59 protein-coding genes, 1 tRNA gene and 1 pseudogene are annotated in these 57249 nt (G+C 54.1%); 44 read left to right on the forward strand and 17 right to left on the reverse strand.

The annotated features are described in order from the left end of the window. From K7H09_RS19210 to K7H09_RS19335, 26 genes are all read left to right on the forward strand, one after another. The coding region (locus tag K7H09_RS19210; protein ID WP_230805530.1) for a phage holin family protein at positions 1-287 on the forward strand (287 nt) is incomplete at its 5' end. Then, the gene (locus tag K7H09_RS19215; RefSeq protein WP_230805531.1) at positions 284-700 is read left to right on the forward strand and encodes a hypothetical protein; all 417 of its coding nucleotides are present in this window, start codon (positions 284-286) and stop codon (positions 698-700) included. The genes K7H09_RS19210 and K7H09_RS19215, both read left to right, overlap by 4 nt. 740 nt (positions 701-1440) lie before the next feature. Further along, on the forward strand, positions 1441-1770 hold the full coding sequence (locus K7H09_RS19220; protein ID WP_230805534.1) for an HNH endonuclease: 330 nt from the start codon (positions 1441-1443) through the stop codon (positions 1768-1770). A 110-nt stretch (positions 1771-1880) separates the two neighbouring features. After that, complete coding sequence (locus tag K7H09_RS19225) at positions 1881-2351, forward strand: phage terminase small subunit P27 family (RefSeq protein ID WP_009286611.1); 471 nt, start codon at positions 1881-1883, stop codon at positions 2349-2351. A 6-nt stretch (positions 2352-2357) separates the two neighbouring features. Continuing rightward, the gene (locus K7H09_RS19230) at positions 2358-4073 is read left to right on the forward strand and encodes a terminase large subunit (protein WP_022522847.1); all 1716 of its coding nucleotides are present in this window, start codon (positions 2358-2360) and stop codon (positions 4071-4073) included. Further along, a complete protein-coding gene (locus K7H09_RS19235; RefSeq protein WP_022522848.1) occupies positions 4067-4264 on the forward strand; it encodes a hypothetical protein in 198 nt (65 codons plus the stop codon). The genes K7H09_RS19230 and K7H09_RS19235 overlap by 7 nt, the downstream gene beginning before the upstream one ends. Further along, positions 4264-5541, forward strand: coding sequence for a phage portal protein (locus tag K7H09_RS19240; RefSeq protein ID WP_230805536.1), 1278 nt, complete (start codon positions 4264-4266; stop codon positions 5539-5541). Before K7H09_RS19235 ends, K7H09_RS19240 begins: the two co-directional genes overlap by 1 nt. Next, positions 5529-6467: a S49 family peptidase gene (locus K7H09_RS19245; RefSeq protein WP_230805538.1), complete on the forward strand. Its 939-nt coding sequence runs from the start codon at positions 5529-5531 to the stop codon at positions 6465-6467. Before K7H09_RS19240 ends, K7H09_RS19245 begins: the two co-directional genes overlap by 13 nt. 69 nt (positions 6468-6536) lie before the next feature. After that, positions 6537-7835 carry a phage major capsid protein gene (locus tag K7H09_RS19250; protein WP_230805540.1) on the forward strand — a complete coding sequence of 433 codons (1299 nt, stop codon included), beginning with the start codon at positions 6537-6539 and terminating at the stop codon, positions 7833-7835. Between the two features lie 92 nt (positions 7836-7927). Further along, the gene (locus K7H09_RS19255; RefSeq protein ID WP_230805542.1) at positions 7928-8161 is read left to right on the forward strand and encodes a hypothetical protein; all 234 of its coding nucleotides are present in this window, start codon (positions 7928-7930) and stop codon (positions 8159-8161) included. A 93-nt stretch (positions 8162-8254) separates the two neighbouring features. Next, entirely contained in the window at positions 8255-8815 is a 561-nt protein-coding gene (locus K7H09_RS19260; protein WP_230805544.1) for a head-tail connector protein, read from the forward strand. Between the two features lie 3 nt (positions 8816-8818). After that, positions 8819-9157: a phage head closure protein gene (locus K7H09_RS19265; RefSeq protein ID WP_230805546.1), complete on the forward strand. Its 339-nt coding sequence runs from the start codon at positions 8819-8821 to the stop codon at positions 9155-9157. Then, positions 9144-9596 (forward strand): HK97-gp10 family putative phage morphogenesis protein, encoded by a 453-nt coding sequence (locus K7H09_RS19270; RefSeq protein WP_230805548.1) that lies wholly within the window; start codon positions 9144-9146, stop codon positions 9594-9596. Before K7H09_RS19265 ends, K7H09_RS19270 begins: the two co-directional genes overlap by 14 nt. Beyond that, a complete protein-coding gene (locus tag K7H09_RS19275) occupies positions 9593-10321 on the forward strand; it encodes a phage tail terminator protein (RefSeq protein WP_230805550.1) in 729 nt (242 codons plus the stop codon). Before K7H09_RS19270 ends, K7H09_RS19275 begins: the two co-directional genes overlap by 4 nt. A gap of 62 nt (positions 10322-10383) precedes the next feature. Continuing rightward, a complete protein-coding gene (locus tag K7H09_RS19280; protein ID WP_230805552.1) occupies positions 10384-10572 on the forward strand; it encodes a hypothetical protein in 189 nt (62 codons plus the stop codon). Continuing rightward, positions 10565-11527: a hypothetical protein gene (locus tag K7H09_RS19285; RefSeq protein ID WP_230805554.1), complete on the forward strand. Its 963-nt coding sequence runs from the start codon at positions 10565-10567 to the stop codon at positions 11525-11527. The genes K7H09_RS19280 and K7H09_RS19285 overlap by 8 nt, the downstream gene beginning before the upstream one ends. Positions 11528-11606: 79 nt before the next feature. Continuing rightward, complete coding sequence (locus K7H09_RS19290; protein ID WP_230805556.1) at positions 11607-12038, forward strand: hypothetical protein; 432 nt, start codon at positions 11607-11609, stop codon at positions 12036-12038. Next, a complete protein-coding gene (locus K7H09_RS19295) occupies positions 11990-12547 on the forward strand; it encodes a DUF1799 domain-containing protein (RefSeq protein ID WP_230805557.1) in 558 nt (185 codons plus the stop codon). The genes K7H09_RS19290 and K7H09_RS19295 overlap by 49 nt, the downstream gene beginning before the upstream one ends. 127 nt (positions 12548-12674) lie before the next feature. Next, positions 12675-13244 carry a hypothetical protein gene (locus K7H09_RS19300; RefSeq protein WP_230805559.1) on the forward strand — a complete coding sequence of 190 codons (570 nt, stop codon included), beginning with the start codon at positions 12675-12677 and terminating at the stop codon, positions 13242-13244. 16 nt (positions 13245-13260) lie between these two features. Next, positions 13261-13692, forward strand: coding sequence for a type II toxin-antitoxin system YafO family toxin (locus K7H09_RS19305; protein WP_230805561.1), 432 nt, complete (start codon positions 13261-13263; stop codon positions 13690-13692). Between the two features lie 251 nt (positions 13693-13943). After that, positions 13944-14438, forward strand: coding sequence for a hypothetical protein (locus K7H09_RS19310; RefSeq protein ID WP_230805563.1), 495 nt, complete (start codon positions 13944-13946; stop codon positions 14436-14438). A 134-nt stretch (positions 14439-14572) separates the two neighbouring features. Beyond that, positions 14573-19810 (forward strand): EF-hand domain-containing protein, encoded by a 5238-nt coding sequence (locus K7H09_RS19315; protein ID WP_230805565.1) that lies wholly within the window; start codon positions 14573-14575, stop codon positions 19808-19810. Next, on the forward strand, positions 19807-21162 hold the full coding sequence (locus K7H09_RS19320) for a hypothetical protein (protein ID WP_230805567.1): 1356 nt from the start codon (positions 19807-19809) through the stop codon (positions 21160-21162). The genes K7H09_RS19315 and K7H09_RS19320 overlap by 4 nt, the downstream gene beginning before the upstream one ends. Further along, a complete protein-coding gene (locus K7H09_RS19325; protein ID WP_230805569.1) occupies positions 21159-21977 on the forward strand; it encodes a hypothetical protein in 819 nt (272 codons plus the stop codon). Before K7H09_RS19320 ends, K7H09_RS19325 begins: the two co-directional genes overlap by 4 nt. Then, positions 21974-23881 carry a hypothetical protein gene (locus K7H09_RS19330; RefSeq protein ID WP_230805571.1) on the forward strand — a complete coding sequence of 636 codons (1908 nt, stop codon included), beginning with the start codon at positions 21974-21976 and terminating at the stop codon, positions 23879-23881. The genes K7H09_RS19325 and K7H09_RS19330 overlap by 4 nt, the downstream gene beginning before the upstream one ends. Next, positions 23881-24345: a hypothetical protein gene (locus K7H09_RS19335; RefSeq protein WP_230805573.1), complete on the forward strand. Its 465-nt coding sequence runs from the start codon at positions 23881-23883 to the stop codon at positions 24343-24345. Before K7H09_RS19330 ends, K7H09_RS19335 begins: the two co-directional genes overlap by 1 nt. A 216-nt stretch (positions 24346-24561) precedes the next feature. Here K7H09_RS19335 and K7H09_RS19340 read toward each other — a convergent pair whose 3' ends face one another. The 6 genes from K7H09_RS19340 to K7H09_RS19365 all read right to left on the reverse strand — a co-directional run bounded on the left by K7H09_RS19340 (position 24562) and on the right by K7H09_RS19365 (position 28083). After that, positions 24562-24837, reverse strand: a complete 276-nt coding sequence (locus K7H09_RS19340; RefSeq protein WP_230805575.1) for a hypothetical protein — start codon at positions 24835-24837, stop codon at positions 24562-24564. Between the two features lie 173 nt (positions 24838-25010). Continuing rightward, complete coding sequence (locus K7H09_RS19345; protein ID WP_230805577.1) at positions 25011-26285, reverse strand: Y-family DNA polymerase; 1275 nt, start codon at positions 26283-26285, stop codon at positions 25011-25013. After that, on the reverse strand, positions 26282-26731 hold the full coding sequence (locus K7H09_RS19350; RefSeq protein WP_230805579.1) for a LexA family protein: 450 nt from the start codon (positions 26729-26731) through the stop codon (positions 26282-26284). The genes K7H09_RS19345 and K7H09_RS19350 overlap by 4 nt, the downstream gene beginning before the upstream one ends. Next, a complete protein-coding gene (locus tag K7H09_RS19355; RefSeq protein WP_230805581.1) occupies positions 26728-26958 on the reverse strand; it encodes a DUF1654 domain-containing protein in 231 nt (76 codons plus the stop codon). The genes K7H09_RS19350 and K7H09_RS19355 overlap by 4 nt, the downstream gene beginning before the upstream one ends. Positions 26959-27425: 467 nt before the next feature. Beyond that, positions 27426-27830, reverse strand: coding sequence for a hypothetical protein (locus tag K7H09_RS19360; protein WP_230805583.1), 405 nt, complete (start codon positions 27828-27830; stop codon positions 27426-27428). A gap of 67 nt (positions 27831-27897) precedes the next feature. Beyond that, positions 27898-28083, reverse strand: coding sequence for a hypothetical protein (locus tag K7H09_RS19365; protein WP_230805585.1), 186 nt, complete (start codon positions 28081-28083; stop codon positions 27898-27900). Positions 28084-28191: 108 nt separating this feature from the next. Here K7H09_RS19365 and K7H09_RS19370 point away from each other — a divergent pair. Continuing rightward, a tRNA-OTHER gene (locus K7H09_RS19370) sits at positions 28192-28248 on the forward strand. A gap of 390 nt (positions 28249-28638) precedes the next feature. Here the strand turns inward: K7H09_RS19370 and K7H09_RS19375 are convergent. The 6 genes from K7H09_RS19375 to K7H09_RS19400 form a co-directional block, all read right to left on the reverse strand. Next, positions 28639-29652, reverse strand: a complete 1014-nt coding sequence (locus tag K7H09_RS19375) for a 2-hydroxyacid dehydrogenase (RefSeq protein ID WP_138800340.1) — start codon at positions 29650-29652, stop codon at positions 28639-28641. Continuing rightward, entirely contained in the window at positions 29645-30574 is a 930-nt protein-coding gene (locus K7H09_RS19380) for a dihydrodipicolinate synthase family protein (RefSeq protein WP_230805587.1), read from the reverse strand. Before K7H09_RS19380 ends, K7H09_RS19375 begins: the two co-directional genes overlap by 8 nt. Before the next feature lie 27 nt (positions 30575-30601). Further along, complete coding sequence (locus K7H09_RS19385) at positions 30602-31723, reverse strand: mandelate racemase/muconate lactonizing enzyme family protein (RefSeq protein ID WP_138800342.1); 1122 nt, start codon at positions 31721-31723, stop codon at positions 30602-30604. Between the two features lie 26 nt (positions 31724-31749). Then, complete coding sequence (locus K7H09_RS19390) at positions 31750-33255, reverse strand: tripartite tricarboxylate transporter permease (RefSeq protein ID WP_230805589.1); 1506 nt, start codon at positions 33253-33255, stop codon at positions 31750-31752. Positions 33256-33356: 101 nt separating this feature from the next. Beyond that, positions 33357-33851 (reverse strand): tripartite tricarboxylate transporter TctB family protein, encoded by a 495-nt coding sequence (locus tag K7H09_RS19395; RefSeq protein WP_138800344.1) that lies wholly within the window; start codon positions 33849-33851, stop codon positions 33357-33359. 48 nt (positions 33852-33899) lie between these two features. After that, positions 33900-34871: a tripartite tricarboxylate transporter substrate binding protein gene (locus K7H09_RS19400; protein WP_138800345.1), complete on the reverse strand. Its 972-nt coding sequence runs from the start codon at positions 34869-34871 to the stop codon at positions 33900-33902. 208 nt (positions 34872-35079) lie between these two features. On the opposite strand from K7H09_RS19400, the gene K7H09_RS19405 reads away from it, so the two are divergent. Both K7H09_RS19405 and K7H09_RS19410 read left to right on the forward strand, forming a co-directional pair. After that, positions 35080-36867: an IlvD/Edd family dehydratase gene (locus tag K7H09_RS19405; protein WP_138800346.1), complete on the forward strand. Its 1788-nt coding sequence runs from the start codon at positions 35080-35082 to the stop codon at positions 36865-36867. Positions 36868-36926: 59 nt separating this feature from the next. After that, complete coding sequence (locus tag K7H09_RS19410; protein WP_022523580.1) at positions 36927-37628, forward strand: GntR family transcriptional regulator; 702 nt, start codon at positions 36927-36929, stop codon at positions 37626-37628. 73 nt (positions 37629-37701) lie between these two features. Here K7H09_RS19410 and K7H09_RS24635 read toward each other — a convergent pair. Then, positions 37702-37806: pseudogene (locus K7H09_RS24635) on the reverse strand (IS30 family transposase); the annotation flags it as partial. Positions 37807-37838: 32 nt separating this feature from the next. Here K7H09_RS24635 and K7H09_RS19415 point away from each other — a divergent pair. The 8 genes from K7H09_RS19415 to K7H09_RS19450 all read left to right on the forward strand — a co-directional run bounded on the left by K7H09_RS19415 (position 37839) and on the right by K7H09_RS19450 (position 46383). Further along, on the forward strand, positions 37839-38297 hold the full coding sequence (locus K7H09_RS19415) for a hypothetical protein (RefSeq protein WP_138800347.1): 459 nt from the start codon (positions 37839-37841) through the stop codon (positions 38295-38297). 653 nt (positions 38298-38950) lie between these two features. Beyond that, on the forward strand, positions 38951-40468 hold the full coding sequence (locus K7H09_RS19420) for a class I adenylate-forming enzyme family protein (protein ID WP_223828143.1): 1518 nt from the start codon (positions 38951-38953) through the stop codon (positions 40466-40468). 12 nt (positions 40469-40480) lie between these two features. Further along, positions 40481-41647: an acetyl-CoA acetyltransferase gene (locus K7H09_RS19425; RefSeq protein ID WP_022523575.1), complete on the forward strand. Its 1167-nt coding sequence runs from the start codon at positions 40481-40483 to the stop codon at positions 41645-41647. A gap of 15 nt (positions 41648-41662) precedes the next feature. Then, on the forward strand, positions 41663-42502 hold the full coding sequence (locus K7H09_RS19430) for a 3-hydroxybutyrate dehydrogenase (protein ID WP_022523574.1): 840 nt from the start codon (positions 41663-41665) through the stop codon (positions 42500-42502). A gap of 51 nt (positions 42503-42553) precedes the next feature. Continuing rightward, positions 42554-43120 (forward strand): LuxR C-terminal-related transcriptional regulator, encoded by a 567-nt coding sequence (locus K7H09_RS19435; protein WP_022523573.1) that lies wholly within the window; start codon positions 42554-42556, stop codon positions 43118-43120. A 224-nt stretch (positions 43121-43344) separates the two neighbouring features. Next, on the forward strand, positions 43345-44442 hold the full coding sequence (locus K7H09_RS19440; RefSeq protein WP_022523572.1) for a C4-dicarboxylate TRAP transporter substrate-binding protein: 1098 nt from the start codon (positions 43345-43347) through the stop codon (positions 44440-44442). A gap of 89 nt (positions 44443-44531) precedes the next feature. Continuing rightward, on the forward strand, positions 44532-45080 hold the full coding sequence (locus tag K7H09_RS19445; RefSeq protein ID WP_230805591.1) for a TRAP transporter small permease subunit: 549 nt from the start codon (positions 44532-44534) through the stop codon (positions 45078-45080). Further along, positions 45073-46383, forward strand: coding sequence for a TRAP transporter large permease (locus K7H09_RS19450; RefSeq protein WP_027959320.1), 1311 nt, complete (start codon positions 45073-45075; stop codon positions 46381-46383). Before K7H09_RS19445 ends, K7H09_RS19450 begins: the two co-directional genes overlap by 8 nt. Positions 46384-46711: 328 nt before the next feature. On the opposite strand, the gene K7H09_RS19455 is transcribed toward K7H09_RS19450, so the two are convergent. The 4 genes from K7H09_RS19455 to K7H09_RS19470 are packed head-to-tail and all read right to left on the reverse strand — an operon-like array spanning position 46712 to position 49234. Then, entirely contained in the window at positions 46712-46981 is a 270-nt protein-coding gene (locus tag K7H09_RS19455; protein WP_230805593.1) for an opioid growth factor receptor-related protein, read from the reverse strand. Beyond that, positions 46981-47496, reverse strand: coding sequence for a gamma-glutamylcyclotransferase family protein (locus K7H09_RS19460; protein ID WP_330165624.1), 516 nt, complete (start codon positions 47494-47496; stop codon positions 46981-46983). Before K7H09_RS19460 ends, K7H09_RS19455 begins: the two co-directional genes overlap by 1 nt. Positions 47497-47538: 42 nt before the next feature. Beyond that, on the reverse strand, positions 47539-48573 hold the full coding sequence (locus tag K7H09_RS19465) for a helix-turn-helix transcriptional regulator (protein WP_138800350.1): 1035 nt from the start codon (positions 48571-48573) through the stop codon (positions 47539-47541). A gap of 40 nt (positions 48574-48613) precedes the next feature. Then, a complete protein-coding gene (locus K7H09_RS19470; protein WP_230805597.1) occupies positions 48614-49234 on the reverse strand; it encodes a DUF2201 family putative metallopeptidase in 621 nt (206 codons plus the stop codon). Positions 49235-49949: 715 nt separating this feature from the next. On the opposite strand from K7H09_RS19470, the gene K7H09_RS19475 reads away from it, so the two are divergent. From K7H09_RS19475 to K7H09_RS19505, 7 genes are all read left to right on the forward strand, one after another. Continuing rightward, positions 49950-50462 (forward strand): hypothetical protein, encoded by a 513-nt coding sequence (locus K7H09_RS19475; RefSeq protein WP_230805599.1) that lies wholly within the window; start codon positions 49950-49952, stop codon positions 50460-50462. Positions 50463-50523: 61 nt separating this feature from the next. After that, on the forward strand, positions 50524-50892 hold the full coding sequence (locus tag K7H09_RS19480) for a hypothetical protein (protein ID WP_138800352.1): 369 nt from the start codon (positions 50524-50526) through the stop codon (positions 50890-50892). Between the two features lie 57 nt (positions 50893-50949). Further along, positions 50950-51357, forward strand: a complete 408-nt coding sequence (locus K7H09_RS19485) for a lysozyme inhibitor LprI family protein (RefSeq protein WP_230805601.1) — start codon at positions 50950-50952, stop codon at positions 51355-51357. A gap of 87 nt (positions 51358-51444) precedes the next feature. Continuing rightward, positions 51445-52047 (forward strand): DUF1819 family protein, encoded by a 603-nt coding sequence (locus K7H09_RS19490; protein ID WP_230805603.1) that lies wholly within the window; start codon positions 51445-51447, stop codon positions 52045-52047. A gap of 117 nt (positions 52048-52164) precedes the next feature. After that, positions 52165-52788, forward strand: coding sequence for a DUF1788 domain-containing protein (locus tag K7H09_RS19495; protein ID WP_230805605.1), 624 nt, complete (start codon positions 52165-52167; stop codon positions 52786-52788). 159 nt (positions 52789-52947) lie between these two features. Beyond that, complete coding sequence (gene brxC, locus K7H09_RS19500) at positions 52948-56640, forward strand: BREX system P-loop protein BrxC (protein ID WP_230805607.1); 3693 nt, start codon at positions 52948-52950, stop codon at positions 56638-56640. A gap of 89 nt (positions 56641-56729) precedes the next feature. After that, a partial coding sequence (locus K7H09_RS19505; protein ID WP_230805609.1) for a hypothetical protein occupies positions 56730-57249 on the forward strand: 520 nt, incomplete at its 3' end.

Consider the following 57249-nt stretch of genomic DNA (forward strand, 5'->3'; position numbering starts at 1 on the left):
TTGATTTTTTGCCTATCACTTTGGTGGCCATCCTGACGTTCACGATGGGATTTATTCGTGGCGTGCACGAGGGCAGTAGCCTAAAGAAGTCGCTGTTGGGTGCTTTGATGTGCACGCTCCTGGCGACGCCGCTGTTCCCCGTCTTCTTATGGATAGCTGAGTCTCAGGGTTGGCCACCCATCATTGCCTTCCCGCCGTGTGTGTTCCTGGCGTTCCTGGGTACCGATTGGATTCGCAGCAAAGCAGACGACATCTATGAGGTTTTCATTGGGCGGTGGCGAAAGTGATCGGCCAACTCAAGCGTAACCTGATCGGCGTGGGTATAGGCGTAATCAGCATTGCTGCTGTTTATTTCTACTGGCAGCACGTTACCGGCGAGCGTGATGCATACCAAGCACAGGCTGAGCACCAGCGTGAACGTGCCGAGATATTGATCGAGCACCAGCAGTTGCAGCGCCAGCGCATTGAGACGCTGAGCAACGCACTGGCTGCGCGTGAACGCACGTTAGAAACAATTGATGACGATATAGGCGTCAGCACCGGGGCCCTCGAACCATTGGGAGAACAAGATGCGAAAGCAGGTGACTGGCTTGATAGCGATCTGCCTGATGGGGTTGTTGACTGGGTGCGCGAGCTTCAGCGATCAGGCGCTGCCAATGGAGTGCAACAGCCCCCAGGTGCCAGCACATCTAACCAATGAGCTGCCAGCGCCTACGCGGATCTTACAGAGGAATAAGGGGCTGCTGTTATTGCTCGCTGAATATGAGGCGCTACGCCGCCGGTTCAATGCTGATAGGGGGGCGGTGGTTGAGATACTGGCTAATGATGCTGGGCTGGACTAACGTCGAGCTTAAGATCGAATCTTGTCCATTATTTCTCGGCGAGTGGGCGCAAGTCCCATATACATCAAAATCCCATACGACAAAGAAACCAAGCCAGCAGCAACAAAGTACTTAGTTACAAAAACTATATTACAACCATTGACGCCAATATAGTTGTAGGGGCTGCAGTTCGTAAGCGGAGGCATAAAGTTGCTGCTAACTTCAATGTTTGTAATGTACATGTAATTCATTAGGTTAGTCATTAAGCCAATCCCGGGTAGGCTTGAAGAAAGCAGAACGCAAAGAACAATGGAAAGCATTGAAACGACCATAATGATCATCCCGTATTTCTTTCTATTTTCTAACATTAATCATCCCCTGAATTAAGCTTCAACTATCATGTTATAACCAAACAATTATTAAACACCCGCGGTTGATGGATTGGCAAGCGGTATGAAATGTGTGTAGAGAGTCCCAGCTACTAAAAAAATCGCGAGTCCTTCTCAGCGGATGAACCTTGTCCATGGGGGAAAGCAGCCGCGGATAGCGCAAAATTTTCAAACTCTGAGGCGAATACTCAGCTATGCCTTCCGCCCCACCACGCCCATGCCGAGCCCCGATGTGTGCAGGCAAGACCACACATAAGCATGGCTATTGCGACAAGCACGCCGACCAAGCGGCCACCTGGAAGAAGTCACCCACAGCTAAGCAGGATCGAGGTGGTCGACCATGGCGCCGCAAACGTCAGCGCATTCTTCAGCGTGATAAAGGCCTGTGCCAGCCCTGTTTAAAGCAGGGCTTTTTTACGCCCGCTGTTGAGGTCGATCACATGGTCAATATCGCCTCAGGCGGCACTGACAGCGACGACAACCTGCAGGCGATATGTGGGCCGTGCCACAAGGCCAAGACGCAGGCGGAAGCTCGACGGGGCCGCGGCGCGGACGCCTGAGGGGAGGGGGGATCAAATCCCTACAGCCTTTCGCTAGCGGACACCGCAGCCTCCATTAAATTTTTATACCCGCGAAATTGAAAAATCAGGTCGGCGCGAGGAATTAGCAAATGACAAGAGGTCGCAAACCTAAACCGAGCCACCTGAAAGCGGTGCAAGGCAACGCCGGAAAGCGTGGTGTGAACCACGATGAACCCGAAGGTGAAGAACTCACTGAAGTGCCGCTTCCACCGGATTGGCTTGATCCGATCGGCATCCAGATGTGGGAGAAAATTGGCCCTTGGCTAGTGAGCTCCAAGATCCTTACAGGATCTGATCTCTCCAACCTGGAGGCTTACTGTGCAGCTTATGCCCGCTGGCGAAAAGCAGAAGAGCATATCGCTATACACGGCATCACGGTGCAGGGCATGAACTCCGAAGTGAAGAACCCCGCCTGCACCGTTGCAAATGAATCCCTTAAGCAGCTCGTGACGTTTGGCAGCGCCTTAGGCTTGGATCCTTCCAGCCGTTCGCGCCTCGCAATACCTGGCGCGAAAGAAGCCGGCAACCCCTTCAAAGACCTGATAGGCAAAAAGCGATGAAGCTCCATGGCCAGTTACCCGAACGTCAACGCCGCGAACAAGTACGCTCGGGACGTAGTGGCCAAAAAGATTCCCGCGTGCAAGGAGGTGCGGCAGGCCTGCCAGCGCCATCTGGACGATCTCAAGGCGCAGAAGTCCCGGTCATATCCGTACCGGTTCGATAAGGACGAAGCCGAGCGCTGTTGCGACTTCATTCAACTACTGCCTCACACTAAGGGCAGGTGGGCGCGTGAGAAACGGCTCATTACCTTGGAGCCGTGGCAGCTGTTTATCGTTGCCTGCATTTTTGGGTGGCTCAAAAAGAAAACCGGACTACGCCGCTTTTCAGAGGCCTACATTGAAGTAGAGCGTAAGAACGGTAAATCAGTGTTGGCGGCTGCAATTGCCAACCTGTTGTTTTGCGCTGATGGCGAGTACGGCGCAGAAGTCTACTGTGGCGCGACCACAGAGAAGCAAGCATGGGAAGTGTTCCGGCCTGCACGCTTGATGCTAATGAAGTCACCCGAGCTGGTCAGTGCGGCTGGCATCGAGATCATGGCCAAGAACATCTCGATACCAGAGGATGGTTCGCGGTTAGAGCCATTGATTGGCGACCCGGGCGACGGCTCCTCGCCAAGTGGTTCGATAGTCGATGAGTTCCACGAGCACGATAAGCCCAACTTGTACGACACCATGGCCACCGGCATGGGGTCACGTGATCAAGGGTTGATGTTCATCATCACCACCGCGGGCTTCAACCTAGCCGGGCCTTGTTATGACAAGCGCCGTCAGGCGCAGCAAATGCTTGATAAATCGCTGCCGAATGATGAGCTGTTCGCCGTTATTTATACCATTGATGCCGGCGACGATTGGAAAGACCCCGCGATACTGCGCAAGGCTAACCCGAACTTCGGTATCTCGGTTGGTGAAGAGTTTCTACTCAAGGCCCAGCGCGACGCCGTTCGCTACCCAAGCCGACAAAACAGCTTCCTCACTAAGCACCTGAATGTCTGGGTGAGTGCGCGCACTGCGTGGCTCAACATGGCCAGTTGGCACGCGCTCGGTGATGAGTCGTTAAACATAGAAGACTTCATCGGCAAGGCCTGCTGGTTAGGCGTGGATCTCGCCAGTAAGACCGACATCGCGAGCATCGCGCTGCTATTCCGTGACGAAGTGCCCGATAAGAAAGGGCGCATGAAAACCCGCTGGACGGTGTTCGTTCGTAACTACCTACCGGAAGGCGCCGTGGAGCGGGCCAGTAACAACAAGGCGGCTTATGAAACCTGGGTGAATAGCGGTGACCTGATTATCACCGATGGCGAAGAGCTCGACTTCGATGTGATCCGCGATGACATCAAAGACCTGGCGGGCTTATTCGAGATCACCGAAATTGCCTACGACCCTTGGCGCGCCACCCAGCTTGCCCACCAGTTAATGGCAGACGGTGCCAGCATCGTCGAGTACCGCAACACCGTTCAAAACATGAGCCCCGCCATGCGGGAAATGGAAGCCGCCATCACAGGCGGGCGCTTCCGGCATGCCAAGGATCCGGTGCTCACCTGGATGGCCAGCAATGTGGTCGCCAAGGCAGATGCTAAAGACAACATCTACCCACGCAAAGAAAAGCTCGACAACAAGATCGACGGCATCATCGCCATCTTGATGGCGCTCGGTCGCGCCGTGCTCACCGAAAACGACGAGCCGGAAGAATCCATTTACGACACCTCGGACGTTACATGCTGATCAATCTCCTAACCTTCACAGTCGGCCTGCTGGGTGTCGGGCTCGTCGCGTTTGGCGCGTGGCTGGTACTGCCCGCCGCGGGCTATATCGTCGCGGGCAGCTTCTGCCTGTTCTGGTCGTGGCTGGCTTCCAAAGCAGCTGCCCAGGCTAACCAGCCGCCATCGGTCACCAAAAACGAAGAGGATAGCTAATGTTCTGGCCTAGCCTCTTCAATTCTCCCGCCACAGGCAGCCCCCAGAAAAGCCAGAATTGGACGGGCAATTGGGTGAGCTCTAACACCAGCCGCCAAAGCGCCGCCGGCACCATGGTGAACACTGAAACCGCCCTGGGAGTCAGCGCGCTACGCGGCTGCGTCACGCTGCTAGCTGAGTCGCTGGCGCAGTTGCCCTGTGAGCTCTACCGCCGGGACGACAAAGGCGGGCGCGAGCGTGCTACCGATCACCCCCTTTATGACGTGATCCATAGCCAGCCCAACAGGAAGGACACCACGTTCGAGTATTACGAGCAGGGCATGGGGCACCTGGCGCTGGAAGGAAACGAGTTCTCTCTGATTGAGCGCGATGGCGCTGGCTACCCGACGGAGCTAATCCCCGTCCACCCCAAGAAAGTGGGCGTGCTTAAAGGCCAGGATGGCCTGCCGTATTACCAACTGCTGGATTACAAAAACCAGATACTGCCGATGCGCTCAGTGCATCACGTTAAGGCGTTCTCGCTGGATGGCTATGTAGGGCTTTCACCCATCGCCACCAACGCCGACACCATCGGCCTCGCCATGGCCACCGAGCAACACGCCTCGGCGGTGTTTCAGCGTGGCGCCACAATGTCTGGTGTTATTGAGCGTCCGCGTGAATCGACGGCCATAAAAGACCAAGCGGCAGTTGACCGAATACTGGACAAGTTCACTCAGCGCCATGGTGGTGGCCTGCGTAATGCTTTCTCAGTTGCCTTTCTGCAAGAGGGCATGCAGTACAAGCAACTGGCGATGGATAACGAAAAGGCCCAGCTGCTGGAGTCGCGCAACTTCGGCGTGGTGGAAGTGTGCCGGTTATATCGCGTCGCGCCCAACATGATCCAGCACCTGGACAAGGCCACGTTCAACAACATCGAGCACCTTGGCCTGCAGTTCGTCATCTACACGTTGATGCCGTGGATCAAGCGCAAAGAGGCCGCAATGATGCGCGACCTGCTCATCCCCAGCGAGCGCAAAAACCTTTACATCGAATTCAACGTATCCGGCTTGCTGCGCGGTGATCAGAAGTCACGCTTCGAAGCCTACGCCATTGCCCGCCAATGGGGGTGGTTGAGTGTTAACGATATTCGCCGCTTGGAAAACATGCCGCCTATCAAGGGAGGCGATCGCTACCTGAGCCCCATGAACATGGTGGATTCACAGCAGATGCAGAACTCGCTGAATGCCACGCCCCAACAAATGCAAGAGATTGAGGGAATACTCGCATGCACGCAATGATCAACTACCCGCACATCGCGTCCATGGTGTTCAACACACCACTGTACGCAACACCCACGCTCGTGCAGGCCGTGCGTAACGTGCTGGAACCTCGCTTGCTAGGGCGCGCTAACGACTTACCGCAAAGCTTGGGCATGGAGTCAGGCAGCGGGGAAGACCGCGAAATGCAGCGCCTACAGGTATCAGGTCGCATTGCGGTTATTCCCGTGCACGGTGTGTTGGTGGCGCGTCGTGGTCACATCACCGCTGCCTGTGAAGAGCTGCTTTCCTATGAACGCTTGCGTAGCCAAATCACCGCCGCGTTAAAGCATGAAATGGTCGAAGAGATCGTGCTCGACTTCCACACCGGTGGTGGCCACGCAATGGGCTGTAAAGAGCTCGCCGATTTTATCCGTGCCAGCACGGTCATCAAGCCCATCACGGCGTTAGTCAACTTCGCCGCCTACTCAGCGGGCTACTACCTGGCGTCGGCCTGTTCGCGCATTGTCGCTAGTCCTACTGCGGGCGTCGGGTCTATCGGCGTGATTATCGAAACCTACGAAGTCAGCCGCTGGGAAGAAGAGATTGGGATTAAGTACAACACCTACTATCGCGGCGACCACAAGAACAACGCCTCCCCCCATGAGCCGATCACTGACCAAGCCGTGCAGGAGATTAACGGAATGTTGGATGTCGCCTATAGCGAATTCACAGAAGCCGTGGCCAGCTTCCGCGGGCTGGATGTGTCCGCCATCGTTGATACCCAAGCGCGGCTGTTCCGGCCAAAAGAAGCGCATGCCCTAAAACTCATCGATGAGATCGCCCCCGCACAAGACGCGATCGACACCATTGCGCAGCGCTACACCAGCAATACCGGCACCACTCCACGCAACAACCGAAGCATTCGCGCCCAGGCGCGAGCGTTCGACACCAGTTGTCAGCTCTAGCCACGCGGCGGAGCGACATCACGGCGGCCATGAGCCGCCTTTTTTGTGCCTAAACGAAGAGGAAGTACCATGCCTAATATCGAAGAACTCCGCCGCAAGCGTGCCGAGATTAACGCGCAGGTGCAGGCGCTAGCCGCTGTTGAGATGGAAGCGGGCGAGCTGAACGAAGAGCAACTGGCTGAATTTGAAAAGCTTGCCACTGAGTTTGATGAAATCAGCGCCAAGCTTTCCCGCGCTGAAAACATTGAGCGCATGAACGCCGCCTCTAGCGAGCCGGTACCCACTTTTGGTGGTGGTCAATCGGCCGCGGTGCATATCAAACCCGAGCTTAAGCAGTACACCGGCGCCAAGGTGGCACGTATGGCGATGGCCGTGGCCGCCGGTAAAGGCGATATGCAGTTGGCCTCCAAGTTCGCCAGCGGCGAAATTGGCGATGCTGACGTAGCGATGGCCATCGACACCAGTGCAAATTCCGGCGGTTCGCTGGTGCCAGAGAACATGCACAACGAAGTGATTGAGTTACTGCGCCCTAAAACCATCGTGCGTTCCTTGGGCGCTCGCTCAATGCCGCTGCCTAACGGCAACCTGAGCATGCCGCGCATGTCGTCTGGTGCAACCTCTAGCTACGTTGGCGAAGGCTCCGATGTGCTGGCGACCGAGGCCAACACTGACGATGTAAAACTGAACGCCAAAACCATGATCACGCTGGTGCCGATGAGCAACCAGTTGATTGGCCGTGCTGGTTTTCAGGTAGAGCAGCTGTTCCTAAACGACATGCTGGCCAGCATGGCGGTGCGTGAAGACAAAGGCTTCATGCGCGATGACGGCACCAACGACACGCCCACAGGCTGGGGCGCCGTATGTCGGGCAGAAGGGCGCGTGGTGCCATGGTCTGGCACCGCTGATCTGGCAACTATTGATACTTACCTTGATAGCTTGATGCTCGAGCTTATGAATAGCGACAGCCTGCTTGTCAGCCCGGGTTGGGGACTGTCGCCGCGTACCTATATGAAGTTGTTTGGTATGCGTGACGGAAACGGTAACAAGGTTTACCCCGAACTGGCTCAAGGCCAACTGAAGGGCTACCCGATCCGCTACACCACCACGATTCCCATTAACTTGGATACCTCCGAAGCGGGAACTAACAACGAGTCAGAGATCTACTTCGGCGACTTCAACGATGTCGTTATCGGTGACAGCGATGTCATGACCATCGATTTCAGCCGCGAAGCCACCTACAAGGATGGTAGCGGTCAGTTGGTGTCTGCGTATAGCCGTAACCAATCGCTACTACGCGTGGTGAAAGAGCACGATATTGCCTTCCGCCACCCAGAGGGCTTGGTGATGGGTACCGAAGTCACCTGGTAAGGCTTTCCTGTTTGTAGAACAGCTAAGCAAAAGCCGAAGACCCGCCGCGTGCGGGCTTTCGCCGTCACCCCTTTTTATGACAGGAGCCACCCATGGCCACCGCCAAACAACCCGCTGAAAAGCTACACACCATGGTGTTTCTAAAACCTTATGGCCGCTACTCCCGTAACGATCGCGCTGGCTTTCCACAAGAAAAAGCCGAGCAGCTGGAAAAGCGCAAGATCGCTATCCCATCCGATAAGTTCAAAGCCGCCGCCGCGGATAAAGCCAAAGCCGATGCAGCGAATAAGCCGGCCAAAGGCACCGAAGGCGCCGACAAGGTTTAGTCCTCGCTGCGTTTATCGTTATGCCAACGCCGCCACTGAGCGGCGTTGTTGTTTCTGACTATGAGTTGTTTCCGCACTTTTGAGAGCCCCTGAATGATTACGCTCACCGATGCCAAACTGCACCTGAAGCTGGCCGCTACCGCCGAAGGCGCAGCAGCTTATACCTATGAAGACGTAGCCATCCAAAGGCTTATTAACGGTGCCTACTTAACCGCAGAGCAACGCACTCAGCGGAACTTCGCGCCCGCTACTAAAACACTAGTGCTAAATGGTTTCCCGGCAGGCAGCGGCAAGATTGAACTGCCATGGACGCCGGTAACCGCCATTGAGTCACTGGAGTACATCGACCCTGAAGGCGTCGAGCAATCACTCGATGCCGAAACGCTTCGCCTAGACACTCGACCCATTCTCCCCACGCTAGCCCCGCAATGGGGAGCTGAATGGCCGCGCACTACCGATGAAACAGAGTGCATCACCATAACGGCGTCGGTAGGCGAAGAGGATACCCCGCCTGATGTGGAGATAGCGTTGCTTATGCTCATTGCTCACCACTACGTACGCCGACAGGGTGTAGCAGAAGGAGGCGCACTCCAAGAAGTGCCTATGGGTGTGGAAATGCTGCTGGAACCGTATCGAATCCACGCTGTGGGGTGAGCTATGGACATAGGTAAAAAGTGGGATTTGGTCACCTTGGAATGGTGGGATAAAGGCGAACGCACTGACTCCGGCGCAACCCCAGAAGGATGGCAGCCTGAAACAGATCCCGTATGGGCCGAAGTAGAGCAGCTACGCGGACGCACCCTGTTTGCCGCCCAAGAAGCCAACGCCGAAACCACCGCTCGTATTCGTATCTGGTACCGGGCTGACATCGCCGCCGCCACCGGCAAAAACCTACGGCTACGCCATGGCGGGATGACCTACCAACTGGAGGGCCGCCCGATCGACCTAGGCGGACGCCGCACAGAACTGGAGTTGATGTGCCATGAGTGGGTTTGATTGGCAGGTTCAGGGTGTCCACCTGCAGGAAATGCAGCGTGAGCTAAAGGCGCTGGAAGACAACATCAAAGAGCGTGCCATACGGGCAGGCTTGGTGTCAGTGGTAGCCCCGGTCAAGCGCACCGCCAAAAGCGAAGCGCCCACCGATAGTGGCGATATGGCCAGCGCCGTTGGCCACCGCAACATTAATAAACGCCAGCGCAGCCGCTTAGGCTTCAAGCCCGGCGAGGTGGGCCTACTGGTAGGCACTAACCGCAAGATCAACGGCCGCTGGCAGGGCCGTAAAGGCATGTGGCAGGAGCAAGGCACCGAGAACATGGAAGCCAACCCGTTCCTATGGCCCGCCATGCAGAAACACCAAAGCGGGGTGCCCGGGCGGTTTTACGAAGGGCTCTCGAAATACCTAGATCGGCAGCGCACGAAAGGGGCCATTGCATGATTGATAGCATCATTACCGCACTTAGCGGAGCAGGCATTACCGCTGCACCCAGCAGCGAAGCCGACCCCAGCCGCGCCGATACCGTACCTGGGTTGGTTGCGTTGGTAGATCCCGTTGTCAGCAGCGCCCTTTGGCCGCTCAACTTACCGGCAGATGCCCCCGGCACCAACGGCGTTTACAACCTGGCAGGCCAAAGCGGCATCGAGGTAGACGGCTACCGCCTGGGGCGAGTAGACACCTACGTACTCAGCTTGCGGTCACCCGAGTTCGACCCGCTACGCACTATGAGCACCCAGCTCATCGAGCGAGTCGCCGCGCAAAGTGGCAGTGAAGGCTGGGAGATCACCGACGCCGCCACCGATTACGAATACGACCAGAAGCAATACCGCGCCCATTTCGAACTGCAGGCGACCAGCCTGGCTATGTCAGCCCCGGCGCTACCGGCTGCCTTCGTGCATCCCGTGCAAGCCACCACTACACCCAACGAACTGGGCACGATGAACGTTCGCCAGACCGTGACCGAGCATATCGCAGTGGTGCTGGTGGCAGAACAGGCCGAAGTGGATGCGCAGCGAAAAGCGATTGATGCCGCTTTGCTTGGTCTGAACAGCTCACCTCACGGCGTTGCCCCCTTGGAATACGCAGGCGGGCAGCGCATTGCCGTCTCCGGCAGCCACGTCTACTGGCGTGAGCTCTACCGCTACGACCGCATGATTCGTAGCTAACCCAACCACCACCCCACAAGCCCCGCCGCGTGCGGGTTTTTTTATGCCTGGAGGAAACCCCCATGCCCAATGCAGGAGGATGCTACGTCATCCGTGACGGTAAGCGTGTGCTGGTGCACAGCACAAAGCCTACGCCCACAAAGTACGCGAAAGCGCCTAATTCAAACCCCGCTACCGCGCCGGTGAAAGCCGAAACGGCAGCCCCCAAGCCCGCCAAGGCGGCCAAGCAGGAGGTAAAAGGCAATGAGTGATCCAATGGCGTGGCGGATCCTAACGGTGGCCGCCATTATTGAAGATGAGTACGGCGTAACGCCGGAAGACCTTTCCAGTGCCGTGTTTTTTGATGTGATGACCAGGGAAGCTGCCAGCCCCTACCAAGGTGATACGGCAGAAGTTGAGCGTGTGAAGCCCGGTTTTGGCAGCAATAAGCAGGTGAATGTGGCGCCCTATACGACACGTCAAATCCGTGTGCCTTACGCGGGATCTGGTACACCAGGGGTGCCTCCATCCTACCGGCCATTGCTTTTGTGCTCCGGTCACAGTGAAGTCATCGACACGACCGAAGGCGCAGAAATGGTCACCTACGAACCGGTATCCAGTAACTTCGCCTCAATCTCATTGCTATGGTGGACGGATAACGACGAGCTGCAGGTGCTACCAGGTGTGCGCGGAACCGTAACGCGTACCGCCGACGCCAAAGGCATGCCGTACTTTGAATTCAACCTAACGGGACTGTATCTGCGGCCATACCGAGAAGCACCGCCTGCGGGTTCATCAAGAGAGCCTCAGGCAGAAGAAGTGCCTATCAACAAGCAGAACAGTGCATTCACCTTCTTTGGTTATGAAGCTCGCATGCAGTCCTGGTCGTTTGATATGGGTGGCCAGGTGGAGCATCGCAACCTCGTTAACTACGAGGGCGTCCACATCCAGAATCGTAACGCCACGGGTCAGGTCAACATCGAGGCGCCGCGTATTCAAGACTTTAATATTTATGAAAAAGTCGAATCCCATAACGGCACCACTGAGTCACCGGTGACATTCACCCATGGCAAAACGCCGGGGAATATTGTTAAGCAACAATGTGCCCGGGTTCAGCTCTCGAACCTGCAGGAAACAGAAGTGCAGGGTTTCAAGCATTTCACTATGGATACTCGCTTGTTGTCCGCTGAGGCAGGCGATGGTGATTACGCCTACGTATTCAGTTAATCACTCAACCCATAACCGCTAACCACACCGCGCTGCCACCGGGCGGCGTGCTTGTTTGTGCCAATTGAAGGAACACACCATGTCATTAGTTGTTAAAAAAATAACCTCTTCCACCGTCGATGTGCCCGTCCAGGTGCCGGGTGAATTAAAGTCAGGCTCCCTTCCTGCTACCTGGAAGCTTCACGAGTGGGAAGAGTATCGAAAAATTGCCGAAGCTCTTAAGAAGGGTGAAATGGATGATGAAGAGCTGGTCAATAAAGAGTTAGTTGATATTGATGTGGTGCTGCAGGAAGAGTGGAGAGAAGATGAAGGCGGCGCGCCAGAGGGATTAAAGGTTGTTAAGCGTGAAAAGATAGAGGGTGAGGAAGGTTATATTGTCGTGACTGAGCGTTCGCTAGGGTTTGCGGAAGCAAAAGAGCTGGTTATGTCTACCACCTACATTCGTCGCCCGTTAATTATGTCGTGGTTCGCCGCTCAGGAAGGCCGCAACCAGGCCGCTGCAAAAAACTAAGCGGCGCTGGCCAGTGGTGGGCCAGTGGCCCAGCCCCCAGAGATCAGCGTAAGAAAGACACTGACCGCTGGGGGCTGAAAGACGCCGAGATACCCGAAGCGCCCCAACACTTTGAGGTGTGGGAAGAACACTGGCCAGCGCTGGAACTGTTCTTAGCGATGCGCACACAGTGGCGCACGGCCATAGGCATGGCAGGCGGGCAACGCCTAGGCATCGACTACACCTCGCTCTATGGTCATCCCAAGTTCGCCCGCTTGGATTATGACGAGCAAGACAAGCTGCTAGGCCAGATCCAGCACATCGAAGCGGGCGCGCTCGCGGCGTTTAATGAGCAAAGCCATTTAGCTGAGCAGGAAGCCGAGCAGCAAGCGCAGGTGACCGAGATCATCGAGAAACGCACCGAGCTGTGTTTCATACAGGAAGAGCAGCAGCGCATCAACGTGCGGGAGCTTATGAACGTCATGGATCTGCCGCCTGATTACAGGAGTGATGGGGCGTTTGTGGCTTAAGCTGGAAGGTGCTTGGTTTACGTGCGTAAATGTCAACTGACAGTTGAATATTTATCGTGTCGAGCGTAATCTTGTGACTAGAGATCATTTTTGACTCCTGCTTATCTCCTTCATTCGCGGTGCCTCCATGAACACTCAATTTACCCGTAAAACCATCAGTAATGGTATCAGCGCCTTTACAGCGTCTGTGGCGGTGACTGTTGGGTGTATGTTTGGCGCAATCACTGCAGAAGCGTCTGTTCAAACTATTTCTCAATCGCAGTCTGCACAGACTCGTCGCGTGCTTGCTCCTTTCCAGCTTGAGGCTCAGCAAGCAGCAATAAACGATTTCCTTGCCAAGGGTCGTAGGCTACTCGCATCTCTCGATAAGATTATTGCTGAGGTTGAAGGTTTAACCCACGCGTCCGACGATTTTCCAGCACATGGTTTTTTAGCTCACGCTGAGACATTGCGTGAAGTTGAAAAGCAGTTTGATCAATCGCTTACCAGCGCACGGTTAAAAGGTATCGTTATAGACAGCGACGTCAAGCAGTGTCGTAAGCAGTTGGCGCAAGTCCGTTTCAAGATTGCCTATGTAGGTTCTACGTTGCGTCGCCTTGAGGGTAATGTAAAAACCTTCGAAAGTGGCCTCGATATGAACGCGCTTCATACAGTAGCTGCTACCCGTACTGATATTTTAAGTCAGCGAATTCATTAGGGCATAGGCGGTCAATTTGGCGATAGAGATCATTATTCATGATGACCTCAGCCATACGCTGGCAGAGTTGTCGCGAGAGCTTAGTGAGTTTGATGGAGAAGCGTTTGTCGCGAATCTAACCTCCGACTTTGAGCGCTATATCGGCTCTGATAAAAGTGAGGCTCCAAGCTACTTTGGAAGGGACGCACCCTACATGCAGCCGCATCAAGCATCGCGAGCCATGTTGTGCCATTTACATGTCCACTTGCCGCCAGGTGCGTTTAAACATCGCCAAGCACAGCAGTATCAAACCTCAGACACTTTTATCGTCTACTGTCAGCATGAGCTATATGAGAGCAAGGTGCTAATCATCGACATACTTCATCCAGATGCACACACTAAATCAAAAGACAAAAAGCGTATGCTCTACCTGGCTCATATTGCCCAATGCTTTCAAGAACAGTTTTAAATATTAAACCCCGCCCCAGCGGGGTTTTTAATGCCCGGTCACTAAACCCCTGTAATTCCAAACAGGCCAACCGACCCCCTTTAGAAGCAACCGCAACGCCACCATAATGAACAGGCAGCTTGACGCCTGCGCCGTGTTAGGTGCATTGATTATTCGCCGTTTGAACGTCCGTAAATTCGCCTAAGGGCGCCTAGCTAAATTTAACTAAGTGCGGTACGTTCCCTGTTGGGTGACTCAACGGGGGATTTGGTATGCGTAAGTGGATTGCGGGGGTGATGTCGCTAGTGGCTATTAGTGCTGTACAGGCTGATTTCCCAGGACTTGATGAGTGGACAGTTGACCAAACAATAGACCCTCTAACAGACGACGTTCGAGTGACGGCAGGGATTGGTATCGCGGATGGGCTGCAGTTTATGCTCCAATGTTCATCGGGCAATTTTGGTGCAATTATTGCTCCATTAAAGCCTGAAATCACTATGGAGTTCATTACAATGGATTCGTCAACGCAGGTATCCTGGCGAGTCGATGATATACCCGCCGTAACCGAGGAATGGTCAATACTTCCCGCGAAGGCGGGCAGAAAGCCTGTGGTGATAAACACTAATGCCGATGAGATGGCTATGGCTGTAATGAATGCTAATGACAGGTTTGTATTAAGAGTGCATGGTATCACAGGGGTATTCAGCGTAGATGATGCTGCAGGTTACATCCAGCAAGTGCTTGACGCTTGTGATATAGCGTATTGATTTAAGATTTATTCAGCAGTCTTATAGCAACAAAGTTCAATAACACCCTGCCTCGGCGGGGTTTTTTTTTGCGCCTAAAACCAGTTAGCCCACTTTGTGTGGGCTTTTTTGTGCCCGTCATTTGAGGTTGCCCCATGGCCCAGAACTATAAAACTGGCTTGATCATCACTGGCGATGCCAGTGGTGGTATCCGGGCCATTAAGGCCACGGATGATGAGCTCGGTAAGCTCAACAAAGGCTTTGACCGTGGTTCTCGTCGTAGTAAGCATTTCAATCATAACGTTAACGCGACCAGCCAAGGGTTAACCGTTCTCAAGCGCGCAGCGGCGCCGTTAGCGGGCGCTATTGCGGGCATGTTTGCCGCAAACACCATCCAGAACCAGGTTGATTGGGGCGACCAATTACAGAAAACCAACCTGCGCATTGGTGCCAGCACTGAAGCACTCAGTCAGTACAACTATGTTGCCAAGCTTTCGGGCGTTGAGTTCGGCCAGTTAACTACTGCATGGCAGCGACAAACCCGCCGGATTGCGGAGGCAGCGGCAGGCACGGGCGTAGCGTCGGAAGCGTTAGACCGCCTAGGTTTAAGCGCGCAAGCGCTGAACCAGTTAGCGCCTGAAGAGCAGTTCGAGCGCATTGCTACCGCCATGCAGAGCGTGGAAAGCAGCAGCGAACGGGTAGCGCTGGCGCAAAAACTCTGGGATAGCGAAGGCGTCAAGCTGGTGCAAATCGTTAACCAGGGCACCGATGCCATCGCCACCATGCGAGCGGAAGCTAACGCGCTTGGACTAACGATCTCTCAAGACACCGCCAACGCCATGGCCACCTATAACGACGAGGTGGATAGGCTCAAGTTTGCCGCGCAAGGGCTAAGCCAAACAATCGCGGCTGAAATGATACCGTCGATGACGACAGGCTTGCAGGCCACCAGCAGCTTTATCCATGAGATTGGCGGCGCGGAAACCATTCTGGATCTCACCAAAGACACCGTCACATTGCTGGCGGGGGTCCTGGCGGGGCGTTTAGCTGGGTCGCTCGCCACGTCAACAGCAGGCATGGTGGCCGCTCAGGCGCAGTCGATCCGCTACCAAGCAACATTGGCAAGCATGGCGGGCGTTTCTCGTGCCGCTGCCGCTTCACAGATTGCCCTAGGTGCGGCATCACGCGGGGCTTCTGCCGCCATGATGCTAGTGGGCGGGCCAGCTGGCGCCGCAGTTTTGGCCGGTTTGGCTATTTACTCATTTCGCGATGAGCTGGGATTAACGATTCCCCAAATCGATGCCAATACAACAGCAGTAGATAAGCTGACAGCAGGCCTGGACGACATGAGCCAGGCCGCTGCACAGCTAACGCTAACATCGCTAGTGGGGCAGTTGGCGGAAGTACGTGCACAGGCTGAGGTGACAGCGGAAGCCTTTACCAAAGTCGGCCAGATTGAAGGCGATGGTGGCGGTGGTTTCTTGGGTGTCGACGTCACCGCTCAAACTGACGCAGTGCAGGAGCTTGGCGAAACCAGTAATGCAACGCAGCAAGAAGCGGCAAACCTAGAAGCGGCTATCGCGTTAGTAGAAGAGCGCCTTGGAAAGCTTGGCGACCGCAACCGCGAAGTAACGACCACCATCACTGAAGTTGGTGATGCCAACGAAACCGCCGCGGCAAAAGCAAAAGAGCTAGCCGAATCCACCGCCGCCCAGGCCAATGCCCTAGAGGATCTATACAACCGGCTGCGCCCTGGCCGTCGTGAAACCGTGCAGCTAGCGCGGGATATGAACACGCTGGCAGTGGCCACCGCCATGGGCACAGGAAACATCGCCCAGAATATTCAATTGATGGGCCTTTTGCAGCAAGAGCATATCGAGGCTCAAAAGCGCATTAGTGAAACCGGCGACGCATCCGAAGACGCCAGCCAACGTATCGCCAACAGCTTCACCACCTGGGGCACGGTCGCGGACAACACGTTACGCAGCGTTGACGACACCGGGCGTGATGCATGGCTAGGTCTGGTGGATGGCTCAACCAGTGCGCTAGATACAGTCGAAAATGCTTTCGAGCAGACCTTCGCCAACATCGCCCACATGCTCACCACGCAAAAGCTGACGTTTGAAGTCGCGGGCATGATGGGGCTGGACACCACCGGTATGTCGGGAGGTGGCGCCGGTGGCTTCGACCTTAGCTCCATGGGTTCGCTCAAAAACGGCTGGAGCGCCCTAAAAGGTGGCGTTAGCAATATAGCTTGGACGGGGGCGGGCAGCTCATACGGCGGCACCGGCTGGGCCAACGCCGCTACTCAGGGTACCGGGGCCACCGGCTTTATGGGCGGCTCTACCGCCAACTTTAGCGGCATGACCGGCCTAGCGTCTGCCGGTGCTGGCTTTGCGGGCAGCTACGCCGGACGCGCCGCGTTCGGTGAGGGCCGCGATAACGACATTCTAGAAACCGCAGGGACGCTTGTTGGCGCCTATTTCGGCGGGCCGCTAGGTGCCGCTGCCGGTTCGTTCATTAGCTCAGCCCTGGCCAGCCTGGATAAGGAAACCAAGTTCAGTGGCCGCTTTGGCACCACAGCCACAAACGACCCATCGCAGTACGCAAGCAGCGGCAAAGACGGCGTTTTTGAGCATCAAGACGATGGCGAGAACTTCTACGGTCAATCTGCCCTGGGTTACACCGGGTTCCTAGATCGCGGCACCAAACGGCTGCAGCGTGCGGGAATGGGCGAGGATAAGGGCTGGGCGGAAGAGCTGACCGATGCCGCTGTTGCACGGGATAATTTAGTTGCGTCGCTGGCAACCAGCACCGATGAAATTGAGGCCATGCAATCCGCCGTGCAAGGGCTTGAGGCATCGAGCAGTACAGCCGGTGAACTGATTGAATTTGCACTTAACGAACGCCCCCGCGCCGCGCTGGAAGCGCTTGGTGGAACGTTTGGCGAGTTCGTGCGCGGGTTAGAGGGCGGTATTGAAAGCGTTGTACAGCAAGCCCTGGTCGCTCAGCAGACGCACACGCTGCTATCCGGCGGCATGGAACGCCTCAACCTGCAGTTTCATGCCACAGCGGCAGGGGCTTATGAGTCAGCGAACGGGCTAGCTCAGTACGTCGGCGGCGTGGAAAACATGACCGCGATTAACGACGCATACTACAACGCCGCGTTCAGCGAAACCGAGCGCCTGAGCAACAGCCAACAGGATCTACTGCAGTCGTTTTCCTCAGTCACCGACGAAGCCCCGCGCACCGTCGCGGAGCTGCGGGCAATCGTTGAGGCGCAGCAGCTCAACGGCGAGGCATCACAGCAGCTTGCTTATGATTTGATGGCCCTAGCCCCGGCGCTGAAAGAAACCAACGCGGCGGTACGCCAGGCCATCGAGCAGCAGTATCAAGACGTGCTAGGGCGGGCGCCCGATACGTCGGGACTTGACTACTGGTTTGATGTTGTAGCGAGCGGATCGCTGACACTTGAAGACGCGCTTAGTAGTATCGCAAACAGCGCTGAGGCTGCTGAGTACGCGTCTAACGGTGCGGCTAGCAGTATCGACAATATGTCTGATGCACTGCGTGCGCGCGAGCAGTTAGAAAAACAACTGCTGCAGGCGAAAGGCAATACCGACGCGTTACGTCAGCTCGAAATTGACCGGCTTAAAGAGCTGGAAAATGCCGAGGTTGATAACCTGACTTCAATGCAGCGGCGCCTTTGGGCAATTGAAGATGAGAAAGCCGCCCAGCAAAACGCCGAGCGCGCACAGCAGGAACGTATCCGGGGTATTGAGCAGGAATCGCAAGCGTGGGCGCGTGCGCGCAACGAGATGGCGGGTTTCGGCAACAGCATAGACAGCTGGCTGGCGAATTTTGACGCCACCGAAACCGGGATGGGCACACCCCGCGAACGCCTGGAAGCTAGCGACGCGGATTTTTGGTCGCAATACGAAAAAGCGCTCCAGGGCGACCGCAACGCACAACAGGGGATTACCCAATACGCAGACCGCTACATCGCAAACCTGCAAGAGATGTACGCAAGCTCAGCCCCCGCGGTTGATGGCATCGCTGAAATCCGCGACGCCATGGAGCGTCTGCCTGAACTGCTCACACCTGAGCAGTTTCTCGCTGACGAGTTTCGCGGAATCGTCGGGGAGCAAACCACGCAACTGGGCGTGATGTTGGATCTCAATCGCGACGGCATTGTGTCCGCAATAGAGCGCTCAATCACGTCCGGCTGGAACAATATCGATGCGCTTAAAACCACGCTGTATCAAGAAATGCAGCAGCTGGGCGCGCAATCGTTAACGGAGCAGCAGGTGCGCGCGGCACTGGCACCCCACGCGACGGATGCTGAAATTAGCCGTTTAATCCAGCGCGTAGACCACAACGGCGACGGCATCATTAGCCAAGAAGAAATTACAGGGTCTCGCATCGCCGGACTGAGCATGGGCATTGTCAGCGCGTTGGAAAGCGAGTTCAGCGGCATTGATGTTGATGCTAGCGGGCTCATTGACTACGACGAGTTTCGGGACGCGTTCGCCGGGATGGCGACTGACTCAAGCCTCGAAAAACTGTTCCAACTGATTGATAAAAATGGCGATGGGCAGATTAGCTATCTCGAATCCATCGCCGCCAGCTCACTCACGCTTGCGGAGATCGGGCTGGGCAGGCAGCCGGGGGATACTGATGATGTGCTGGGCGGAAACCCATCCGACATCGACGACATTATCAACCAAAACCCGGTATCTGACCCTACCGCTAAAAAGGTCAACGCCGCGTATCACGACGTGATGGGCACCGACGCGAAAGGGTTCCAGATAACCAGTTGGTCGATGTGGCTGGCCGAAAAAGAGTCGCGGGCTAATCAGTTGCACCAAGCCGTTGCATGGGCAAATTTGCCTGCGGGCGGCGAAGAGTGGTTGAAAGAGCGCGGGCTTTACGGCGATGGCACGGTACCGCAATTCGCTAACGGCGGCGTGTTCACTAACTCCATCGTTTCAGCTCCCACGTTATTCAACATGGGCTTGATGGGCGAAGAAGATCCCGAAGCCATCGTGCCGCTGTCACGCGGTGCCGGTGGTCGTTTGGGGATTGATGCCACTGGCTTGATGCGCCTGCCTGACGGCCCGATGCAGCTACCTATGCCCGAAATGCCCCCGCTGCCGCAGTTTCCCGCGCTGAGCAATAACGACGTGCTGCAGGTGCTTAACGATGTTAAGCGCGAGCTGATGGAAACCCGTAAGGAAAGCAAGAGCTTGCAGGCAGAGAACGCCCGCTTATTAGAAGCTCTTGGCGGGGCAATAGAGAAGCACGGCAATCGAAGCCATCGTCAGCGTGAAAACCAGTTAGATGAGCTACAGGCCATCAACCGCAACAGCAAAACCCGGAGCAAAACCCCTTGAGCATCAGTGATGGTCAGTACGCTGCATGGCTAGCGAATCTCAATGCAAGCCGTTTGCTCCTTGCTGAAATGCACCACGCAGGCGGTATCAAATACGTAGCGACGGGGCCGTTCATGTCGTTGCCTAGCGACAGTGACGCTAACCGGCCTTATGACGACTGCCTTGAAACGGCGGTGGACATTACCACGCGTATCGACGGTCAAGTCACGTTTGGCGAAGTCACTTTGATGGATGACGGCAGCATTACTGACTGGCTGTTTTTAGCCTGGCAAGGGCATCCTATCCGTCTCTATCTGGGTTCCCCAAAGTGGGCAAGGGATGACTTTCGTTTGCTTGCTCAAGGCCGTAATGGAGGTATCCGTGAGGCGAGGCGAGGTGCCATAACATTTCGCATGGATGATGAATCCAGCGTGCTAGATGAACCAATCGACACCGGGCAACTGCCTGATGGCGCTGGCCCAGTGCCACTTGCTTTAGGAAGCGTTTATAACGCCCCACTGTACCGTGTAGACACCCAGACGCTGACCTACCGCGGTTCATTTCTGCCAGTGACGAGCATCACAGCGAAAGCTAATGGGGCCAGGCTTACGCACAGCACGGACATGGCAGGCGGGACTGTCACGCTCACCGATAAGTTCGGCGACATTACCGGCGATATTGAAGAGCAGCACAACACGCCACAGCAGGTGGTTGAGTGGGTGGCAGCACATTACGGCATCGCGATCGGTGATGTTGATCTGCCTGCATACCGGGTTGGCCTCTACTACAACAGTGAAGTGAGCGGTCGGCAGATTCTTGAAGAGCTGTGTAATGGACTGGGCGCTTACTGGTATTTGAACGAAGTAAACGCCCTGGTAGCCCGCCAACACAAGCTCCCTGTGACCGCGGATGTAACGATCGTTGGCGATGACATCAACTACGACCGCTGCCGACTCACGGACACAGAACCTCCCTGGCGAAGACTTACCCTGCGCTGGGGGCGCAATTATTCCCCCTTATCAAATGTCGCGGCGGTGCTCGATGAAGAGGAGCCCGCCGAGGCTACACGGCTGCGCACAGAGTGGCGTGAAAGCCGGGCTGAACAGGATGTTAGCAACTACCCGCTGGCTGAACGGGTTACGCGTGACAGCGTGATTCAAGATGAGACTGACGCCGCTACTGAGCGGGATCGGCTCTTACAGCTGCGTTCTGAAAGGCGGGAGATATGGTCTATCGAAACGTCGCTCTCCTATGTGTCAGCCGGCCAGGTGGTGAGCGTTCAGCACCGCCGGTTAGAGGGCAGGCTGGGACGGTTGCTTGTAGTGGGTCGCTCGCCGACGCGTGAAAACTCAAACTTGGAGGTGTGGGTATGACGATGCGCGCCATTATGGATAACGAGCATGACAGGGCCACGCTGACAGCGAGCAGTGCACAGTCACCGGCTGAGAACACCCAGATGGCCGGCAGGAGTTATAGCTGGCGGGGGGTGACGGCGACTAACGAGCGGATAACGGCGATGTTAGAGAACCCCACCTTTATTTCATCGGTGGTCGTTTACGGCCACAACCTCAGCAGCGTGGGAACCGTGCAAGTGGAGTACCTGTTCGAGGGCGCAGTAGTGTTCGACACCGGGCCGGTTGTCGCCGCCGATATTATACCGCTGGGTGTTTGGCGCGCAGGCATTGATCCCTGGGGCGGCTCTGACCTCACGAGCTTACCCTCAATTCATTACAACGTCTGGACGGAGCCCACGCTAGTGGATGGTTACCGGATTACGTTTGACGACCCCAATAGCGAAGCGGGGTACATACAGGTGGGCAGGATTTTCTCAGGGTTACCTTACTCCCCTCCAAAGGATATGAACGTTAGCTGGGGGGTAAAGCTTAGGTGGGTGTTTAGAGGTGAAAAGAAGCGGACAGAATCTGGCTCGCTTCGGCATATCGGTGGGGGTGTCTCTCGTCGGCTAACGTTCGACTTTAAGCACCTGGACGATGAAGAGGCAGGGATCTTGACGCAAGAGCTACTCAGGGCGGGAGCTGGACAGGAAGTGTATATCAACATTTACCCAGAAGAGGGCGGTGTTAAAGAGGCTGCCCACGCGTTCGTGGCCATGCTTGACGGCGACTTTGAAACCACCAACGAGTTTCACAACAACTTTAGTGCGCCGCTGGCGTATCTGGAGGTATGACCATGGTGACAGCGCCCAACGTCCCCGATCTGCAAGCGGAAAACTTTAAGATCGGTGACCGTCGTCAAGCGGTGATCAAAGACAACGCTCGCAATCAGAAAATGCAGCAGTTTGCTGTTGAACTTGCCCAGATGGTGCAAGAGGCAAACGTAGAGTTTCAATTCGTCGCTGAGTCGCGCACCGACATTGCACAAAAAGCGGGGCTGGTGGCCGCCGACCGACAGGCGGTAACCGAAGCTAAAAACGCGGTTAATGCGGATCGTCAGCACGTCGACGAACAAAAACAGCTGATTGATACCACTGCTGGCGCAGTCAGCGGGCACGCCCAGCAGGTGGCTAGCGATAAACAGGTCGTGGCACAAAATACGCAAACCGCCACCGAGGCGGCAGGCGCGGCCAGCGACTCAGCCGGTGACGCCTTGGCGGCTAAAAATGCCGCTGAAGAGCTGTATGGTGACTTGGACGCTGTCAATTTTGCAAAAACGCAGTCACAGCAGGCGGCGTCTACTGCTGCCCAGCAAGCTGGATTGGCGGATACGGCGAGGCAGGGCGCAGAGCAAGCGCTGGCCGATGCACTTAAGGCGGCAGCGGATGCCAATGTTGATATTAACGCGGCGCTGGCTGACTACGTGCCCCGCAGCGGCGCCGACCTGGGTAGTAACGATCTAAAAGCCCGGCTCACTCATAACAGTGGGTACATGTACATTGGTGCCTACAACAGCTCATACGGCACCGGTCAATTGCGTGTCTACTGGAATGACACGGATAAGCAGCTAAACATGGGAGGCGCTGAGCTTGTCAACGTCAGTTTAAATGCCTCGCTACTAGATAAAGGAGCCATCCCCGCCGCCCGCATTGTATCAACCGCTAGCCGCACGTCTTCAGCAACAGGCACGATGTTGCAAGCCAAGGCCATGAATGACCACCTCACTAGCGGGGATCATGATGGGAGGTATTCGCGGCTAGAAGTTACCAATGTATTTTCCGGTGATCAGCGGATTGAAAAGGACAGGCCTTGGGTAACACTTAAAAGCTCAACCAGTAGTCTCAGCGGTGTTGAGCAAGCGGGCGGCATAACAATAGGAGAGAGCGATAATGCCAGTATCAGCGTTACATATACTGGCGATGGACGCGGACATATTGGCATGGGCTCCGTTGATGTTAATACCGGTGTTCCTGCTAACGAAGCCATAGAGCTTCATTACCAGAACCGAAACGTAACCTTTTTTGGTGATCTAGCTCTTCCCCGGAGTGTCACGCTAAAGGGCGCCGCTGATGGTTTGAGGATTAATAATGCCGCCAATGGTGGTGTTGAGATTGGCAACCGCAACGGTAGCTATACCCACTACACCAGCGACAACGGTAAACATTATTTTTACGGGGAAGTGCACACGCAAGGCGGTTTTTCTGGCAACGGTGGCGGCTTAACTAACGTCAATGCTTCACGGCTTAACGGCCAGTCTCGCAGCGTTAACGACGATGCTAATACGATTGCTGGGCGGGATTCTTCTGGCGATATAAGAGCAAGACTGTTTCGATCAACGTACACATCCACCAGCAGCAATATCGCGGTTATTTACACGTCTGCCAAGTCTGATGGTACCGACTTCATGCGCCCTTCCACACCTGCGCAGGTGAAGTCGGCGCTAGGCATTGATGGTGCTTACGCCCCTGCAAGCGGCTTTGATGCTGTAGGTAGTTACGCTCTGGCTCAGTACATGATCAATGCGCAGAAGCTTCGCGGCGCCACAGTTCCCGGAAGCGAGCTTTGCCCGGTTTTTACGGCTCAAAATAACGGCGCTTTTGTTATTTCAAGCTTGCGATTATCGGGAACTTGGATGTGCATGGGCAGGGCAGAGGGCGAGCAAATATCAAACACCACTCTTTGGCAGAGGATTTCTTAATGGAATACCAAAACCCAAGCTATACCCGCAACAACGAAGAGATTAACTGCGAAGTAAAGCACGCAAAGTACGGCTGGATTCCCTTCACTGCCCGCCCAGATGATGGAGAGGAATTTGGCCGGGAGTTGTACGCTCTGATTCTAGCGGATGCCGAAGAAGGTGCCACCACTATCGCTGCTTACACCGGTGAGTCCAGTGAAGAATTGGAGCTTCGTGTTTTTCGGGAGACTGCTACTGTCAGCGCATTTCAGGCGCACCAAGCGCTTGATGATTTTGGCTACATCGAGCAGGTCGAAACTATCATTGCCGACCCCGCTACACTCCCGAAAACTCGCAGGGCTTGGCAGATGGCTACCGAGTTTCGGCGGTTGAGCCCAACGGTATTAGAGATAGCGGCAGCGCTTGAACTGACTGACGAGCAGATAGACGAGCTGTTTGTGCACGCATTGTTGATTGAGGCCTAAGCCCCGTCCATGCAACACCCCACCGCCTTGAGGCGGTTTTTTGTGCCTGTTGTAAGAGATCTCTTACAAAAAAGTCAGCGATCTCTTACATAAGCGGTGCGGAAACGCTGCTACTGTGAAAGTGTGACGCCAGGGACGCCGCTAATAGCATGACGAATGCGTCACGCCAAGGAAGGTTAAGTGCAGATAAGGATTCAGGAAAGCCATGGACGGCACTCATCCCCCATTTGTACCAGAACCTATCGGCTGTAAACTGAGCAGCCACTCGATGTCCTCATCATTCACTGCGTAGTAGGATTCTTCGGTCATTGGGTTTTCGAAGCGCTCTGCTGATACATGATTAAGCACTTGTCCAGTAGAAAGATAAAAGCTAACAGTGCTGGCAAAATCGGCGTCCTTTCCGGATGAAGGCCGATGGTGCACCGGCCTGATTTCGGCAACTACATAATCATCGAAACCATCGGCATTCTGCACTGCTATCGTTCTTGACATCGCCTTCCCCTCAGCCTTGCCGGCCTATTAAGCTGATGTTACATCCAAGAGCATAGCGTGCGGGATCAACGGCCGCATCGTACTTTTTAATGCCAGTGTGTTGAATTACGTCTGCAAAATATTTAGTTGATTGACCAAGTCAGAAGAAGACGAGACCTCTCAGGCATGGATCTTTACGTGTGAACAACTGCCAGTTCTTCCCACTTTGTTGTATACCTAGGCGTGCGATGCTCGCAACGTAATTCCCAAGCATTAACTGTCCTAGGCATTCCCAACCGCACCGTGTTTTTGCCGTGCTCTCTGTTGAGCTTGTCCATCGTGGCCATCAGCCTTTCATTCCTGGCTCGTTTCTCATCGCTGATGGGTTCAGCGAGCAGGCCCAACTGCTCATTATTGTGATCGCAGAGATCCAACAACATCATGCCGCATTTCTGGTACCGGATCCCTTCCTTGAATATTCTTTCTAATCCAGCCATCGCGGCCTTGACCAGTTCACGGCTATCGTCAGTCGGGTGGGGCAGTGGCACCACTAGGCTTTTACTGTAGCTAGGTAGATCACTGCGAAATCGATTGGTACGCACGAACACCATAATCGCCTGAGCTAAACTTTTCTGCTTGCGCAATTTTTCACCTGCCCGGGAGGTGTGCACGCGGATTGCTTCGTGCAAATCTATTTTATTGTTGGTGAGGCGCCCAAAGCTGCGGCTGACCATGATCTGTTGTTTCGGCTGAGTCATATCATCAAGCGGGATACAGTCAACGCCGCGTAGCTCCCAAATGATGCGCTCCATGACTACCGAGAAGTGCTTTCGCAAGTGCTTAGGAGATGATTCACGCAACTGCCAGGCCGTTTCTATGCCTAGGGTACGCAGGCGAACAGCACTTCGACCCGCCACGCCCCAGATCTCAGTAACCGGCAGCTGCTCGAGGAAAGCACGTGTGTCATCGCTGTTCGGCCGCATGATGGCCACGCCATCGAACCCTTTCTCTTTTTTGGCTCGGTGATTGGCGATTTTGGCGAGCGTTTTGCTGGTACTCAGTCCAACGCTAACCGGAATGCCGGTATCCCGACGCACTTGACGTCGCATTGCCTGGCACCGCTCCTCAAGCGTATCTGGCGCGAATCCCTCGAACGATAAAAACGATTCATCAATGCTATACACATCAACGTGCGGTGTGTGCTGGCTGAGAACGTCGGTGACGCGGCGGCTCATATCGCCGTACAGCGCGTAATTACTGGATAGGAGAATGCACTGGCGACGAATGTCAGGATCGATCTGATGTGCGGGCATGCCCATGGCCACGCCTAACTGCTTAATCTCAGTTGACCTGGCAACGACGCAGCCATCGTTATTCGACATCACACCAACCGGCTTGCCTTCCAGCTTGGGATTGAATACGCGTTCGCAGCTAACGTAGAAATTATTACAGTCGACCAGGGCGATCATACCGAGAACCCAGGGGCCAGTGAGTGGATGTTATGCGTGACGACTCCCCACACCTGGCATTCTTTTCCGTCTAATGGGATTGGTCGGAACTCTGGATTAGCGGCAAAGAGGTAAGGGCGGTTGCCGATCGAGCCGAGTTTTTTACACGTGAGCTCACCATCAACACTCATAATCACGATGTGACCCAATTTAGGCTCGAGAGAGCGATCGACAATCAAGAGATCTCCATCGTAGATCCCTACACCGGTCATTGAAGTGCCCTTGGCGCGAAGGTAGTAGGTCGCGCTGGGGTGCTGAACCAGGTGATCGACAAGATCCAGCTCAGCCTCAAGATAGTCATCTGCCGGGCTGGGAAAGCCGGTGCGTACCTCGCCAGCGGCTAGAGGCAATTTAAGCGGAGGGTAGGTGGTATCTACGCGTCCTAGTACCGAGAGATGCATACTCATGCCATGCTCTCCTCGGGATTCCATGTGATACGTATATGCTCAGCGTCGTCGTCAATGGGGGTAAGCGTCACGTTCTCGACGGTGCCCAGGTCAGCAAGCATTTGTGCCCAATCTTCGGGGCTCTCATCTCCTCGGCGTTGGAGCTCGGCACAGTGCTTTGACTGCGCTCCTGGGCTGCCGATTTCTTTCTGAACCCGCTTGACTAGCTGCTCGTATGATTTTGACATCAGCGTCTCCTTAAATAACTGGCTATATATACAGTATTTGAGGCAGACGATAAGCGATGACCATCGTTGACTGCAAGCGTTGATAATATGGGGCGGGCTGCGAAGCTCAGGTTAGCGACGACGATTCAAGCATGTGTGGACGATGCCTCAGAACCCCACGTGTGCAGAGCTGACAGGGCGCTGTTGTATTGTGCAGGGATCTACGCTGAACGTGATGATGGAAGCATGGGTTGTGCAACTGCCACCTAACCCGGGGGGGAGTGCTGCTGAGCTATCGATGCTGGGCTGATTGAACATTGGCCTGTGGGCACGAAGGGCAGCAAGCCAGCATAGGGACAGGCCGAGGAAGCTAATTAATTCGACGTAGCTATCAACTGGTCGCAGAACCCGCGTGACTTTAAAAGTAAAATGTAGCTGCGCGGGTTCAAAATCTGCTTTTTCATAAAAAATCACCTTACTTCTCACTATCACCGGCGTGGTGAGCTAATGCAGGTACCGTGATAGGTTAAGGAATCCACTGTTACATTTGCTGGAATTCTAAGTGAAAACACATAGCTTTGCCCTTGGAACTCTGCATTCATCAAACTTGATCCTATGAACAGCTGAACCGGTTCATTGTCCCCAATCTGAAGAGTGTTGTTTTGGCCACCCATGCCGTCTCTGCTGATTATCAGCATTAAAGGAAGGTGCTCAAATTGACACGCAACAGGTGTCAAATTGTCTTCAGAGCTTGCAGTTTGAGCAGTAAAGATAGAGATAAATCCGACTACTAAAATGAAGGCTGCCTTGCTTGAGCGTACTCTCTTCATTGTCATCTTGATCCTTGCTTTAGCTAATTTTGAGCCTATCTTAACGGCAAATGCGACTCGCATGGCACTCCATCCGACTCTATTCGGCTTGCCCGTGCAGGCTGTTTGCGGATCTCATAGCCACAGCTCTCTAGATTTGGCCCAGCACCAAAATCAAACGTACAGCCGCAGTAGAGAACGACTCATTTTGGTCGTGGTAAATCTGCTGCTCAGCAATGCGTTTATCGGCATTGAAGGAGGAGGGTGGGGAGGCTACAACAGCGGAGACTGTGACTAGCAACATGCTGGCCACAACAATTGCAAAAAGCTTCTTCATTGACTGAAAACATCCGTGTAACTTGTTGATATTTATAGAACGATTTAGCCGTATTGGCTGGCGCTAAGAATAGGTGTTACCCATTAAAAATCAATAATTTAATGGAGGTGGAGCGTGAAAATGGGGTTGCAAAGGTCGCAGGTTCGAATCCTGTCGCTCCGACCAAGAACATATAAAACGGTCACTTAGCTAATTGCTACAGTGGCCGTTTTTGTTTGTTAGCGTTTTATAAGTGGCATATAGGTGACACTTGTCCGGAGTTTCTGGATGTCACGCCATCATCGTATTTGGAGATGTCACAGCAACCTCATGCTTGGCGGGCGCTGGGGCGATCTTGACGCCGCACATGACGATCCGGGCGGGCACCACATGCAGCTCCTCGCTGACCGCTTCACCGAAGACCTTCAGCGCGGTGTGCTGTCATCGTCACAATGGTGGGCGTTCTCGGGCAGTTCAAGGACGCTCCCCACCGCGACAAACCGGCCGGGACTAAATGCCGCTGAGTGGCCCGCTCGAAATCATCAAGACACAAGATGTGTTGTAGGCGGCGAGGCATTATGTTTCCTCAATAGCATCAGCCCGTCGCCAGACATGCTCATTAACCGCGGTAAGCGGGCCGCTGCCGATCAGCGTGCCCAGCAGATTATCGACTGCCAACTGTGCCATGGCCTCACGTGTTTCATGGGTCGCCGAGCCAATGTGTGGAGTCGTCACTACATTGTCCATGGCCGCCAGTGGCGAATCGGGTGGAAGCGGTTCCTCTACGAACACGTCAAGCCCAGCTGCACGGATTCCGCCGGAGTGGAGTGCCTCGATCAGTGCTGGCTCGTCGACCACTTTACCTCTCGCTATATTGATTAGGGCAGCCGTCGTTTTCATCCGTGCTAGAGCATCTGCGTCAATTAAGTGATGTGTATCGCTGTTATAGGGCACGCTGAGGCAGACGATATCTGCTTCAGCTAACAGGTCATTCAGCTCACGCCTTTTCGCCCCTAACTGCTGCTCAAGCGCAGGCTTGGATGAGGCGGCGGTATAGAGAATGGGCATACCAAAACCCAACGCTCCCCGTCGTGCAATCGCCGCACCAATGCGACCAGCACCCACGATGCCTAGGGTTTTGCCGTGTACATCAATACCGAAGTATTCGTGACCGATATGTGTTCGCCAGCCGCCATCGCGGACAAGGTTGGACAGTACGACTAGCCGCCGCTGGGTCGCCATGATTAGCATAAATGCTGTGTCGGCAGTGGTTTCGGTAAGCACATCTGGCGTATTGCAGAGTAGAATGCGGCGTTGATTCAGTGCCTTAAGGGGCAGGTGGTCAGAGCCCACTGAAATGGTGGATACCACTTGAAGCGCAGGCGCCTCGGCTAGCATTGCCTCATTGAGTTCTAGCTTACCGCCGATTAGGCCATGAGCTCTGGAAAGCGCTGCCATGAAATCAGCACGGTTTGATTCGTCCACGTCCTCGAAATAGTCGACCTCGGCAACCTCGGAAAGTGCCTCAAGCTGGGCTTCACTGAGCCGTCGTACAGCTACAATACGCCAAGATTTCGTTTGTTCATCCATGGCTCGCCTCACCTACGCCTTCCATCTGGAATCCTGTCGCTTTAAGCGAAGACACGAGTTCAGACACATGCTGCTCCTCCAGCTCTACTAAAGGTGGACGCACACGCCTCCAATCGTCATTGTCCGAAAAGTAAGCTGTCGCTGCCTTCATGCCAGGAATCAGTGGGTACTTTTCAAACAAGTCGCGTATAGCATTCAGGCTCTGCTGACGCTCGTCGGCATCGTCCTCCTGCCAATGCCTTGCCAACTCAACGATGGCCGACGGATTGACATTGGCAGTGGCACTGATACAGCCAGCACCGCCTGCTCGTAGGGTATCAAGCAAAAACCGCTCGCTGCCGGCATACACAGCAAAGTCTTGCCCAGCAAAGCGCTCGGTTAACCCTTTGGTGTGTGCCCAGTCTCCGCCGCTGTCCTTAATGCCAGCAATAATGCCCGGGAAGGCGTCACGTAAACGCTCGATCAGTTCAAACGAGAGCGGGACATGAGTGACCGGCGGGATATGGTAGAGGTAGATCCGTAGGCGCGAATTTGCGACACGGTTGATCACCTCACTGTAAAAGCGAAACAAGCCTTCATCGCTAACCCTCTTATAGTAGAAGGGCGGTAGCATCAGCACTCCGGCACAGCCAGCGTCCACCGCCTCGCATGTCACCGCCACGCAATCATCAATTGTACAGCTCCCGGTACCGGGCATAATCCTGGAGGGATCGACACCGCCATGCACTAGCGCTTTTAACAGCTCCTGTTTCTCGGCCACCGTCATTGAGTTGGCTTCAGAATTTGTGCCGAACACGGCCAAGCCGACACCATTTGAGGCCAGCCATTGGCAGTGCGCCACAAAACGTTGCGTATCCGGCGCCAAGTCGGCGCCGAAGGGGGTAATCACCGGTGACCAGACGTCACCACTCAATTGGGACATGATATTCTCCTTGTTGTTGTAAGGTCTTTATTGCCAGGGCTCGATGGCGTAGCGCTCAAGTGCAGCCTGATCAAAGCCAAAACCAAGTCCGGGTGCGGTGGGCAGTAGCAGTTGTCCGTCGGCAAACTCCAACTGGGTATCCACAAGGCGCCTGAAGTTAAGCACCTGATCGTCGGCAAAGAACTCGACCATCTTCACGTTGGGTGCCGATGCTACTAGGTGGATATGCAAGTCGTGGAACCAGTGCGGATAGATATCCACCCCATAGCTGGCAGCGGTGGCGGCAATACGTCGAAACTCAGTGATGCCTCCACAAACCGCCGCATCAGTCTGCAAAATCATGGCTGCTTCTTTGTCCAGCAGCTCCTTGAAGCGCCAGCGTCCCGCTTCGATTTCACCGGTGGCTACCGGAACTGGCGTGCGCTCCGCTAAGCGGCGATGGTTGTCGATGTCATCAGGGCTAAAGGGCTCCTCGATCCAGAACGGATTATAAGGTTCTGCCATGCGCATGAAGGCTAACGCCGACGGCAGATCCCGCCAGGCGTTGTTGGCATCCATCATTACTTGTACATCTGGGCCCACCGCCTCGCGAACCGCCGTCAAGCGAGCTTCCTCTCCCGCTAGGTCTTCTCGTCCCACTTTCATCTTTACCGCGGTGAAACCTTTTGACACGTAGCCTGCCATCTCTTCGCCAAGCATCGCGGGCGTTTTGCCGTCTAGGTAGTAGCCTCCGCTGGCATAAGCCGGCACGCTGAGGGTGTCGCTGGCGCCCAGAAATTTATAGAGCGGGAGTTTCGCTGCCCGAGCGTTACGGTCCCACAGCGCGGTATCCAAAATACTGATGGCACGCATCACCGAACCGCTGCGGCCATGAAGAAGCGATTCCTGATACATCGCTTGCCACAGTGCTTCGGTCGAATGAGCGTCCGCTCCCAACAGCACCGGCTTCAGCAGTTCCCGTACCGCATTTGCCACTAGTGAGCCAGCATTATTGCCGCCATAGCAAAACCCAATGCCTATATGGCCATCATCACCCACCACTTCCACTAGCACATAATCTCGCTTAAGTACCTGTCGATTAGAAAAGCTGGTGGGGTTGTCTAGCGGTACATTGACCGTTCGAGTACGTACTTCGGTTATCGTTGTCATGATGAATCCTCGAATTGAGAGTAAGGTCACTCAGGCTGAGTACGCTGGCGCAGTGCAATCCGCAGCCAGCGAAAGAGGGGGGTCGCTTGCAGGATCGAGAAAGCGGCGATGCATAACAGCACCACGGCAATGGGGCTGGTCAAAAAGATGCTCAGGTTGCCTTGCCCGATCAGCATTGACTGTTGGTAACTGGTCTCCATGACCGGCCCCAGAATCAGCCCGATCACCATTGGCGCTGGTGAGACACCGGCTTTGTTCATCCAGTAACCAAACAGCCCAAAGCCCAGCATCAGCCCAACTTCAAACAAGCTATTGTTGATAGCAAAGGCACCAATCACACACAGCGTGATGATGGAGCAGGCCACGAAGCTGTCAGGTACCCGCGTTACGCTTACACAGAGCCGAGTGAACAGTAGCCCCACCAGCAGTAGGCCTATGTTGGCGAAAATCACCGCCCAGATGAGGGTGTAAGTGACATCTCCATAGTCAGTCAGCAGGTTAGGGCCGGGCAGGATGCCCTGAACCATTAGCGCACCTAGCAGAATGGCAGTAGAGGAACTGCCAGGAATACCCAGAGCAATGGTGGGTATCAAGGCACCACCCACCACCGCATTGTTGGCCGCTTCAGGTGCAGCGACACCCGCAATGTCTCCCTTGCCAAAGCGACTCTTATCTTTGGCAAAGCGCTTGGCTTCGTTGTAAGCGAACCAACTGGCAGTATCGCCGCCGGTACCGGGAATTAGGCCAGTGATGATGCCGATGCCACTGGAACGGAAGATATTGGGTAACAAGCGGCGAATCTCAGCGAGAGGCGGAATCAACTTATCGGTAATTTTGCTTGCCACCTTCTGAGCACCATGGGCATTCTCGATCAATATCAGCGCTTGCGGGATCGAGAACAGACCGATCAGTGCGACGGTGAATTCGATACCCGAAAACAGGTTAATGACCCCGTAGGTCATTCTTGGCGTGCCGGTGATGAGATCCATACCTACTGTGCTCAACAGTAATCCCAGGGTGCCAGAAAGCAGGCCACTGACGACTGAGCCTTGTGATAGAGAGCCAATGATGGTGATACCCAATACGGCAATCGCGAACAGCTCGATTGGGCCGAACTTTAGTACCAGAACGCCAAGCAACGGCGCTGCAGTGAGTAGGGCGATGCCGCTCAGCAGACCGCCGATAAAAGAAGCGAAGAGCGACACCCCTAATGCCCTTCCAGCCTGGCCTTGTTGCGATAGCGGAAATCCATCAAGTACTGTCGCCGCGGCCGAAGGGGTGCCTGGCGTCTTCAATAGAATGGCGGCGATAGAGCCACCGTAGGAGGCCCCCACATAGAGCGAAGCCAGCATGCTGAGACCCGAGGCCGGATTCATGCCAAAGGTTAGAGGTAATAGCAGCGCCAACGCCATGGTCGCCGAGAGTCCCGGCATGGCGCCTACAAACAGCCCCAGCAGGGTGCCGCCAAGTATCAGGGAGATATTGGTGAACGTGATGACGTTGGTCAGGCCCACCAAAACAAGATTATCCATATGACTAGACTCCAGAAGCCTGCGTCAGAACCCCCCTCCCAGCGCGCTGCAATGTCTTTCTAAGCCATGCGAGCCGGGAATAAGGAGTGCTCTAATTGTCGTTATGAGGAAAACAGAGGCGGCAGTAGCGGGACAGGCAGGCCTAGAAAGCCAATGAAAACCAAACACACCACCGCGACCAACACCCCAATGCCTATGGCGGCGAAGCGCCACGAAACATGTCCGATCATCGCTAACGCCACGACCATGAAACCAACAGTGGCAATCAGGTACCCTGTTATCGAAATGGTGTAGAGGTAGACGGCGGCCAATAAGAAAATCAGCATTGCCTTCCATGGCTTGCGGTGCCTAGCTTGGCCGCTGACGCTCTCCTCCTCTGGTGCGGCAGTATGGGAGGTTGCTGCTCCCTCGGCCGAGAGCTGACGCAGGATACTGAATACTTCCTGGCCCACCATCGCCGCTCCCAATAAGGCGACGGCAACCGAATAGATAAGGGGCATGTTCGCCGCCTTAGCCGGATAGCCCATCGCAGTGATATAAAAGGTCGCTGCTATGCCAATGGCAAAAAATCCTAAGACTAGACGACTTATGTTCATTTCATACCCCTTTGTCGATTCGCCATTTCCCTCTGCCGGTTAAGCGACTTACTGGTTGACCTCATCTTTGACATCTGCCCAGATTTCCTCGAATTGGCCTTCCATGTCTTGCATCATCTGGCCGTAGTCGTCACCGGTCTGGATGTCGAGATTCATGGCACGTTCCTGAGCCGTCTGCTGGAATTCCTCGTTATCTTTTAGGGCTTCAAAGGCAGCAATCAGCTCATCTCGTGCTTCATCTGGAATGCCTGCTGGTGCGCTGTAACCGCGTGAAGAGCCGGCCACGACATCAATATCTTTCTCAATCATGGTGGGCACATCAGGCAGGATATCTAGACGCTCTTTGGTGAAGACGGCGAGGGGGCGCAGGCTGCCCGACTTAATGTGGCCATAGACATTACCAAGGTTATTGAAACTGGCGTCGACCTTGCTTCCCAGGGCTGCTGTCGCGGAGGGGCCATCGCCTTGGAAAGGCACTTTTTGGAAGGACAGCCCCGTTGCCTTCTCAATCATGATGGTTGAAAAGAAGTCATCACCGCCGACGCCTGAATTTGCCACTGTAATCTGACCGGGGCGTTCCTCGGCAGCAGCTAGAAAATCTTCCACTGTTTGATAGGGGCTGTCTTCCGGCACCACGATAACGCCTGGGTCGGTTACCACGTTGGCGATGGGCGTTAGCTCGTCGATTGAGTAATTAATAGCGTCATTCATGATGTAGTTCGTCATCAGCATCGGGGTATTGGTGATGCTGATGACGCTGCCATCATTTGCCGACTGTTGGGTTAGCCGCGTCCATGCAATCGCGCCTGTGGCGCCGGGAATGTATTCATTAATAAATTCCACGCCCAGGGATTCTCGCAAAAATGGTTGGGTCAACTGGGCCAAGGTATCGCTGCCTCCACCTGCCTTAAATCCTTGAAGCACCTTAATCTCATCGGCTGCTGAATACTCCGCCTGAGCGGCGCCTGAAAGTATCAGGGCGGATAGTAGGGACGCTGTGTAAATGCTACGGATTTTCATTGTTATTACCTCAAGTGCTGTTTGTCGTTGTGATGCACATGGTTGAGCAAGGCGTGCTTGCACTATCCAACGTAGTTGCACATCAATAATATTGTCAATAATATTATTAATAATCTTGCCAGCTAGATTTATACCGCCTAGCCTGAGGATCGAGAGCCGTATTTACGGACACCTCCGAGAAGCCGCGAATAAAGTAGAGGAAACCGCAATGAGCCAGAACTTTAAAAACAATAGCAACGGCAATGAGCGTCATGAATCGACATCTGAAGCCCCCACCTTGGGCATGTCCAACCGACTAACCAACTATGGCGATGCAGACTTTTCGCTCTTTCTGCGCAAGGCCTTCATTAAGGGCATGGGTTATACGGATGATGCGCTCTCGCGTCCGGTCATTGGGATTGCCAATACCTACAGTGGCTACAATGCCTGTCATGGCAATGTGCCTGGATTGGTCGAGAGCGTTAAACGTGGCGTCATGCTCGCTGGCGGCTTACCAGTAGACTTTCCCACCATTACTCTTCATGAATCTTTCGCTAACCCCACCAGCATGTACCTGCGTAACCTTATGGCATTGGATACGGAGGAGATGATTCGTGCCCAGCCGATGGATGCCGTGGTGCTGATCGGCGGTTGCGATAAGACCGTACCCGCACAGTTGATGGCCGCCGCTAGCGCTGGTGTTCCAACAGTCCAAGTCGTCACCGGCCCCATGCTCGCTGGCTCACACCGTGGTACGCGCGTCGGAGCCTGCACCGACTGTCGCCGTTACTGGGCCTCCTACCGTGGTAATGACATCGACGAAGCGGAAATTAACGAAGTCAACGACAAGTTGGTCCCTACCGTGGGTACTTGCTCGGTAATGGGCACCGCAAGCACCATGGCCTGCCTAGCCGAGACACTGGGAATAATGCTACCCAATAGCGCCACTGCGCCGGCTGTCTACGCTGATCGGCAACGCATTGCCGAACAGTCAGGTGCGCAGGCCGTTGCACTTGCACACGCAGGCGTTACGCCAGATCAAATTCTTACTCCTGAAGCTTTCGAAAATGCTTTGCGCGTACTGCTCTCCTTAGGCGGCTCCACTAATGCCTTGATTCATCTGACCGCTATCGCAGGGCGCTTGGGCATCGATATCGATCTTGAGGCATTTGACCGAATGAGCCAGGAAACCCCTGTACTGATGGATCTCAAACCATCAGGAGAAGGGTACATGGAAGATTTGCATCGGGCAGGCGGCCTGCCCACCTTGCTACGTGAGTTAAAACCGTTGTTACACTTGAGCGCCATGACCATCAATGGCCATACCTTGGGCGAGAACATCGATGCCGCCGTCCATCTCATCGATCAAAAGGTCGTGCGGTCAATGCAAAGCCCGGTCTACGCCCAGGGTGGTATAGCAGTCTTGCGTGGTAACTTGGCACCGTCTGGCGCCATTATTAAGCAGTCAGCTGCCTCGGCCGATCTTATGACTCACCGCGGTCGTGCTGTCGTGTTCACAGGTCTAGAAGACTTGGCTAACCGTATTGATGACCTGGGTCTGGATGTGCAAGCTGACGACGTGCTAGTACTACAGAACATAGGGCCCAAAGGAGCACCGGGTATGCCAGAAGCGGGTTACATTCCGATTCCCAAGAAACTCGCCGCTCAAGGCGTTAAAGATATGGTTCGCATATCTGACGGGCGCATGAGTGGCACCGCAGCAGGTACTATTGTGCTCCACGTCTCTCCAGAATCCGCTGAGGGTGGCCCGCTTGGGTTGGTACGCGATGGCGATTTCATATCGCTTGATGTTGCTAACAATCAGTTGAACCTAGAAGTGGATAACAAGGTGCTCGATGCTAGACGCCAACCCCTCAAGGGGGAGGAGGGCGGAGCGCCACTGCTGGGCTATCGGCGTCTGTTTATGGAGCAAATCCTTCAAGCCGAACAAGGGTGCGATTTCCGTGCCTGTCGGCCTGAACCTACGTGCCGGATACCAAGACAGAATGAAGCCTGAAAGCGAGTTTGATACACTTATTTTCCTTATGCACCGCAAAGAATGCTGAGAAAGCGATCATGAACCGAACTGCCCAGCCGCCCACTGTAAGTGGCGCCGAGACTCAACCCTCTACACCTGCAAACGGTGTCGATGACATCGTGGCCGCTGTAGAAGAGGACATTGTGCTCGGCCGACTGCACCCGCGTGAGCGGCTGGTCGAAGAGGCCATGATGGAGCGCTTCGACTGCAAGCGACACGTTGTTCGCCAGGCTCTCTTCCAACTCGATAACATCGGTTTAACTGAGCGCATCAAAAACAGAGGTGCTTTCGTCCGGAGTTATCCGCCGGAAGAGGTCGAGGACATCTACGCTATGCGCGAGATTCTCGAATTAGCTGCAGTGAGTAGACTGCCCCTGCCAGCTCCGCAGGAATGGCTTTCAGAGCTTGAAGATGTTCATCAGCAGCACAGCTCAGCCGTGAATGCTCACGACCTAAGGCAAGTATTCCATATGAACATCGCTTTTCACCGCACCTTATTCAGAGCCTGCGGGAATGAATATTTGTACGCTACTATTAATGAGTTCGCCCAGAAGGCTCATGGCATTCGCTTTATCGCGATTACGGATCGCGATGCTCTGGCTCAAGCCAGAAATGAACACCAATTGATGATTGACGCCATTCGCGACGAAGACCGCGAACGCTTGTCTGACCTGTGTCGCCAGCATCTACTACCTTCCAAAAACCGCTACTTGGCGCTTTATGCTGGCATTAAAGATTAAGTTTCACAGATTTTCCAAACCGTAGAAGCTTTTGTGTCACTTGAATAGGTTGTGAGTGGGTTCGGTTCTGAATTCAGCTAATAAGTGCAGCACCTGTGGTTTCTAGTGCTCCTGAGTATTCACCTAAGAACACCTGGGCTGGGGCTCGGTATCCCAGCCGCTTTCTTGGCTCATCGTTTGCGACTTAAAGAGTGTTACAGCGTAAGGGCCTTGGCAGCTGAAACAGGGATAAGCAAAAGCCAAATCAGCCTATCGCTGAAACGCTGCATCGAGGTTGGCCTCGTGCGAAAAGATCGCAAAACCGGCGTGCCGCGTGCGAATGTCAGAGCCCTATTTGATTTTATTGTGCATGGTCTGCGCTACGTATTCCCAGCTAGGCCTGGTGAAATTACGCGTGGAATTGCCACCACTTTTGCAGCACCGGTGTTAAAAGGCCAAATTTACAGTGCGGGTGAGTTGCTATTGGTTTGGCCTGACCCGCGAGGCAATAGTAAAGATCCGGCGGTAGAGCCGTTGTTCAAAACGGCAACTTACGCTGTACGGCGTGATAAAGAACTTTATGCGATGTTAGCGTTGGTAGATGCCATACGTTTGGGCCATCCCCGTGAAAGCAAAGTGGCCGCTGAACAGCTCTCGCAACATCTGATGACTGGTGCAAGGAGCCAATAATGATCCTGTTTGAGGATCAGCGCGCGATGCTTCGCCAAGTCGCCCAGGCACTCGGGGCAGGGTGGGCTACGCGCACAAGAATGACTGCCACATCTTATTCGTTTTTATCCTGCTGGCAGCACCGGTTTCCATTGAAAGCTCACGGTTACTGACTCAGTCACGGCTAGAGTGCGGCCAGAGTCAGTCCAGCGGCTTTTTCCTAAGCCTAGAACAGCTGTATATAGATAAACCAGAACATCTCAAAGCCACACAAGCGGCCTGAAAACACCGCCAACATCAAAAAATACGCCCCCAAAGCCCGCGTCTGCTTTATCGACACCCTGACGCGCCAGGCGGTCCGTGTTGGCATGAGCCCTGATAGTAAAGGTGGCGCTGTTATTGCCTCCATGATGCTAAAAGGCGATGTGTTGGTGATTACCGCTCAGGACGGCTAAACATTTGACTTCCGGGTTTGGTTTAAGGTGGACGGTGCTTCAGCGCTTGAGATTGTAGTGAGTGGGTCGGCCTTCCCATTATGAGATCAGGGGTGATGCCAGCACCGACACTAGACTATTAGTCTAGCGGGCTTCGTATTACTACGTATATCACTAGGTAGCCACAACCCCTAGCCTAAAGGAGCAATAATAACTAAAGCAGGAGAATGCTCCTTGAATGTGGCCAATTACCTAGCCGTCAATGCCGTTAGGTTTCCTCATCGTATCGCGACTTACCAGGGGGATGTGCCGGCGCTCAGTTACGCTGAGCTGGCTTGCCAAGCCCGGCGCTGGGCAACGTTTTTTGCCCGGCAAGGCTTAGCGCCGGGGGAGCGAGTCGCCCTCTTTCTGCCCAACAGCCCTGTCTATATCGAACTGCTATGCGGCGCCTGGTACGCGGGCCTGGTGGTGGTGCCGGTCAATGCCAAGCTGAGCGTGGCGGAAGTCGGTTACATTGCGGATGATAGCGGCAGCTGCATCGTGTTCTGCGAACGTGATGATGTAGCCCAGGCCCTCACCGACACACTCGTTTTGCCCCCCATGCTGCCGGAAGGTCTTGTTCATGAAGAGAGCTTCGATCGACCGGTTTTCCGTGCCCCTGACGCACCGGCATGGATATTCTATACCAGCGGTACCACGGGCAAGCCGAAGGGCGCGACGCTGACCCATCTCAATCTGGCGGCCATGTCGGCGTGCTATGCGGCCAACATCGAACCGGTGACGGCGCAAAGCAGGCTGGTGCATTTTGCCCCCATGTCCCACGGTTCAGGGCTGTATATCGTGCCTTACCTGATGGCAGGCGGCGCCAATGTCATTCCCGGTTCCTTGAAGTTCTCGGGTGAGAGTTTCGTGTCTACCCTGGCGGGCCATGACCACGTTTCCATGTTCCTGGCCCCCACGATGATCCGTCGCGTGCTGGACTACCTGGCGGCGCACCAGCCTGAGTATAGTGCCGCACATATCGCTACCATCACCTATGGCGGCGGCCCCATGTACGCCAAGGATCTCGAGGAGGCGTTAAGGGTATTCGGGCACCGACTGGTGCAGATCTATGGACAGGGGGAAAGCCCCATGACCATTACCTTCCTGGGCAAGGGGCAGCACCATCAACTGACGCCGCAGTGCTTGAGCGGGGATGCCGAGGGCTCGCCCTTGTTGCCAGTGGGCCAGTCGCATCCTCAGCTCGAAGTCACTATCCAGGATCAGGAGGGTAGCTGCCTGCCCTGCGGCCAAGAGGGGGAAGTCTGTGTGCGTGGCGATATGGTGATGGCGGGCTACTGGAATAACCCTGCCGCGACACAAGAAACGCTGCGTGATGGGTGGCTGCGGACAGGGGATATAGGCCATCTCGACCCGCAGGGTTTTCTCTACCTGACGGATCGCCTGAAGGACGTGATTATCAGCGGTGGCACGAACATCTATCCACGTGAAGTGGAAGAGGTGTTGTTGCAATTTCCCGGGGTCAAAGAAGTGTCCGTGGTGGGGCAGCGTGATGCCGAGTGGGGCGAGGTGGTGATGGCGTTCATCGCCTGCTCGGTCTCGCTCGATACCACGGCGCTCGATCAGTTCTGCCTTAACAGGATGGCGCGTTTCAAACGCCCCAAGTCGTACCATTTCCTCACTGACTTGCCCAAGAATGCCTACGGCAAGATCCTTAAAACCGAGCTGCGCAAGCGGCTCGATGGCGTCACCAGCTAGGGAGTTCGTTCCATGCGTACTTATATCATTGGCACCGGTGGGCACACACGCTTCGGTAAACTCGAGCAGTCGCTCGAACAGCTGATAGGCGAGGCCGCGGTCGAGGCATTGGCATCGGCACAGATGGAGGCAAAGGATATCGATGCTGTCTACATCGGGAATTTTAATAGCGGCATGTGTGATCAGGAGTTTCCGGCATCGCTGGTGCTGAACGCGCTGCCGGACATGCGTTTCAAGCCGACTACTCGGGTAGAGAATGCTTGCGCCAGTGGCTCGGCGGCGTTGCATCAGGCGATCAATCTGATCGAGGGGGGCCTGGCCCGCAATGTGCTGGTGATCGGTGCCGAAAAAATGACCGATGCCGATGCTTCCCGGATCGGTAAAGGGCTATTGGGGGCGAGTTACCAGCCGGAAACCCGGCATCAACGTTCGGGGTTTGCGGGGGTGTTTGCCGATGTGGCGGCCCGCTATTTCGAGGCCTACGGCGACCAGACGGAAGCACTGGCACGTATTGCCGCGAAAAACCATGCCAACGGGGTGCATAACCCTTATGCGCAGCTACAGAAAGACGTGGGCGTGGCGTTCTGTGAGGCTGTATCGGAAAAGAACCCGGTGGTGGCGGCACCGCTGAAGCGTACCGATTGTTCTCCCGTTTCCGATGGGGCGGCGGCGGTGGTGGTCTCGTCCAAGGATGTGGCGGATGCCGCCGCACAAAAGGTGCGTTTCCTTGCGCGCACCCAGGTCACGGATTTCATGCCCATGCAGCAGCGTAATCCGTTAGTCTTCGATGGTGTGACCAGAGCGTGGCAGAACGTGCTGCGCGAGGCCGACATGACGCTCGATTCGCTCTCGTTTGCGGAGGTGCATGATTGCTTCACCATCGCGGAGCTGATGATTTATGAAAGCATGGGCTTGACGCCTTATGGCGAAGGCGCACGCGCCATCAAGGAAGGGTGGGTGATGAAAGATGGCCGATTGCCGGTCAACCCTTCCGGTGGCTTGAAGGCCAAAGGGCATCCGGTCGGTGCCACCGGGGTTTCCATGCATGTCATGGCGGCACGCCAATTGCTGGGTGAAGCGGGCGGGTGCCAGATTGCGGATGCGCATACGGGTGCTGTCTTCAATATGGGCGGTCTGGCGGTGGCCAATTACGCCAGCCTCTTGCAACGTGTCGATTAAGGCCGGGAGCGGACAATGACAATGTCGGCGATGACAAATACAGCAACAAGCTCAACGGTAACAACGCCTCACGCGTCTAGAACCCTGCTGGTCACCGGGGCATTGGGCGGTATCGGGCGTGCGATATGCCACCAATTCGCAGGCCAGGGGGACTCGGTGATCGTTCATGACATCCGCGCTGAAAGCGATACGGTTGTTACCCGGTTCGTCGAGGAACTGCGCCAAGCCGGTGCGCCTGTTGTCCATTACTTTCAAGCGGACTTGAAGCAAATTTCGGCCATTGACGCGCTATTTGCGGATCTCCGTGAAGAAGGGCTGCGGGTCGATATTCTGGTCAATAACGCCGGTATTCAGAAAACGGCTCCCATACAGGAGTTTGATGCGGCCACTTGGTTGGACATTCTAGCGATCAATCTAACGGCGGTTTACCGGTGCATTCAGCACGCGGTTGAGGACATGCGCCATTCAGGATGGGGGCGTATCATCAACCTTTCTTCGGTACATGGGTTGGTGGGTTCCGCCAATAAAGCTGCTTATGTGGCTGCCAAACATGGTGTGGTGGGGCTTACCAAGGTACTGGCACTGGAGACGGCGACCCAGAATATTACGGTCAATGCCATTTCTCCCGGCTGGACGGATACGCCTATTCTGTGGCCCCAGATCCAGCAGCGAATGGCCCTGTTGGGAAGCTCACGGGATGAGGCAGTACACAATCTGGTGACGGAGAAACAGCCTACAGGCCAGTTGGTTCCTCCCGAGCATGTGGCGGCGTTAGTCTATTACCTGGCGGGTGACCAGGCGGCGCATATGACCGGCACCACGCTGCCTATCGATGGGGGGTGGACCTGTCAATGAGCGTGGTATGCCAATAATGGCATGCCCAGATAACAGCGGCGGTGATCAGCGATGAATGCAACGGTGCTAGGCAGAGATCTTCTTCAGGTGGCGTTTGAACATGCGCCTTGTGCCATTGTCGTCACCAGGAACCGTCGTGTGCTGGAGTGCAACCATGCTTTTTGTGATCTCTTTGGTTATGAAAAACAGAAGTTGATCGGCCAGTTGATGTTGAAACTTTATCCTTCTTATGCGGATTTCAAGTCAATCGGTGATCTTCGTTATAAGGATCTTTTGCAGAACAAGAAGTGTATTGATGAACGTTTCATGCGTAATAGCCGCGGAGAAGTTTTCTGGACTAAAACGATAGGTAATACGTTAACCCCCGACGCTCCCTTTGAACTAGCTGTTTGGTCATTCATGAAAATCAATGTGGGCCGGGATAAATCTAATGACTTGACCATGCGCGAACTCGAAGTGTCCAGCTATATAGCGAATGGTCATACTTGCAAGGAAATCGGTAGGATGCTGCATATATCGCATCGGACGGTAGAAGCGCACCGAGCCAAGATAATGAAGAAGCTGGGGTGTCGCAATACCGCAGAATTAGTATCAAAAATCATACAGTTGGAAGATTGAGCATGGGGTGGCCTGGCGTGTTTCAACCCAGTTCAGAGGGGGCTGTAAAACTCCCTACTTGGATACGTAGTACTACGTATACCGTAGCGTACCTGGAGCGGCTAGGATGAGTTATATGATGCTTTGCCAATAATGAATCAATAACACTAAGTATCTATTCCTGCCGAGAAAAACTCGGGTTTTATAATAATGCTAATAAAGCAAAAAGATGTCAGGAGTTAATCATGAAAAGAAGAGACTTCTTGAAGATCAGTGCTGTTTCCATTGGTGGCACGCTGACGCTGACAACGATGCCTAGTACGTTGTTTGCTCAAACAAGCACGCGGCTTAAGTATGATTCTTATGTGACCGAACACGCTTCTCCTTCGGTGTTGGATCGGTGGTTCCTGGAGGAGCTGGAAAAGCGAACCAACGGTGCCGTTGAAATCGATTATTACTGGGCGCAATCGCTCAACAAGGCGGGTGCCCACCTTGATGCCATCAAGCATGGTATTTCGGAAATTTCGTTGATCTCCCCCGGTTATTACCAGAGCGACTTGCCGGTTACCCGTGGCCTCGAGTGGTACTACAAGATGGATCGTGCGGATGCCCTACTGAAGGTGTGCCGCGATGTGTACCAGCGCTATGAGCCGTTGCGGGAGGAGTGGGAAACACGCCATAAATCCAAGGTGCTGTATTGGACGAACTGGTATTACTGCCCGCTGATAACACGCGATCCCATCCACTCGATCGAAGACCTGAAGGGTAAGCGGATTCGAGGTTATGGGGTGGGCACGGATGTGGTGGAAAGCCTGGGAGGGCGTGCCATTCCCATGGCGGCACCGGAGGTCTATTCAGCCCTGGAGCGCGGCGTGCTGGATGGCGCCTACGGCTTTGATTTCATTACCGCAATCAGTTACGCCCTGCATGAAGCCGCGCCGTATATCACCGAAATCGGCGCCGGTCCTCACGGCCCTTCGGCCACGGTGATCGGTATCGATGTCTGGAATCAATTGCCTGATGACGTAAAGCAAGTCATGCAGGAATTGGCCGATGAAATTTACCAGGGCAAGTACCGGGAAATCTATTCGGGCATCGCGGAAGACCGTGTACGCAAGGCAATGGCTGAGGGCGCTCAATTCTCGAAGTGGGACGATGAGCAAATCGATAGGGCGCGTCACCTGGTACAACCCGAGCAGGTCAATAACTGGGTGAATAACGTGGCAAGTGGTGCCGGTATCGATGGCGAGGAAATGCAGGGAATCATCAATGAAGCCATTGAACGCCATGATGGTACCGGGGAGCTGAAGACACCCTACGAGATTTATCAGGATATATCCTGATTCCTGGCGCTACTTCACAAATAGCTGCATTCCACCAGGGCTGCTGAATAGCAGCCCACTGCTTTGTCATGCCGTTGGAGTAACGCACGATGGGTGTATTAGAAAAAACAGACCCAAAACAGGCTGAAGTGAAAAAATTAGCTGCATTACGGAAGATAGAGTCGCGCTTGGCGAGTGTAACAGGCGTCATTGCTGCGGCAGCGCTGCTGTTCATGATGTTGTCTACTGCACTCGATGCAACGTCTCGCAGCTTGTTCAATTTTCCACTACCGGGTGTTTACGAGTTTTCCGAAGTTTCAATGGCAATCATTGTTTACCTGGGCCTGTTATGGGCTCAGCACGACAAAAAACATATCCGTGTGTCGTTGATAAGTGAAAACAGGTCCTTTCCGGTCAAGCAGGCGTGGGAAGGGATTGGTTGGTTGTTTGCGGCTATTTTCCTGTTGGCCATTACCGTGCCCACCATAGAGGGGGCTTATAGCTCGTTTATAGATAAGGAGTTCCGCTGGGGAATCGTTCAGATGCCTATCTGGTGGGTAAAAATTATCGTTGCTTGTGGTCTTCTGCTGGCCTTCATACAAATGACGTTACATTTCATTCTTGCTATCTATTCTTCCTTTGGGGCTGCTGATGAATAATCCTGGCTTGCTTGGCTTGCTTTCCGTGGGGCTTATTTTTGTGCTTATGGGGTTGGGTGTCCCTGTGTTCGCAGCCCTGGGTCTGGCGGGTATTGTCGGTATCGTCATGGTTCAGGATCTGAGCTATGTCTATAATGTCCTGCAGAATTTTGCCTTTGATGAAACGGCTGCGTACCTGTTAACCGTCATTCCGTTATTTATCATCATGGGTAACTTTGCCCTTCATGCGGGGGTTGGAAAGTCGCTCTTTCACGTGGCGAAGCGGTGGTGCGGGCATTTACCCGGTGGTTTGGCGATTTCCACGATTCTAACGTGCGCTGGCTTCTCCGCGACATCCGGCTCCAGCGTGGCCACTGCTGCAACGGTAGGCTCCATTTCGTTACCCGAAATGAAGGCGGCCGGCTACGATAAGCGCCTTTCGGCTGGCTGTGTCGCGGCCGGTGGTGTGCTGGGCGTGTTGATCCCCCCGAGTGTATTGTTGGTCTTCTACGCGGCATTGACGGAAGTGTCTGCTGGCAAGATGCTGGTGGCCGGTATTCTGCCAGGCATACTGTCAGTCGCCGTGTTCGTGGCCGGGGTTTTCATCATCTCTGTTCTGAAACCTGATATGTGCCCGAAGGGAGAACGGGTTGGTTGGAAGAAGCGCTTTACCTCGTTGCGCCGCTCTTGGCAGTTACTGGTATTGATCATTGTGGTACTGGGTAGCATCTATACGGGCTGGGCGACGCCTACCGAGGCGGCCTCGCTTGGGGCGGTCGCTGCCATCCTGTTTCTGCTGACTTCCCGGCAGGATAGATCGAGCAAGTTACAGTCGATTGGTACCTCTTCGCGTGATGCGGTCAACACGACGGTCATGATCATGATGACCATGCTGGGCGCGGGGGTCTACAGCTTCTTCTTGAGCTTGATCCGGATTCCGCAGTTGATCTCGGGCTGGGTGATCGACTTACCACTTCCCGCCATCGTGATTATCGCGCTGATTCTGCTACTATATGTCCCCATGGGCATGTTCCTGGATGCCTTTTCCATGTTGGTCATCACCTTGCCGATTCTCTTTCCTGTCGTGACGAGCCTGGGCTTCGATCCCATCTGGTTCGGTATATTGGCGATCAAGATGTGTGAAATCGGGTTGATCACTCCGCCGATAGGGTTGAACGTGTACGTCATTGCCGGACTGGATAAGGATACCTCGCTCACGGATGTCTTTTCCGGCGCTTCCTGGTTCATCCTGATGGAAGTCGTGACCATTGTGTTTATTTTCTGCTTCCCATTTATTGCCACCTATCTGCCCAATACGATGTAGGGCTTTATAAGCGCGTCTTTTCAGTAATAGGTATCAAAAGCAAGCACATGCGCAAGGAAGACAGAAAGCTACTATTATTTTACATGACTTGATGCAAGAGAAAATTCCTGCCATTGCTACCCAATGAGCCGGGTTTTGTTGACGCAGCCACCCGGCGCGCAATAACGGAACAGCGTTTTATCCCGGCTCGTAATGAGTTTGGGCCGCTGTTTCTTAGCTTGCGAAAAGGGCTGGATCCGAAGCTGCTTCAATATCGCGTCGGCGACCGGCACCGGTCGCCGACGCGATTGCTTAGGCCTGATCCAGGCTTGATTCAGATCATCCCCCACTAGCTCCCAAATCGGACATACCTTCGACCATCACGTGACAATATCGATTTTGCTAGCATAATTGGCACCAACACGACCCGGGGCGTCAGTAAAGATGCAAAGGCTTTAAAGTGGCCCATTTCCGGGATGGGAAACAGCCACTGGATATAGTCGTGGGTGTGTTCCAGCCAGAAGTAGGGGAGTGCCCAGATGTCTTCTAGTCGACGACGACCCTTATGATCGTGGCCTTCCCCGCGGTAAAATGCGATTAAACACTCATCATTTCCCATTATGCTCCCCGCACTAACGGTTCATCGAGTCCATGTAGCACCATTTCGCGTGCGTGGCGTTCGGTGTCTGGGTCAATTCGGGCATCAATTTGTTCTAATGCACGGACATAAGCTGTGGGTAATCCGTGTTCTCGTGCGCCTGCTAACACATGGTGCTTGTACCATGTATAGGGCTGCATGCCAGTAGCGGTGAGCTTGCCAACATATGCCTGTACTTCAAACTGCCCGTCACCAACCAGGTCGGTTACCGTCAGCCAGGTTTCATCGTAAGCAGCGTTGAGCCCTTCATAACGATCCAGCGTCACCTTATGGTGCGAAGCCACTTCCCAGACGACGCCGTAGACAGACGACTGCTCAGATGCCGTTACAATATCGCATTTGCCAGAGCCGTCACCGCCTTGCTGATGAAAGGCTAGGCGATACGCAGGCAGAACGGCGGTGGTCACAAAGCGTGCTGGGATCCTTGCAGCTAAGCGCTGGGTAGACATATTCGAGCCATAAGCAAAACAGAGCACCGTTATATTCTTTTCAATATGTTGGCTTCCATGAACAAGACTTTAATAGGTTTCTTGCGCGACCAGTGTGCGTTGGTAATGCGCGAGTACCTGTTCTGCATTCGCTTTTAGCGTTTCTCGCCACGCCGCAGGAGCCCGTACGTTGATATTGGCGCCCATGGCCATCAGCCACCACAGCGTTTGTTGGTCATCGGGCACCTCGGCTTCTAATTGTTGCCAGTTGCTGTCGGACAGTGGTGTCAGCCGCTGAGTTTCAGACAGTGGGGTCTCACTGAGTAGCCACGCAACTTGTGGCGCTACATGGGCGACAAGTGTGACGGGGGCTTTGCCTTGCAAATAGCCGAACGCTCCACCTGCTATGTAATTGTCTAAGTCAAAGCCGTGCAAAGGTCGCCAGGTCGCTTTACTTAGAGCGGCTGTTTCAATGCGGTGCATGGCGAACTGACGAATATCGTCATAGTCGTCCACTGTCGCAAGTAAATAGGTCACGCTGTGTCGGCTGACTAGCCCTTGAGGATGAAGGGTGAAGTGCTTTTTGGTTTTGGATGTGCGTGACAAGTACACGACATCCACCGGTTTCTGCTCTAGCAGGGCTTGAGAGACGATTTGCCACGTCATTTCATTAAGTGCCGCGGGGATAAGCGCTTTGCCATTGGGGATGGCACGAACTTTCCGGGCCCATTGGCTCAATCCGTTGGAGCTCATCTCATCCAGCAACCGCCTCGCATCCGTAAAGTGCGGCGATAATTGCCCAACGACCACAGGGGGCAGTAATCCTTTTAAATACTCTTCGGCAAGTACCAGCGTCAGCGCGCTCGGCACATCCAGCGCGGGCAGCTGACACTGAAAGTCGCGATCGAAATACCACTGATAGGGCTTCCGGCTATCATCACACCCGATGGGAAACTGCGTCGAGAGTTTTTGGCTCAAATCCCGCTGTAACGACCGAGTATCAATATTAAACCCGCGTTCAGCGAGTTTTTCTTTCAACATAGGAGTCGACATTTTCTTAGGATAACGGGGGATGAGTTGCAGAAGCGTCAAGTAGCGAAAAAGTGTATCGCGCGTATCAGACATAGTGACGCTAATCCTGGCTATAGGAATGAAAGCAGTAAGTTTATCGTGCCTCACAAAACTTAGCGACTCTCTCGGGTAGCGCATCGGGTTCCCGAGCAATCAAATGAGCTCGGCGTCGCCAAAGTCCAGTCATGCGCTGGTTTGGGGTGGCATGGGGGAGGTGCCCCCATAGTGCGGCAGGGTGAATGTCGAGAGGCATTTCAATTGACGTGTTTGGGTGTCCTTCAAGCCATCGATACACCTCCAAAGCGCCGCGGCCAACGCATACGGGAAATAGCAGTGCATTCAAAGGCAGGGGTAAGCCGAGAGCCAACAGCAGGGCGTTGACTTCATGGTCGCACGCTAGGTGCCAACGATGCCGGTTAGCTACTAGAGGAGCGGTTAAATGGCCTGCCACGCAATGCCAAATTAGGTGGGCATGTAAAAAGCGCCGAGATTCATCGGAGAGACTGGCGCTATAGCAGGGACAAAAATAGAGATGCCAGCCATCCGTGCTTGCCGTGGCTATTTGTTCCTGCAAAACAGGGGTCAAGATTAAAAATTCGCTGAGCAACTCCATAACAGGCAGTGTTTCTGCCCAATAGGCGCGATCCGCCTGCCACTTCGCCAACTCTTGCTGTGCATCCGCCGTTGCTGAAGATGAACGTACCAACGTATCCATAGCATGCCTTTCCTCAAGGGTGAGGTGTCATAAGCTACGTTAGGGGTGCGACAACTCAAGCCGCATAAAAGCGAAGAATACCCATTGCTGTTTCGATAGCTAAGCTTGAATGGGGAACTGATCTCTCCTGGGTGGTGTACGAGAAGTAAGCTGTAGCTTGGCTCGGCTTTCGCCATGAAGCTGATGCATGATCGCAACCATTCACTAACTGGCTCACACGGTTAAAAACCTCAGGTGGCTTTTGAGCATTTTTAACCTTCAATAGCAAAAGTATTAGTCTTCTGCTCTAGCAGCTAGTTCAATGTAATGATATCCTCATTATTATTAGATTAGATAGCTTATTATTAGTCTCGCATTGCGGCACAGGCTGTCGCAGCCTTCGGTTACTTTCTTGCCATTCCTTTTGTTGCTACTTAGTAAAACAAAGATTTTTGCTTGTTAGCCCTCTAAGCGCCAGACGCCTGTGCTTTTATCCGCGACGGTAAAATGGATTGACTGCCGTGTGAACGCCAATGCAACGAGGGATGTTACATCCTTGCCATCGAATAAAAAGGCCTGCTCCTCTAAAAATAGAGGAGGGAATACAGCTCAGCGAGAAAGATATTCGCGAAAAAAGAATTTGGCATCATGCCAGAGAGACGTGACTAAACCAGTTGCGCAATAGAAAAGTGGCTCAAGCCACTCATCAAAAAATGGAACATTAGGGATCATTAAAATGAAAATGCTTAAGTTGACTGCTGCTCTTGCCGCCGTATCACTGGTGACAGGCTGTGCCTCCATCGTTGGAGACAAAGAGCAAGGCATCACGATAAACAGCAGCCCGAGCAATGCCAATGTGTTGATCACCGATGAGCGCTCTATGCAGGTTCACTCGGCTACAACGCCGACGACTGTGCAATTGCGTAAATCTGACGGTAGTTACTTCGGTGGTAAGACTTACAATGTGGAAATCTCCAAAGATGGCTACGAAAGCCGCACTATGATGATTAATTCTAGCCCAAACGGCTGGTTCATTGGGGGCAATCTGATCTTTGGCGGCTTGATCGGTTGGCTGATTGTTGATCCTCTGTCTGGCGCTATGTATAACCTTTCACCTGACATCATCAATGCAACACTTGGTGAGAGTGTTGTTACCAGCGATGACGGTAATTCCGAGATTACGCTTGTTTTGGTTGAAGATGTGCCTAGCCATTTGCTTGATCAAATGGAATATCTCGGCCAAATCTAAGCCATTAACAGCACCGCCTCCGGGCGGTGTTTTTGTACTGTGATTTCAGGAACCAAATACCATGACTCATCGCATATTCGCATTTACTGCCGTTGCTCTTACCGCGGCGCTCTTAACTGGGTGTGGCTCAGTTGGCGTTCAGCCTGTCTCAATGGGGACCGCTAAACCTGCTAATTGTGAATTGAAACAGTACGTCAGTGAGCGCGATATTGAGCGGCCCTACGAAGTTGCCTGTATGATTACGTCTGAAACTGGCACTACGCTAGGGCATGATAAAACAGCCTCTGCCGCTATTAATAATGCGCGTGAGGAGGCTTGCGCGTGTGGCGCAGATGCCATTGTCGTCGAATCCTCCGAGGAAGAAGGAATCACGCTGTTTACCTGGGGGCAGGGAAAAGCACAGCTCAAAGCTGTTCGCTACCAGGATTAAAATAAGCCCGTCTGGTGCGCTAGACGGGGTATTTGCTCTATACATAGGATTTAAAACATGGCGATGAAAAAATGGCAGCCAACTATAGCCCTAGTGTCATGCTTAATATTGCCAGTGGCAGCAACTGCACAAAGCAGCACTGAGGATGAATATACCGGCCGCTTTGGTAAATGTATGGATGCCTCTGGTGGAGTGACTGTTGAAATACTGAACTGCATTGCTGATGAGTTTGCTACTCAAGATGCACGTTTGAATGGCGCCTATAGCGATGCCCGACGCGATCTTTCCGAAGAACGCCAGCAAGTGCTGTTAAATGCCCAACGTCACTGGATCACCTATCGTGATGCTAATTGCGACTTCTACGCCACTATCGGTGGCACGCTCGCACAAATAGCCAGCAACGATTGTTTGTTAAGAGAAACCGCCATGCGCGCTGCCGAGTTGGAAAATATGGTGGGGTGGTAAAGCTAAGGTCTTGAGTAGGCACTAGGTCGTAGGCTGTTGCAAATTGGTTTACAGTAATGCTCTGCACGTTAATAGGGTAAACCTCTTGTGACGCTTTCGTTTAGCTACAACTCAGACCTCATTGGCGGTGGATTGATGGTGCGTGAAAGCCGTGCAGTTGCAGCGCTATTGTTGGACGAGGTAGACGATGCACACTGGCATCAAGCCATCATCGTTGATAACCGCCTACAGAAGAAACGCCCAGCGACAGCCAAGCGTGCAGCGCAAGCCATTCGTAAGCGCTTAGAGAAACTGGAACCCTCTTTTTGGAAAGCCCTGCACGACGGAGATGATCAGCTAGCGTCGCAGGTATCCTTTTGTGCTGCCATGGCACGCAACCTGCTGCTGGTCGAGTTTCTCGAAAGCGTGGTGGCCGATGCGTTTTTAACGCGGTCTGAAAAGCTGCTAGCTTATCAATGGGATGAGTTTCTTGTCGAGCGTGCTAACCGCGATGCAGCGATTGTTACCTGGGCAGAAAGTTCAAGGCGCAAAATGGGCCAGGTAGTGTTTCGGATGTTGACAGAGGTCGGCATATTGGATTCCAGTCGATCGCGTCGACTTCAGTCTTTCTTGCCCCGCCCCGAGCTGAAGATGCTGCTTGAGACCCACCGCCATACCCGTTTGCAAAATTGTCTTCAAAAATTGCGCTAGCATTTATCTGTTGGGCAAAACTCATTATTGAACTAATGAAAACTAAGTAGACCTTGCGGCTATGGCTGTAAGCAACGTAATCTTGCCCAAAACAAGCCCGACATAGAGACGCTCCGCATGCCACCTAATGAGCAGCACCTACCACCTACCAGCGTTATGTTCCATGAGGATGACCAGCTTCGGGCACGATTAAACCAAGTCGCCGAGAAAATCGCTCGACCGGATTTTTTAGCAGGCCAAGGGTTAGGTAACGAAATTGGCTTCTGGATTTTTGATTACGCTCCTGAGCACGAGCTTCAGGTACGTGCCTATCTGAACTTCCTTCCTTCGCTAATGGCGCGCCAGTACGCCCATGTCAAGGTGGCGCAGGTTAACTTGCTTCACGTGCTCAAAGACTATCTGACGGAGCGTGGCTTTCTTGATAAAGCCATTGCCATGCAGAAAAACAAAGGCGATGCAGCACTGCTTAAGGCACTACGTGGGCCACTGCACATGGATAAGTTCGCCCCTTACCTCATCCGACACTCTTTGTCGCATGATCCTGATATCGTGCTATTAACCGGTGTCGGTAGCCTATGGCCAATGGTACGAGCGCATAGCTTGCTGAACGCTCTGCATGGCCCGTTTGGGCATAAGCCTTTGGTACTGTTTTACCCAGGCCGGTACGATGGGCAAACGCTGACACTGTTTAATCAGATTAAGAGCAATAACTACTATCGCGCTTTTGCGCTCGTGCCCTAGCACTGGAAATGAGCACAAGATAGCAAACCGTGCAGCGTGTTACGTTCACACGTTAATGACTGTTACCACGAGTGATATTTCCAAGCTGCGGGAGCTTCGCGGTTTAGGTAACAGACTGTTTTTAATAATTTTATAGGTTTAAACATTTACAGGACTGATATGCGCATTCAAGAGCTTTTCCTCAAGCCGCTCAGCCGGTCAATCAATGGTGTTGTAAAGGCTGATCAGCGTGACCAGGAAACCATCTACCAAGAGCTAGATGAGTACGTGGTCACCAATGAGCTAGAAAAGCACTTCCGCGCCTTTTTTGAGTCTTACACCACTCCGTTAGATGACCCCTCCATCGCCAACCGCGTGGGCGTCTGGGTTAGCGGTTTCTTTGGGTCGGGTAAATCGCACTTTTTGAAAACGCTCTCTTATCTGCTGGAAAATACCGAAGCTTTTGATGCAAACGGCCATGCCAAGCGGGCGGCGGATTTCTTTGATGAGCGGAAGCTGGTGGACAGCTCCATACGGGCTGATATCACTAACTCAGTACGCGAACCCGCCCATGTGGTGCTGTTCAACATCGACAGCAAGGCCAGCTCTAATGACGATGGCAACCCCATTCTCAACGTCTTCCTGCGCGTATTTAATGAACACCAGGGCTTTAGCTCTGATTATCCGCACATTGCCCACATGGAACGCCACCTAGAAAAGCGCGGCGTGTATGAGCGCTTCAAGCAGGCCTTTAACGAGGCCAGTGGTATGGTGTGGGAAGAGGAGCGGGACGGTTACCAGTTCTATCAGGATGATATCGAGCAAGCGATTGGCGCAGCGCTCGATCTTTCCCCAGAGGCGGCGCATAAATGGTTTGAGGAGTCTGAAACCAACTTCAGTGTCTCGGTGGAAAACTTCTGCCACTGGGTGAAAGAGTTTTTGGAATCCCAGTCAGCTACCCAGCGCATGGTGTTTATGGTCGATGAAGTTGGCCAGTTCATTGGCAGCGACACGCGTTTGATGCTTACCCTGCAAACGCTCACCGAAAACCTGGGCACGATTTGCGGTGGTCGCGCTTGGATTGTGGTGACGTCCCAGGCGGATATGGACGCAGTGCTAGGCGAAATGACAGCCTCAAAGGCCAACGATTTCTCCAAGATAGCCGGGCGCTTCAAAACCCGTTTATCGCTCTCAAGTTCCAACTCTGACGAAGTTATCCGCAAGCGCCTGCTGGTGAAAACCGATCCGGCACGCGCTGAGCTGGAAGGTGTGTTTGAAGCCAAAGGTTCCATCCTGCGTAACCAGCTGACCTTTGACCGCTCCGGCCCCACGCTGAAAAATATTGAAGGCGTGGATAGCTTTATAGCCAACTATCCCTTCGTGCCGTACCACTTCCAGCTGGTGCAAAAAGTCTTTGAAGAGATCCGCAAGGTGGGGGCCACAGGCGCGCATCTTGCCTATGGCGAGCGCTCAATGCTCGATGCTTTCCATATGGCCGCCAAAGCCGTGCAAGAAAAATCGATTGGCGCGCTGGTGCCGATGCACTGCTTTTACACGGCGATAGAAGGCTTCCTCGATACGGCCGTAAAACGCACCATCGATCAGGCCAGCGAAAACCCCGTGTTAGACGCGTTTGATGTCGAAACGCTGCGCACGCTGTTTATGATTCGCTATGTGGATCTTGTCAAAGGCACGGTCGACAACCTCGTTACGCTATCGCTGACGCAAATTGACGATGACCGGATTGCCATTCGTGAGCAATTGGACGCGACCTTAGCGCGACTAGAAAAAGAGAGCCTGATTACGCGCAATGGCGATGAATACCAGTTCCTCACCAATGAAGAGCGCGACATCACCCGTAAGATCAAAGCCACGGAAGTCACCAGCAGCGACGAAAACAAAGAGCTTTCCAGCCTGATCTTCAAAGACCTGCTGCGCGACCGCACCAAATACCGCTACCCGGTCAACAAAACCGACTACAGCATTGGCCGTTATCTGGATGGCCACACCCTTGATGGCCGCTACCAGAGCCAGCTAAGGGTGGAGGTGGTCTCACCGCTAGACGTGGAGTACGTGCAACTAAGCGAAGCGGGCTGCATTCACAAAAGCGGCGATAACGGCGGACAGGTGCTGATTAAGCTGCCCGACGACAAACGCTTTACCGATGAACTGCGCACTCTGCTTAAAACCGATAAGTTCATCCGCCTGAACCTGTCGGCCAACGACCATAGCGTGGAGCGCATTCTGGCCGACCGTGGCCGTGAAAACCAGGAGCGCAAAAAGCGTCTGCGGGTGCGCTTGGAAGAGATGCTGCTGGATGCGGACGTTTACGCGCTCGGCCAAAAGCTTGATCTCAACCGTAGCCAGCTCAATACTCGTTTGGATGACGCCTGTCGCTACTTGCTGGAAAACACCTACAACAAGCTTGGCCAGCTCACGGTTCTTAGCCCGGAACCCATGCGCGAGCTGCAAGCCGTTTTAACCGCCGATGACCTAGGCACGCAAAACCTTAACCTGGATGGCGAAGAGGGCAACGCCCAAGCCGTAAAAGAGGTAGAGCAGTATATCGCCTTGCACAGCGGCGAGCCGGTGCCGCTTAACCCGCTGATTGAGCGTTTTAGTAACCGCCCCTTTGGCTGGCCTGAAGGCGAAACGCTGCTGATTCTAGGCCGCCTGCACGCCGCAGGGCGCTTAACCTTCCACACCGCAGGCCCTGCGCTCAGTGGTAAAGAAGCTTTCGAGTTGCTTAACAACGCCCGTCGGCGCAGTGAAGTGCGCATTCAGAAAAAGCGCCAAACCGAAGATGCGGTGCTCAACAAAGCCCGCAACCTCACCAAAGAGCTGTTTGGCCAGCTAGGCCCCACCAGTGAAAAAGAGCTGTTTACCTATTATGTGGACCGCTTATCCCACTGGCGGCGGGAGTTAGAGGCGTATAAAAGCAAAACCGACGTGGGCAACTTCCCCGGCCGCAACGCCATAGATAGCTCACTGCGGGAGGTGGAGCGCCTGCTGCGCTTAGACGACAGCTTTGATTTCTTCAAAACCGTCGCCGGCCAGCAAGACACGCTGCTCGATGTCGAAGAAGACTACCGCGACCTCAACGACTTCTTCACCAAGCAGCTCACCACCTGGCAGCAGCTAGAACAAGCGCTCAATCGGTTTGCCGTTAACCGCCTAGAGCTTGAGAAAAACACCCAGGCCCAGCAAGCGCTGGCCGAGTGTGAGCGTATTTACAGCGCCGAAGCGCCCTACGCCATGCTCAACAAGGTGGATGGCTTAGTACGCACGCTGGATGACATTAACAGCCGCCTAGTGGATGAAAAGCGTCAACACGCCATTGCCCGCATCGACACCCGCATTGCAAAGGTGAATGCTGAAATAGCCAAAAGCGGCATCGGTACCGCTGAGCTAAGCAACCGCTTGCTGCATCCGCTGCAACAGCTTAAAACATCGGTCAATCAATCGGTCAGCGTCGCGCAAATCTACCAACTGCAAACCGAAACTGCCGTTGAGTTAGAAGAAGAAAGCTTGGATGCGCTTCACCACGCCCAGGCTGAGGTGGCCAAGCGGCAGCCGCTCGCGCCTGCGCCTGCTGTAGGCGACTCCACCGCGCCGAAGGCCACCCCAGGCAGCCAACCGCCCGCAGGGCACACGGCGCCAAGGGATAAAACTTACGACCCCCACACAGCAGCAGCCCCGGCGGCGGTGAATGCCCCCAAACCCGTGGCAAGGGTTCGCGTAAGCGACGTACTCAGCCGCGTGCATAGCGGTGTGTACCTGGAAAGCCAAGCAGAAGTTGATGCGTTTATGGACGAGCTGAGAAAAGAGCTGGAAGGGGCAATTTCAGCGGGCAAGCGTGTGCAAGTGCGTTAATGTTCGAACGATTTTTGTTGACACGGGCAATGTGCCTGTTCAGTGTTGTCCCGTGTCCTAGGACGTGGGACGGGGTGGGGCGAGTCAAAATGAAAAGTCAAGATATTGGTTTGCTGCTCAAGCTAGTGTCACTTAGGCATCGTGAGGCTGCGTTAAGCGGCCACCAACATATAGGGAAGGCGCAGCTGTCGCTTCCCGATGGCTGGCAAGACTGGGAATTATCAGTAGACGATACACAACACGATGATGAAGGCTTGTGGCGTTATGAGGAAGAGCGACTTAAGGAGAGTTACAGCGTAAGAGCTCTGGCAACTGAAACGGGAATAAGTAAAAGCCAAGTTAGCCTATCGCTGAATCGCTGCATCGACGTTGGCCTCTTGCGAAAAGATCGCAAAACAGGCGTACCGCGTGCAAATGCTAGAGCCTTATTTGATTTTATTGTGCATGGGTTGCGCTACGTATTCCCAGCGAGGCCTGGTGAAATTACGCGTGGCATTGCCACCACCTTTGCAGCACCGGTGTTAAAAGGCCAGCTTTACAGTGCGGGTGAGTTGCTATTGGTTTGGCCAGACCCACGAGGCAATAGTAAAGGTCAGTCGGTAGAGCCGT

Origin of the sequence: Halomonas sp. IOP_14 (assembly GCF_021021315.1) — a bacterium.
Classification (GTDB): Bacteria; Pseudomonadota; Gammaproteobacteria; order Pseudomonadales; family Halomonadaceae; genus Vreelandella; species Vreelandella titanicae.

What these genes read in the sequence shown, in the direction of transcription:
- K7H09_RS19495 (WP_230805605.1), top strand. Translation starts at nt 52,165, where the DNA reads ATGCCACCTAATGAGCAGCACCTACCACCTACCAGCGTTATGTTCCAT.
- K7H09_RS19245 (WP_230805538.1), top strand. Translation starts at nt 5,529, where the DNA reads ATGCACGCAATGATCAACTACCCGCACATCGCGTCCATGGTGTTCAAC.
- K7H09_RS19310 (WP_230805563.1), top strand. Translation starts at nt 13,944, where the DNA reads ATGCGTAAGTGGATTGCGGGGGTGATGTCGCTAGTGGCTATTAGTGCT.
- K7H09_RS19230 (WP_022522847.1), top strand. Translation starts at nt 2,358, where the DNA reads ATGGCCAGTTACCCGAACGTCAACGCCGCGAACAAGTACGCTCGGGAC.
- K7H09_RS19350 (WP_230805579.1), bottom strand. Translation starts at nt 26,731, where the DNA reads ATGAGTATGCATCTCTCGGTACTAGGACGCGTAGATACCACCTACCCT.
- K7H09_RS19485 (WP_230805601.1), top strand. Translation starts at nt 50,950, where the DNA reads ATGGCGATGAAAAAATGGCAGCCAACTATAGCCCTAGTGTCATGCTTA.
- K7H09_RS19470 (WP_230805597.1), bottom strand. Translation starts at nt 49,234, where the DNA reads ATGGATACGTTGGTACGTTCATCTTCAGCAACGGCGGATGCACAGCAA.
- K7H09_RS19280 (WP_230805552.1), top strand. Translation starts at nt 10,384, where the DNA reads ATGCCCAATGCAGGAGGATGCTACGTCATCCGTGACGGTAAGCGTGTG.
- K7H09_RS19290 (WP_230805556.1), top strand. Translation starts at nt 11,607, where the DNA reads ATGTCATTAGTTGTTAAAAAAATAACCTCTTCCACCGTCGATGTGCCC.
- K7H09_RS19355 (WP_230805581.1), bottom strand. Translation starts at nt 26,958, where the DNA reads ATGTCAAAATCATACGAGCAGCTAGTCAAGCGGGTTCAGAAAGAAATC.
- K7H09_RS19325 (WP_230805569.1), top strand. Translation starts at nt 21,159, where the DNA reads ATGACGATGCGCGCCATTATGGATAACGAGCATGACAGGGCCACGCTG.
- K7H09_RS19255 (WP_230805542.1), top strand. Translation starts at nt 7,928, where the DNA reads ATGGCCACCGCCAAACAACCCGCTGAAAAGCTACACACCATGGTGTTT.
- K7H09_RS19275 (WP_230805550.1), top strand. Translation starts at nt 9,593, where the DNA reads ATGATTGATAGCATCATTACCGCACTTAGCGGAGCAGGCATTACCGCT.
- K7H09_RS19340 (WP_230805575.1), bottom strand. Translation starts at nt 24,837, where the DNA reads ATGTCAAGAACGATAGCAGTGCAGAATGCCGATGGTTTCGATGATTAT.
- K7H09_RS19285 (WP_230805554.1), top strand. Translation starts at nt 10,565, where the DNA reads ATGAGTGATCCAATGGCGTGGCGGATCCTAACGGTGGCCGCCATTATT.
- K7H09_RS19345 (WP_230805577.1), bottom strand. Translation starts at nt 26,285, where the DNA reads ATGATCGCCCTGGTCGACTGTAATAATTTCTACGTTAGCTGCGAACGC.
- K7H09_RS19430 (WP_022523574.1), top strand. Translation starts at nt 41,663, where the DNA reads ATGACAATGTCGGCGATGACAAATACAGCAACAAGCTCAACGGTAACA.
- K7H09_RS19425 (WP_022523575.1), top strand. Translation starts at nt 40,481, where the DNA reads ATGCGTACTTATATCATTGGCACCGGTGGGCACACACGCTTCGGTAAA.
- K7H09_RS19330 (WP_230805571.1), top strand. Translation starts at nt 21,974, where the DNA reads ATGACCATGGTGACAGCGCCCAACGTCCCCGATCTGCAAGCGGAAAAC.
- K7H09_RS19365 (WP_230805585.1), bottom strand. Translation starts at nt 28,083, where the DNA reads ATGAAGAAGCTTTTTGCAATTGTTGTGGCCAGCATGTTGCTAGTCACA.
- K7H09_RS19335 (WP_230805573.1), top strand. Translation starts at nt 23,881, where the DNA reads ATGGAATACCAAAACCCAAGCTATACCCGCAACAACGAAGAGATTAAC.
- K7H09_RS19235 (WP_022522848.1), top strand. Translation starts at nt 4,067, where the DNA reads ATGCTGATCAATCTCCTAACCTTCACAGTCGGCCTGCTGGGTGTCGGG.
- K7H09_RS19360 (WP_230805583.1), bottom strand. Translation starts at nt 27,830, where the DNA reads ATGCGAGTCGCATTTGCCGTTAAGATAGGCTCAAAATTAGCTAAAGCA.
- K7H09_RS19395 (WP_138800344.1), bottom strand. Translation starts at nt 33,851, where the DNA reads ATGAACATAAGTCGTCTAGTCTTAGGATTTTTTGCCATTGGCATAGCA.
- K7H09_RS19440 (WP_022523572.1), top strand. Translation starts at nt 43,345, where the DNA reads ATGAAAAGAAGAGACTTCTTGAAGATCAGTGCTGTTTCCATTGGTGGC.
- K7H09_RS19400 (WP_138800345.1), bottom strand. Translation starts at nt 34,871, where the DNA reads ATGAAAATCCGTAGCATTTACACAGCGTCCCTACTATCCGCCCTGATA.
- K7H09_RS19270 (WP_230805548.1), top strand. Translation starts at nt 9,144, where the DNA reads ATGAGTGGGTTTGATTGGCAGGTTCAGGGTGTCCACCTGCAGGAAATG.
- K7H09_RS19300 (WP_230805559.1), top strand. Translation starts at nt 12,675, where the DNA reads ATGAACACTCAATTTACCCGTAAAACCATCAGTAATGGTATCAGCGCC.
- K7H09_RS19385 (WP_138800342.1), bottom strand. Translation starts at nt 31,723, where the DNA reads ATGACAACGATAACCGAAGTACGTACTCGAACGGTCAATGTACCGCTA.
- brxC (WP_230805607.1), top strand. Translation starts at nt 52,948, where the DNA reads ATGCGCATTCAAGAGCTTTTCCTCAAGCCGCTCAGCCGGTCAATCAAT.
- K7H09_RS19240 (WP_230805536.1), top strand. Translation starts at nt 4,264, where the DNA reads ATGTTCTGGCCTAGCCTCTTCAATTCTCCCGCCACAGGCAGCCCCCAG.
- K7H09_RS19260 (WP_230805544.1), top strand. Translation starts at nt 8,255, where the DNA reads ATGATTACGCTCACCGATGCCAAACTGCACCTGAAGCTGGCCGCTACC.
- K7H09_RS19410 (WP_022523580.1), top strand. Translation starts at nt 36,927, where the DNA reads ATGAACCGAACTGCCCAGCCGCCCACTGTAAGTGGCGCCGAGACTCAA.
- K7H09_RS19450 (WP_027959320.1), top strand. Translation starts at nt 45,073, where the DNA reads ATGAATAATCCTGGCTTGCTTGGCTTGCTTTCCGTGGGGCTTATTTTT.
- K7H09_RS19220 (WP_230805534.1), top strand. Translation starts at nt 1,441, where the DNA reads ATGTGTGCAGGCAAGACCACACATAAGCATGGCTATTGCGACAAGCAC.
- K7H09_RS19315 (WP_230805565.1), top strand. Translation starts at nt 14,573, where the DNA reads ATGGCCCAGAACTATAAAACTGGCTTGATCATCACTGGCGATGCCAGT.
- K7H09_RS19480 (WP_138800352.1), top strand. Translation starts at nt 50,524, where the DNA reads ATGACTCATCGCATATTCGCATTTACTGCCGTTGCTCTTACCGCGGCG.
- K7H09_RS19265 (WP_230805546.1), top strand. Translation starts at nt 8,819, where the DNA reads ATGGACATAGGTAAAAAGTGGGATTTGGTCACCTTGGAATGGTGGGAT.
- K7H09_RS19445 (WP_230805591.1), top strand. Translation starts at nt 44,532, where the DNA reads ATGGGTGTATTAGAAAAAACAGACCCAAAACAGGCTGAAGTGAAAAAA.
- K7H09_RS19250 (WP_230805540.1), top strand. Translation starts at nt 6,537, where the DNA reads ATGCCTAATATCGAAGAACTCCGCCGCAAGCGTGCCGAGATTAACGCG.
- K7H09_RS19380 (WP_230805587.1), bottom strand. Translation starts at nt 30,574, where the DNA reads ATGTCCCAATTGAGTGGTGACGTCTGGTCACCGGTGATTACCCCCTTC.
- K7H09_RS19390 (WP_230805589.1), bottom strand. Translation starts at nt 33,255, where the DNA reads ATGGATAATCTTGTTTTGGTGGGCCTGACCAACGTCATCACGTTCACC.
- K7H09_RS19475 (WP_230805599.1), top strand. Translation starts at nt 49,950, where the DNA reads ATGAAAATGCTTAAGTTGACTGCTGCTCTTGCCGCCGTATCACTGGTG.
- K7H09_RS19455 (WP_230805593.1), bottom strand. Translation starts at nt 46,981, where the DNA reads ATGGGAAATGATGAGTGTTTAATCGCATTTTACCGCGGGGAAGGCCAC.
- K7H09_RS19405 (WP_138800346.1), top strand. Translation starts at nt 35,080, where the DNA reads ATGAGCCAGAACTTTAAAAACAATAGCAACGGCAATGAGCGTCATGAA.
- K7H09_RS19225 (WP_009286611.1), top strand. Translation starts at nt 1,881, where the DNA reads ATGACAAGAGGTCGCAAACCTAAACCGAGCCACCTGAAAGCGGTGCAA.
- K7H09_RS19375 (WP_138800340.1), bottom strand. Translation starts at nt 29,652, where the DNA reads ATGGATGAACAAACGAAATCTTGGCGTATTGTAGCTGTACGACGGCTC.
- K7H09_RS19465 (WP_138800350.1), bottom strand. Translation starts at nt 48,573, where the DNA reads ATGTCTGATACGCGCGATACACTTTTTCGCTACTTGACGCTTCTGCAA.
- K7H09_RS19435 (WP_022523573.1), top strand. Translation starts at nt 42,554, where the DNA reads ATGAATGCAACGGTGCTAGGCAGAGATCTTCTTCAGGTGGCGTTTGAA.